This window comes from Helicobacteraceae bacterium, assembly GCA_031258155.1.
Classification (GTDB): Bacteria; Campylobacterota; Campylobacteria; order Campylobacterales; family SZUA-545; genus JAIRNH01.
Genome location: JAIRNH010000059.1, coordinates 1 through 50,116, shown reverse-complemented (window position 1 = coordinate 50,116; position 50,116 = coordinate 1). Strand labels below are relative to the sequence as shown.

Below are 50,116 nucleotides of genomic sequence, written 5' to 3'. Positions count from 1 at the left end.
GACGGAGGAACTAGCTGGTATTTCGACAATCCGCGCGATAAAAACGAAAGTTACGAGACCTATATAACCAAAGAGCTAACGGCGCAGATCGACGCGAAATACCCTACGATAGCAAGCGGGTATTCGCCTCTTTCAAACAATCATAACGCAAACGCGTTACATAAATTTTAACTTTTTATGTATTCCCGCTTTCGCGGGTATGACAAGAATACGGATTATCGCCTTTGCGTACGTCTTCCTTCGCGCCTTGTTCTCCTACCCACGCGATTTACGGGAATAACAAATAGCGCGAGAAATGGCGACGCGCTCAATCGCTATCATCGCTTAAACCAAGTTGCGTAGCGTAGTTATGATCGACGATTTGCAGTAATCGCGGCGATCGTAACGTGAAAGCGATCGCCGATTTGTTAAAGACAAAACGCTTTAGTAAAAAGCCGCCTTGATAGTTATAGCGCGTATCTATAGCGCAGTTGCGTCTTGTCGTTAAGACGGGCGTTTGGTTTTCCTAGCGTCTCTTTATACGTAACGCTACTTATTACGCTCGCCGCTCGCGCGAGGAAACGCTTAGTTTTCCTAGCGCCCGTCTATAACATCTATTTCAAACTCCCCCTCCCCTCTCTCTCAAAGAAGGGGGAGTCGCTAGATAACCAAGTAGCTAGGATCGCCTAGTCGGTTTTCTAACGCTACTAGCGCTTAAAGCCTGTCGCAAAGGCTTTTATATCTTGCGAATTAAAGCCCGTGATACTTAAACGAAGCGTCGTCCGCAATATAGAAGCCTAAAGACGCATCGCTATTATTATCGTAATATCTGCCTTGAATGCGCGTCCAATGACCGTTTACTTTAGCTACGGACACAGCCGAATACTGGATATAATGGTCTCCATCGTCTTGCTGCTTATTTCTTTCAATTATCCTGAAATTACCGCTTGCCTCAAGTTTGTTAAACAAAGCGTCCAAATACGCCTTGTTACCATTTGCGCTACCCTTAGTAAAATTAACGTGGTAAGCGCGACTAACGCCGTTCGTCTTAGTAGCGGGCAAGACGGCTCCAAACTGAAGGCGAAGCGCGTCAAGCACAAACGCGTTATGCGACGAGCCTTCTACTAAGGTCGCCCCCAATATAACTTCTCTGTAATCTTCGCCTATATCAACGGTAAGATCATGTTTTTCGTCGCCGACAGAAACGCCAGGTTTTATCCAGTAGTTGTTGTCGTCGCCATCCTTCGCAAAACCGTTAGTCGCAAGTTTCTGTCTATAATCGTCGTCGACTGTTACGCCGTGATACGTATCAATCCTTGCTCGATGATTGCTTATCGTCGCCCCTTCTAAATCAATATGCGGAAAATACGCCTGAATACCGCTAGCGTCGTGCGGGTTGGGATCGTTTGCTTTAACGAAGTATGCGACGTCGTCCTCCCAAACTCCAATACTGGGTTCTGCATTGGCTTCGGCTACGCTTGTTCTAGCGTCGGAGCCAAACGATATTTCTAGTTTGCCCTCGGCTAACAGCCTAATCCCGTGTTTTCTATAGCCCGAGCCTTCCGTGTAATCTACAGTAACATTAACCTCGTCGCTAGAGGCGCTAAGTAGATAGGAAGAGGTAAGATCAGTCCAGTCGCTAGTCGCCGTGCGCACATGTAGGGCTGCGCCGTATTCGCTAATAACTAGCTTATCGCATTGGGCAAAGTCTTGGCACCTATACCAAGTCCCCCTAAGCTTCTCCGGTATCGTTGCGGTAGCGGGAGGTTCCTCTACGGTAATAGTTTCCTCGCCCGTCAGCTTTTCATTGTCGTTCGGAACGTTAATCGTAGGCGAAGGAGCGATTGTTACGTCTCCGTCGCTTGTGATCGTCTTAATTTTTGGACTTGCAAATACTGGCTCGGTAGCGTTTATATCGTAACCCGCCGATATAAATATAAAGCGATCTTCCGAAGCCGCGACGATTGAAAGATGTTTATCCACCTTATCGTAGGTTCCTACAATAGGGAAAACGCTGCCTTTAATTTTAAGCCTGCCCTCTATAACGCCGTCAACCGCCGCCGGTTCAATAAAACCTTTTGCGATAAACTCAGCGTCGCCGGTATAGATCGATGATGGTTGCGGTTCGTCTTGCAGATCGTCTTCGTTTATGTTTAAGCCGCTTGCGTTAAAGGAGCCGCTAATGGAAACTTCGGTTTTTTTGTTTTCGTTTCCGTTGTTGTTGTTATTGTTGCCGCCTCCGCCGCCGCTACTACCGCCGCAACCGGTTAATGTTAGCGCTAAAAAGAGGCTAAAGAGCAGAGAGAGAGAGAGAGAGAGAGAGAGAGAGGATTTCCAAACTTAACCAAAGCTGAAGTTTTAGCATTAGTTAAGAGAGATCGATCTCTATTGATCGCGTTATTTACGCGATTGTTTAACGATGATTGCCCAGTAACAACATCGTCTCCTAATGTCGATTGAGTCAAATTGACTCCTCCTTGCGATAGCGTTTTCATAGCTAACCCCCTCGTAATAAAATGTAGCGCGTCAATAGTAGATAAATTGACCTTAAAAGAGAATGAATTGGTTTTCTTTTTTTGACGATTGTTGTTGTTTTTTAAGCGTTTTGGGTTTGGGGGTTTTGTTTTCTGCTATGCCCGAGAGGAGCGATAGAAGCGCAAAGCGCTTCGTAATCGCATAGGAAGGCGGGAATCCAGACGCTCAGAAGGCGTGAGAAAGATGGATTTCCGCTTTCGCAGGAATGACGGGAATATGGATTTCCGCTTTCCTTAGCGCCTTGCGCTCCTTTCGGAGCGGGCGCTTCGCGGGAATGACGGGAAAGTCGCGGGGGCGACGATGGTATTTTGCGAGCATAATTAGCGAGAAAGGCTAAGCGTTTTGTCGCAAAGCGAGGATAAACAATCGCGAGGATAACGCGGATCGCAAGAGTAATAGCGGCAATAATCGCAAAATATCGCGCGTTTGCGAAGCGTCAACGAAGGGTCTAGCGCGTCGGGTTAAACGGCGGATCTGTTTTTGTTTTTCGTCCGCTCTAATTTGAGAAATTATCGCGCTAGGCAAAACGGCAAATTTGTTTTGATTTTTGCGCGAAACGTCCGACGCGTCGGGTTAAGCGATAAATTTGTTTTTGATTTTTAGCGCGCTCCAAATAGCCAGTATCATGCCAAGCGCGAAAACCCAACCGCTTAACGCGCCCGCGTGAATGCCGCTAAGCAGCGTTCCGATCGTGCAACCAAGCGCGATCATCGCGCCAAATCCAAGCAAAACGCCGCCGACAAAACTTAACGCGCTCTCTTTAAGCGTCGGTTTTTGAAGCTCGAAATCGTTCGCCGCAAACGAAGAGGCAAACGAACCTACAACTAACCCAAGCAGTAAAAGCGCGTCGGTATTAAGCCAGAAATTCGCGGGCAAAGACCCGCATCCCGCAAAGCCGTCTAATCCGTGTAGCCGCGCGGGTATCAGATCGTAAGCGCCGCTAAAAAAGCGCGTCCAAGAGGCGATCGTGGCGGTAACGCCAAGCGGCTTAGTCCAAATGATAATCAAAAATCCAAGCGCGCCGATGATCGCGCCGCCTACATAGTAACTCCAGCTTTGAGCGAAAAAACGATCGTATATCTCTTTGAAAGTCGCGAGAGGTTTTGGGCTTTCTCTCGGCGGTTTGAGCGAAAACTTCCAGACAAACGCCGCGATCGCGCCTAAGATCGCCAGTTGTAAGACGAGCGCGATCGAGTAGCCAAAATACGCGGGCAGCCATATAATCCGCGAATCGGCGATCCGAAAACTATAAAGCGCGTTCCAAGAGTTAAAGCCGATAAAAAATCCCAGCGCTACGCCGCACAGCGCGATAAGCGAGCCGATCGAGCCTTCGCTTAAATGATACCAGTGCGCCGCCACGCACGACTTTGATAAAACCATGCCAAATCCGAAAACCGCGCCCGCAAGCGCCAAAACCTCGCTTACCGGTCCCGCGTGAATATCGGGCGGCAGATTGTTTGGCGCGGGAGTAGGAAGCCAGCTTGAAACGACAATCGTATAACCAATCAGCCCGATCGCAAGCGCCAATAGAAGCGCTAAAACGCCGTTTGGATTTTTATCCTCTATATAGTCTCGTATATGGCAGTAAAAACAGAAGCGGCTTTTTTGCATAACAAAGCCGAAAACAAATCCGACGACAAAAGCAAAAGAGGGCGTTCTGCCCGCTTCGACAAAGCTAAGATAATAGGCGAAAGCGCAAGAGGCGGCGATCAGAACGGGCGCGGTAATTTTCTGCCAAGACATACGACCAACTTGAGATGGAATTGACGCGGGAGCCGACCGCTCCCGCGAGAAAAGTCGCTTATCCTAAACCCTCTAAGGATAAGACTATTTAGCCGCCCAGATCGTGCCGGCGGGATTGTCGATAGGCGCTCCTACCGAGTTGCCGTATTCCGTCCAAGAACCGTCGTAGTTTTTGGCTTTATATCCCAAAATCTTCGCCAGAGCGAACCAAGTGTGGCTAGAGCGCTCCCCTATGCGGCAATAGGTAATTACCGGCAGCTTGCCGTCCACGCCCACGCTCGCGTAAAGCTCTTGGAGTTCCGCCTTGGATTTAAACGTGCCGTCTTCGTTCACCGCTTTGCCCCAAGGCACGTTCACGGCGCCAGGAATATGTCCAGCGCGAATGCTAAGCTCCTGAATGCCCGCGGGGGCGAAAACCTTGCCCGCGTATTCGTCGGGCGATCGAATATCGAGCAGTTTGGCTTTCTTGCCGTCTTTTGCGACGCTTAGCACGTCCGTAAGGCGCGCGCGAAGCGCGTCGTTAATGTCCGCGACCTTGAAATTCGTCGCCTTGTATTCGGGAACGCGGTTGTCGAGAGGCTTGTTTTCCTTCTCCCACTTTACGCGCCCGCCGTCTAGCAGCTTGACGTTCTTAACGCCGTAAATATCGAATACCCACGCGCCCCACGCGGCGAACCAATTATTTGTGTCGCCGTAGAGAATAACCGTCGTATCGCTCGCCACGCCCGTTTTAGAAAGCAACTTCTCAAAATCGGCGCGGCTTACAATGTCGCGCTTTACCTTGTCGTTAAGATCGGTATGCCACGAGAAATTAACCGCGCCCGGAATATGACCGCGCTCGTAAACGCCCGGATTTACGCTCACCTCGATAACGCGAATCTTCGCGTCTTTAAGATTGTCGGCGAGCCAATCGGTAGTAACCAGCGGACCGCTAGGAGCCGCCGCGAACGCGCTAAGCGTCAGGACTCCCGCGGCGATCGCCGCTCTGAAAAGCGTATTTGCGCCAACTAACAAACCTTTCATGTTTCCTCCTTTGAATTTTGGAACAGGCGATCATACGCCTATTTTCCTTAAATAATGTTTAGTATATCTATCGAATTTTAGTTATTTACGATTTTTTTACGCGGCGAAGCAAACTATGCATATAATCACGGGCTATGAAAAAGTGGTTGACGTTTATTATGGTTTCCGTCGCGCTACTCGCAGAGCCGAGCCAGCCCAGACTATTTTCTCCGATCGGCGCCGCCACAAACGAGGCGATCGACGTTTCGCCTCAGCCTTGCGACGCGCGTTGTTTGGCGCGGCTATTAAAAGAAGAGAAAGAGTTCTCCTTTTTAGCGCGTTACAATAACGCCAACGACGACGGCAGCCTTAGCGCCGAATATCAACGGCTGGCGGCGTTTTTGAATCTCTCGATGCCGCAGGTGAACGGAGAGAGAATCGCGGTGTTGATTCCGAGCGAGTCGATCGGGCGGTATTCGGTGATCGTTTCAAACAGCGTAAGCGCCTATCTGCTTAGCAAGGGCAAACCTTTTGAAATGCGCGTGTTTGATTCCGCGGACGAAAAGCCAGAGAGCCTAGAGAACGCCGTTAAAGAGATCGAAGCCGCCGGTTTCAACCGCGCTCTAGCGGCGCTAACGGTGGACGGCGCGAGAACTATCGCCTCCATGAACCCGACAATCGAGCTTTATATCCCTACCGTTAACAGAAACGAGATTATTTACGCGCCGAACAACCTGTATTTCGGCGGCATCGACTATCCTAGGCAATTAGAGGCGTTAAGTCAATACGCCAATCGCTTTCGCACCTTCGTGCTTAGCGAGCCAAGCGCGTTAAGCCAAAAAATTACGGCGGCGGCGGACGCTATTTTGCCTACGCCCGCCTCTCGCGTTACGCTCGATAATCCGCGCGTTAATTTTTCGCAGCTATTCAAAACGCACAAGATCGGAGCCGGCGCGTCGATACTGCTGAATACGCAGCCGGTAAGAACGAGCATGGCGCTTTCGCAGATTACTTTCAACGATATTCGCATCGCCTCCGCGCTAAGCACGCAGATGAACTACAACCCGCTATTGCTCACCTTGCCCCAGAGCGACGACGTAAAAAATCTTTATATCGCCAACGCCATAGGACCGGGCAATATGACTTTACGCGATATAAATCAACTGTTGCGCAACGATCTACGCTTTGACTGGACGGCTTACGCCTCTAGCGCGATGGCGGCTATGATCAGCCAAAGAAACGGCGGCGATTACTCTCCAAGGGTGGAACTTTTCGGACTTGAGCTGGAGGACAATCAGATTCAATACCCGATCAAAATCTATCAGATCAAAAACGCGCGTTTTGTTTTGGCGCCGCCGCCGCCCGAAGGTCCGGTTAATCAGCTTCTGCCGCCGATCGAATAAGGAAAAACGCTGGTCAGCAGCCGCTTGGTCGCCTCGTCGATCTTGACGGGTTTCGTCTCTTTTACGGAAACGATTTCGACTTCGGCGCTAAAAATTAGGGTCTGATCCAGCCATAGCTCCTGCTCAAGCCAAAACGAGGCGGCGCGAAGCTCTTTTAGGCGCGATCTGACCTCTAGCGTATCCCCTAGCTTCGCCGATCTGATAAAACGAACGTTCATCGATCGAACGACGAAATACGCGCCAACGTTTTCGGGTTTCTGTCCGATCGCGAAAAACGCCTCGCTTCGCGCCCGCTCTATAAACTTTAGGTAGTTCGCGTGATAGACCATTCCAAGCGAGTCGGTATCCTCGTAATAGACGCGAATATTCATAAATTTTCAGCCTCGTTTTTTTTCTTGGTTTCCACAAACAGCCGCAAATACAACAAACCCAAAAATCCAAATACGGAGCCGACATAAGAGGCGGCGACGTTAAGATAAAACTCGCCCGCGCTCGCGTCGGCGACAATAAACGAATATATCGGATATATGAGCAACAAAAGCGCCGTCGTCCCGCACAAAAATAAGAAAACGCCTCCGTAAGCGATCTTGACCCCCGCAGGCGCTAGGCTTTCAACGTCAAAAAGCGCGGCGGCGATCGCCCTCGCGAATACGAAACAGCCTTTCCAGCAGACAAACCCGATTATAAAACCGCTAAAAACCGACAAAAACGTCATCTACTTTCGCCTCTCTTGAAACGTTCGATTAAGCAGGTAAATATAGCCAACCCGATAAACGCGCCGCCGAACGCCGCGCCAAAGCATTCGCCCTTATCGTAGCCGCCCGCCGCGATCAGCGCGATAGGCGCTAACGACAATACGGCAAAAAACATAACGACGACAAACGCCAACGCGATCGCTCGCGTAAAACGTTGCGCTAACGCGATCGCTCGCGGCGTTTTGGCTTGCGTTCCAAGCAGTTTGCTCGCGCAGAACGCGGGCGCGAAATAGCACGCGTAATAAAAGACCGCGCCCGCCGCGCCAGACCACAGCGCGACAAACTTAAGCGCGAAACGAGTCGTCGCCAATAGATAGAGGTAAACGCCGCCGAAAACCAGCGTAAGGAGCGCCAAATATAGGTCTTCGCCTATCGCCGCTTTCGTTTGACGCGCTAGTTTTTTGGCGTTTGCGGCAATCGCCGTTTTAGCCAGATCGCAAGCGTTTGCGAACGCCTTTGTTTTTGTTCGTATCGCTAGCTTTTGGACGCTCGTTAAAACCGCCGTTTTTATTTCGCCAATCCGCCTGCGGGCGTTTGCGAAAGCCGTCGCTTTCATCTATTTTTGCAGATGCGCGGTTTTAACGCGAAGATCGCACGTTATCGCTTTAGCGTCGTTTTCTCGTAGCCTAACAATATTTTCAACATATATGTCGTCGCGCTTGTCAAGTTTTACGATTTTTACGCCGCTCAACGCCTCGCCGACTTTGATCGGCTTCATATTCGGATCGATCAGCTCCAGATATAAAATCGCGGGGCTATCTATAAAGGTAAAGCGAAAGCGCTCTTTTGAATCGACGCTCAACACGGCGACGTCCTCCTCAAAATACCGCGTAATCTCGCCGCTTTTCTCGTTTTTGCGGTAGTAAGAGACGCGAAAGATCATATTTTCCGGAACGTTTTCCCCCGCGATCTGTCGATCCGAGCCGTATGGAGACAGCTCGGCGAAAAAGCCGATCGAGCCGCCTTCGCTTTTGCACAAAAGCGCGCCCGCGCTTATATCGTTTCCGGATAGGCGCAAAGCCTTTCTGTAGTTATCGAGGTATTCAAGCTCTTCTTGCGCGAACGCGCGTAAGCATAGCGATAAAACGACCGCCGCCAACGCCCCTCTCATTTTCTCTCCTTTTCGTCCGTTTCAAATCCGCGCGGCGGTTTTGCCCGCCTAACTCGCGGCGCGAAAACGGTATTGTATCGCCGCTTTGTTTTACGCTCGACAAAATTTAGCTCGACCGCCGTCTTGCCGCGCGCGGTTTTATCGCAAAAGCGCCGATCGCTAAAGCGTTTGAGCGTAGCGATAGTATGCCGCGCACGCGCCTTCGCTAGAAACCATGCAGCTGCCAAGCGGCGAGGCGGGCGAACAGGCTTTGGCGAAAACCTTGCAGTCGGTTGGTTTGGCGCGCCCTTTTAGGATTTCGGCGCAGATACAGAGCTTGTGATCGTCGATTGGATCGTTTGGCAGTTTTTCGGCGTAGATTTTTTCAGCGTCGAGGCTGGCGTATGAATCGCGCAGCTTCAACCCGCTTTTTGGTATGTCGCCTAGCCCCCGCCAGCGGAAGGTTTCGCGCGGCTCGAAGTAGCGATCGATCAGCGCTTTGGCTCTCTCGTTGCCCTTTGGCGTAACGGCGCGGGAGTATTGGTTTTCCGCCTCGCGCCGCCCTTCGTTAAACTGCCGAACGATCATCAGGACGCTTTCGAGCGCGTCGATCGGCTCGAAGCCGCTAATAACGATCGGCGTTTGGTAGCGATCGACGATCGGCGCGAATATGTCGCTTCCCGTAATCACGCTTACGTGCGAAGGACCTAAAAACGCGTCGATCTCGCCGCCGCTATCCATAATCGCGCAAACGGGAGGCGGCACAAGAATATGGTTGATGTGAAAGAGCAGGTTTTTTACGCCGCTCGCGATCGTCCGTTCGATCAGCGCGGCGCTCATCGGCGTAGTCGTTTCAAAACCGATCGCGAAAAAGACGACGGTCTTATCGGGGTTTTCCGCCGCGATTTTTAGCGCTTCAAGCGGCGAATAGAGCGCGCGAACGTCCGCGCCTTTGGCTCTCGCCTCTTGCAGGGAGCCTCTGCTTCCCGGCACGCGGATCATATCGCCTAGCGTCGTCAGAATCGTATCTTTCATATTGGCGATCGCGATCGCGTGATCGAGGCGCTCTTTGGGCATTACGCAGACGGGACAGCCCGGTCCGTGGATAAACTTGATCTCTGGGGGTAGAAGTTGTGGCAGACCATACTTCATAATCGTATGGGTATGACCGCCGCATATCTCCATAATGTTGATCGCTCGCGTCGCCTCCGATTTAATTTGCGCGCTTAAAGCCGCTATAAGTTTCGGGTCGCGGTAGTCGCTAAGATAGTCGATCGACAAGCCCTAAATCCCCGTCGCGCTCGTCGATCTCGCCGCTTTGCATTTTCTCGGCGATCTCTTTGAAAATCGCAAGGCTCTCAAGCGCGTCTTTTTCGTCGATCTTGCCCATAGCGAAGCCCACGTGGATTAGGACGTAATCGCCAAGCGCCACGGGTTCGCCCGCTAGGTCTAAGGAGACTTTGCGCTTTACCCCCATCGTATCGACAAGCGCGTTGTTCGCCTCGTCGATCTCGATGACTTTGGAGGGGATAGAGAGGCACATTCGCCGCCTTTCCTATAAGTTTTCTTAATAAAAATGTATTATATATAAGTTAAGTTTAAGCGCAAGATCGTTAATATAAACGTATATTATTATAAAGGCGGTTCATTATGGAATATCAAGCTCTACGCGACAGGCTGGCGGCGCGGCTTAACGCGCTTGCTAACGCCCCGAAACTAGACGAGCAAAAACCGATCGGCGCGGTTCTCGAAGAAAACGGAATCTCGCGACGCGACTTTATGAAATGGGCGGCGGGCGTTACGGCGCTCTTTTCGTTGCCGCAGTCCTTCGCGCCGCTTGTGGCGCAAGCGGCTGAGCTAACCGATCGCATTCCCGTCGTTTGGCTACACATGGCGGAATGCACCGGTTGCAGCGAAAGTCTGCTTCGCACGGACGCGCCCACGATCGATAGCCTTATCTTCGATTATATCTCGCTTGAGTATCACGAAACGGTGATGGCGGCAAGCGGCTGGCAAGCCGAACACAATCTGGAAGAGGCGATCAAAAACTACAAGGGCAGATATATATTGATGGTCGAAGGCGGCATTCCCGCGGGTTTAAGCGAGTTTTATCTCACGGTCGGACCGCTAGGCAAAAAGGGCGCGGAACACGCTAGAGAAGCGGCGGAAAACGCGATGGCGATCTTCGCTATTGGAACCTGTTCTAGCTTTGGCGGCGTTCAAGCGGCGTATCCAAATCCCACAAACGCGCAACCGCTTAGCGAAATTACCAATAAACCCGTAATCAACGTGCCGGGCTGTCCTCCAAGCGAGAAAAACATCGTGGGCAACGTGCTTCACTATATTTTGTTTGGGACGCTTCCGGCGCTCGATATTTACAACCGCCCCAAATGGGCGTATGGTCTGCGCATTCACGATCTGTGCGAGCGGCGCGGGCATTTCGACGCGGGCGAGTTCGTTCAGCAGTTTGGCGACGAGGGCGCGAAAAACGGCTACTGCCTTTATAAGGTCGGTTGCAAGGGTCCATATACCTTTAATAACTGCTCTAGGGAGCGCTTCAACCAGCACACCTCGTGGCCCGTGCAGGCGGGGCATGGCTGTATCGGATGTTCGGAGCCTGATTTTTGGGACAAGATGGGACCGTTTGAAGAGCCGCTCGCCTCTAAGGCGTTCAACTCTATCGACGCGGACGCCACGGCGGATAAGATCGGGGTCGCGCTTTTGACCGCTACGGCGATCGGCGTAGCTGCGCACGCCGCAATCAGCGCTTTCAAAAAAGCCTAGTAATTAAGGGGAGATAATGAGCAAAAGAATAGTAGTCGATCCAATAACCAGAATTGAAGGGCATTTGCGGGTGGAGGTCGTCGTGAATGACGACAACGTAGTAACCGAAGCCTACTCTACCGCGACGCTGTGGCGCGGCATAGAGAAGATATTAAAAGGGCGCGATCCGCGCGACGCGGGCTTTTTTACGCAACGAATCTGCGGCGTTTGCACCTTTTCGCACTACAAGGCGGGTATTATGGCGGTCGAAAACGCGCTCGGTATCGTTCCGCCGCTAAACGCCGTTTTGACGCGAACGCTGATGAACGCGGCGCTGTTTTTACACGATCACCCCGTGCATTTTTATCAACTTCACGCGCTTGATTTCGTGGATATTGTCTCCGCGCTTTCAGCCGATCCGAAAAAAGCCTCCGACGAAGCGTTCAAATACGCGCGCGTTCCTTACGCTTGCGGCGCAGATCAGCTAACGGCGGTTAAAGAGCGGGTGGCGGCGTTTGCCAAAAAAGGCGCTTTGGGTCCCTTCGCCAACGGCTATTGGGGGCATAAAACCTATCGTTTAACGCCCGAACAGAACCTGATCGCGCTCTCGCACTATCTCGAATGCCTGCGCATTCAAAGAACCGTCGCGCAGATGATGGCGATCTTCGGCTCGAAACAGCCGCACCCGCAGAGCCTCACCGTCGGCGGCGTAACCTGCGTGATGGACCTGTTAGACCCCGCGCGGCTTGGCGAGTATCTTGTGAAATTTCAAGAGACGGCGGACTTTATCAACCGCGCCTACTATCCCGATCTGGTGATGGCGGGCAAGGCTTACGCTTCGGAGCCAAGCGTGGTAGGCGACGTGGGAACGTCCAACCTTTTCACCTTCCAAGAGTTCCAACTAGGCGCGAAAGACTGGCTCTTTGATAGCGGCATTATCCTAGGCGGCGACATTAGCAAGGTTTATGAAGTGGACGAGGATAAGATCACCGAAGAGGCGACTAGATCGTGGTATAAGAAAGACGCGCCGCTTCACCCATACGACGGCGAAACCGATCCGAGCTATACGGGCTTCAAGGAAGCGGACACGATCGACGGAAACGGCAGAAGCGTCAAAGCGCCGCTGATAGACGAAAGAGGCAAATACTCGTGGATCAAAGCGCCGCGCTACGACGGCAAGCCTATGCAGGTGGGACCGTTGGCGAATATCGTCGTGAACTACGTAAAAGGCAACGAACGAGTCGGCAAGGTCGTCGAGGGATTCCTCAAGGACACGGGCTTGCCCGTAGGCGCGGTATTCTCCACGCTTGGGCGCACCGCCTGCCGTATGATCGAAGCGAAGGTGATCGCCGATAACGCGCTTGCCGCCTTCAACAACCTCGCGGCGAACCTCAAAGTCGATCAATCCACCTGCGCGCCCTATATTATCGATAAAAACAAAGAGTATAAAGGGCGTTATATCGGGCATGTGCCGCGCGGGACGCTTAGCCACTGGGTGAGGATCAAAAACGGCTTGATCGAAAACTATCAAGCCGTCGTGCCTTCGACGTGGAACGCTTCGCCAAAAGATTCGCAAAATCAGCGCGGCTCTTACGAGGAGTGCCTAATCGGATTAAAGATAGCCGATCTGTCCAAACCGCTGGAGATTATCCGCAAAATCCACTCCTACGATCCGTGTATCGCGTGCGCGGTGCATGTGATGGACGCGAACGGCGCTAACATGAGCTCTCATAAGGTTACGCTCGATAACGGCGCGACCTGCTAGAGGCGGAGGATACCAATATGGCACAAGAGGCTGTTGAAACCAGAGAGGTCGAGGTCGAGTTTAGCGCCGTAACGCGCGTAATTCATTGGGTTAGAGCCTTGTCGATCGTCGCGCTGACGATTACGGGTTTTTATATCGGAGCCGTTTTCGTCTCTCCCGCGATTTCGGGCGAGCCGAATCTGTTTCTAAACGCGAGAATGCGTATGTGGCACGAGATATTTGGTTTTGCGCTGATCGCCGTTACGCTGTTTAAGATATATTACTTTTTCGCCTCGAAAAACGGGGCGGAAAAACTAGAGCGCGGCTCTTTTAGCGACGCGCTAAGCCCTAAAACGTGGATCGATCAGATCAAATACTATCTGCTGATCGGCAAACACCCGCATCTGAAGGGCGCGTATAACCCGCTTCAGTTCGTAGCCTATAGCGGGCTTTACGTCGCGTTTTTCCTGCTATGCTTGACGGGGCTTATCCTATACGCGCACGTCTATCACGACGGGTTTGGCGGCTTGATCTACGGCGTTATGCGTCCGTTCGAGGCGCTTTTTGGCGGGCTTGCCAACGTGCGGATCATTCACCGCGTTTTGATGTGGATCGTGCTGGTATTCCTGCCCGTGCACGTCTATATGGTGATCTTCAACTCGTTAAGAGGCAAAGAGGGCGCGCTGGATTCTATTTTGAGCGGAATAAAGTTCAAAAAGAAACATTGATCGCTTGAAGATACTCCTGCTTGGGATCGGCAATATAATGTTCTCCGACGAAGGCGTCGGAGCGCATTTGAGCCGATTGCTTCAACGCAAATACCGCTTCTCGTCCGCCGAACATACGCTTAAGATCGTTGACGGCGGCACGTTAGCCCAGTTGCTTACTCCCATAATCGCCGAAAGCGATTACGCGATTATTTTCGATTGTATCAGCGCGGACGACGCGGCGATCGGCGAGGTCTATTTTTTCGATTACGAGGATATGCCGCGCGGCGTAAGTTGGCAGGGCAGCGCGCACGAGGTGGAAATGCTTCAAACGCTCTCTATGATGGACCTTACGGGCGATCGCCCGCGCGCGAAAATCATCGGCGTGATACCCGAACGCATAGAATCTACGACGCTAGAGCTTAGCGAGCGCGTCCAAAAAGGCGCGATTATTATGGAGCAAACGGCGATCAAACATTTAGCCGAACTAGGATTTACCATCGAAACAATCGAGCCTAATCTGACGATCTCGCAGGTAGCCCGCGAATTTGGGCGAGACTAGTGATCTTAGCTTACGAGTTTATATACCTCTCTAAAAACGCGGCGTTAGAGAATTTTTTACGCGCGATCGCTTACGAGGCGAAACGCGATTTTTACATCAAAAAAGAGGGCTGGAAAATAACGCTTTTCGTTCGCGGCGGCGAGGAGGAGCTGAAAGCCTTTAGCGATCTGTTGGCGGTTGAACTGCCGCTGTCGATCTATCTGCGTTCGGCTACGGTAAAAGCGCTAAGCGAGTGGAAGCCGTATGAGGCGAGCGCGATCGAAAGGTGCGAGGAGCCGATCGGCTTTACGCCAAAAAGCCAAGCGCTCGCCGCGCAAAGCGGTAAATGGACGATCGCGCCCGAAATAGGCGCGCCGATCGCGCTCGATAATATGCCGCCGATCGATAATGCGATCGAGCGTTTATCTAAGGGCGAAAGCGTCGCGATCGAAGGAAAATATACGATCTCGCCGCTAACCGATCGCTATTACGACGAAAACGACGTTGTTATGCCGACCGATATTGGTTTCACGGCGAGCGTCGCGATCGCCAAAGAGGAGGATATTAACGCTCTAGGTTCGCTGGAGCGACCGATTGTAAGGCTTCCCGCGAACCTAATTTTTCAGTCGCGCTATCCAAAAGCGCCGCGCGCGGTTAACGTCGCGTTGGCTGGCGATCTCTATCTCTATCTGCTGTCTATAAGGCTCGCCGAAAGCGGCGTTCAAGCGATCGCGTTGGCAAACTACGATCGCCCGCGCGTTACCGCGCTAAAAAACCAAAATATAATCGTCTCAGGCGTAACGCCGCAAAGCTCGTCGCGGTTTTTGGCGATCAAAGAGCCGCATTTTCGCGTTTTTGCCGCCGCGATCGACGAAAAAGGTTTGCAAAACGAAGCCAATCTCGGCTTTTTCTTTAGCGCAAATTACGACGATCGCGTTATTTTTAACAGCCCGAAAACAGGCGCAATCGAACTTGTGAAAATCAACTTTCCCCCGTCGATAGCAGAGATTTTGTCCGCGATAGAAAAACGCGATCAAAGCGGAGCGAAACTGATCGCGAAATACCGCGAAACATACGGCGAAACGCTCGCGCCGATCGAAGCCGTTTCGTTGGAGAACGCGCCTAGAAATATCGTTTCGCTCTGGGCGGCGGCGGGGCTAATTTTGGGTTTTGGCGACGATCTAAAATCCGCCGGCAATAGGATATTCGAGCATATCGCTTTTGGCGGCGCGATAAAAGCGCCTAGCGCGGATTACAAACTGATCGCGGGAGAGATCGACTCTCTTGGGCTGATACGCTCCGCTATAAGTTACAAGTTAGCCTCCGCGCCCGACGATCTGATCGCCTTTAGCCTTTGCGAGGGTTTGGCGCGCTTTTTGGGAGATTTGGGCGATCTAATCGGCGCGGGATTAAACGCGGAGGCGGGATTAAGAGAGGCTAGAAACGCCGATAGTTTTCTCGCCTCGCTATGTGTCGAGGCGCCGCAAAATATCTTTTTACTAGGCTCGCTTTTTTCAAATAAGACGTTTTCGCGGCTGGCTTTAAGCCATATCTCGCCCGGTAAAACACCGCTCTTTCCCAACGAAATACCGCTCGAAATATAAGCAAAACTTAACCAGAGCGCCAAAAAACGCGGCGGCGTTTAGCGAAATGCCGCTAAAAACATAAGCGAAACCTAACCGCGATCGCTCTCGCGTTCTCGCAAAGCTACTCCTGCGCGTTTCTAGCCAAGCGAAATATCAGCCCCGTTTTATGCAATCGCGAGATTGGAAATCCGCCATACGCGCTTCGCGCGGATATGACAAAGTAGATAAGCGGGTATGTTTACGACGGTCGTCGGCTAACGCTTTCTAAAAGAGAGCGCCTCTAGCAGCCGCCGTTTATCAATCGTTTCCGTTTCGTCTAGATCGGCTATGGTGCGCGCGACGCGGCGTATTTTACCAATGGCGCGGCGCGAGAGGGCAAATCTTTGGACGGCTTGCGTTAGCGTATCTTCGGCTTGGCGATCAAAAATGCAATAGCGTTCCGTTTCGGCGTCGCTTAATTTGCCGTTTAGTTGCGTCTGCCCGCGCTTTTTTTGCATAACAAACGCCTTTAGCGTTAGCGATCTTAGCTCCGCGCTCGTTACGCCTTTCTCGTCGTCGATTTCGCCGTCGGACATCTGCGTAAATAGATCGATGCGATCCAAAAACGGATCGCTTAAGCGCGCTTGATAGCGCTCGATCTCGATTTGAGAGCAACGGCATTCGCGCCTCTTGCTATATAGATTTCCGCAGGGGCATGGGTTCATAGCCGCGGCGAATAAGAAGCGGGTTTCATACACGATTTTGCTATTGACGCGCGAGATAAGCAGTCGGTGATCTTCTAGCGGTTCGCGCATCGCCTCTAGGATCGACTTTGAAAAGTGGGGCAGCTCGTCGAAAAACAGAATGCCGCCGTTGGCTAACGCCGTTTCGCCCATTTTGGACTCTTTGCTCCCTCCGCCGAATATGCTGCTTCTTGTGGCGGTGTGATGCGGATTTCTTAGCGGTCGGGCGGCTTTGAAGCTGGGCGTTTTACCCTCTAGGCTCTCTAACGACGCGATATTCAGCAGCTCGCTTAAACTCACGGGCGGCAATATTCCGGCTATTCGTTTGATAATCATGCTTTTGCCCGTGCCGGGCGCTCCGCTAAATAGGATATTATGAAAGCCCGCGGCGGCGATCAGCGCGGCGCGCTTCGCCTGTTTTTGCCCGCGAACCTCGAGAAAATCAAGCGACGTCTCTTCCTCGTAATAGTAGGTTTGATCGATTGTTATAGTTTTGGCGTTGAGAGCGGCGCTTGTCGCGGGCGCGATCTTGTTCGCGCCGCTAAAAAAACCTATCGCCTCGTTTAGCGTTCTGACCGCGTAAGCCTCTACGCGCGGTATTCGCGCAAGCTCTTGCGCGCTAACGGGATCGGTAACGACGCGCTTTAACAGCCCTTGCGAGGCGAGCGATAGGGCTAACGCGAAGGTCGTGGGCGACGATCTGGTTTGCCCGTCCAAGCCAAGCTCCGCAAAGCAGAAAAAATCCCCAAAGTCGATCGGCTTGTTTTGCAACGCGATAATAAGCGCGATCGGTAGGTCCATCTGCGATCCGCTTTTTCTTAGATCGCCGGGGCTTAGATTGACGGTAACTTTTAGCGGCGGGAATTGATAGCCGCTTAGCAGCAGCGCGGATTTTACGCGATCTTTAGCCTCTCTGATCGCTTCGTCGGCTAACCCGACGACGCTAAACGACGGCAATCCGCGCGTGAAGCTCGCCTCCAGCGTTACCTCGCGCGCGAAGGCGCTATCGAGCGTCGCGCTTTTTAGCCGCTTAAAGCGTTTTAGCCCGCTAAAATCCAAATCTTCGTCGTTCATTCGAGTAATTTTAGCGATCAAACAATTGCCCCGCCTAATTTGCCTACGCAATCTACTCAAACTCGCGATCGCTTAGCAAATCTTTTCGCAATCTACGCGGGCGATGATATTCCGAATCGTCGCCAGATAAAGTTAAGCTACAATTCGACGACGTTCTGAAAATACCGCGTATCGGCAAAACTAATGTTAACGCGCCAAAGGAGATTGCGTGAATCTAATACTCTCGACCTGCGGAACCAGCATTTTGACTAGTAATCTAAACGGAAACGACGATTTTCGCAAACTGCTTGTTCGGCGAGCCAACGCCAAAAACGACGGCGATATTCCAATCTCTGAGCGCGGTCTTATTCGCGAACATATCGAAAATCGTAAGCGAAACTTTGTGGAGTATGATAATGAAGACGCCAAACGTGGCTCCGCAGAGCTTAACGGTATTCTGGCGTTTTACGACGGGCGAACGCTCAAAGAAAACCAAAAAGATACCCACTATCTCTTGACGACCGATACTTGGCTTGGCGAGGAAACCGCCAAAATTGTTAAATTATGGCTGGAAAAACGCGGTTTTACGGATATTCGCGTCCAATGACACTGCGATCTGCAAACCGCAGACCTACAGCGCTTCAGAAGTTCGCTCGCCGATCTGGTAAAGTGGTGCGCCAAAACTATCGAGCCGCAACGAGCGGCGCGTTATCGCGTTATTTTCAATCTCTCCGGCGGTTTTAAATCGGAAACGGGATTTCTTCAACTTCTGGGTATGTTTTACGCCGATGAAACGATCTATATATTTGAAGGCTCTAACGAGCTTATGCGTATCCCGCGCCTTCCGGTCAGAATGGAAGACGAAGAGTCCATTAGAAAGGATTTGCGCGATTTTCGCCGCGCCGCGCTAGAGCTTGACGTGCGTTCTGAAAAATCCAGTATTTACTGGTTTAGCGACGGGATACATAGTATTCTAACAGAGTGGGGCGAGCTTGTTTTTGAACGGCACAAAGCGGAAATCTATCGGGGGGAAATTCACCCGTCGCCGTCTGAAAAAATTATTTTGACGACGGAGTTTTTGGATTCGTGCGAAAAAGAGACGCCGCCTCGCAAACAAGAGATCAACGAAAAGATCGATCTGTTTGCGCAATTTCTGGAAAAGGCGAATCATCCAAATCCAAAAAGCCTTCATTATCACCCCGTAAACCATTCGCGTAACAGCAAGGTAACGCACGAAATTTACGCGTGGAGCGACGGCGACGCCAAACGTATTTACTGTCGCTCTCTTGATAACGGTAAGACGGAACTTCTGTTTTTGGGAGCGCACTTGTAGCTTCTTAGCCTTTTTTTGTTAGGCGCGGCGCGTATATGTTTTATCGCGATCCAATACGAAACGCGGCGGCGCAAAAATAGAGGCTTGGCAAAAAAAGAATATTGGACGCCGCTTAAAATACGGCTATTGGCTTGATCGTCGCCGGCGTAATTGGATTGGCAATCAATCAAGAAATTACTTTATTATTGTTATTGATTGTGGGGCGTATATGTTTTTTTCGGTAAGTATTTAGGTCGAAGGCGTGATATGTGCGCGGCTTTGACTTCGATTGCAATCGCTATTGGCTTTACAATCGCGCTTTACTACGTTATTAAATCTCCAAAGTCTGCGCAAAGCTAGATAGGGCTTTGCGCCGCTCGCCAACTCCTAAGTTTCGTTTAAGATTATGCTTTCTTTTAGTCGTTGCAGAATTTGCGCCCGACGCGCGCCGTCAATGACGATCGCGTTATTGTATTTTCGTTTAAGTTTTTGCTTCCTTTGCCGAGCAATATCCGCATAGTTATGATTTCAAGTATCTACAACAGCGTTTGAAACTCGTTATCAAAAAGATTGATAAGTTTGACGCTGTTGTCCGTGATATATGCGTGATTTATTCGTGAGTTTTGATTTTCTTTTGATTTTTGTCGATTGTCCGCGAAGCTAGTATTTACGAGGGTTTATTTTGGTAGCGGAGGCAGGATTTGAACCTGCGACCTTCGGGTTATGAGCCCGACGAGCTACCGGACTGCTCTACTCCGCACCATGTCGTTTCAATCTGGGGTACAAGGACTCGAACCTCGATTAACTGGACCAAAACCAGCTGTCCTGCCGTTAGACGATACCCCATCGAAAAACGGAAGCGAAATTGTAGCCGAACTTGGCTGTTAAATCAATATAACAAGGCGCTATACAAACGCTAACGGCGCGAAAATTCGCCGACAAAATAAGCGAAGCCGTCGCGATTTATATTTATCAATAAAACGCGGGCGTTTCCTTCGACTTTTTTGCCGTCGCCCTCGACAAATCTCTTCGTAAACCGCGAGCGGCGCTTTACCTCGACAAGGTTGCGCGTTCCTATAGAAAATTTTTCAAGCGGGCAAGACTTCGCCTAAACTACTCGAATACGGCGCGGGACTTTTGGCGGTTGTAAGTTTTCTCTCTCTCGTTTTTTTTGATGCGGTTTAACTCGCCGCGCAACCAATAGGCGAGATCGTTTAGCGCGGTCGGTTCGCCGTTTGATCGAGCGATCAGATCGTTTGCCAAACTGATCAGCGCGGCGTATCGAGGATTGTAAATCTTTATATCGCCGTATTTAGGCGCGTTTGCCGCAATAAGGCAAAACCCAGCCCACTCTGCGTCCGTCCTGTCGAGATAGTTTGAAACGCGGGATAAAAACCTTTCAAGCTCTTTGATAAACCTAAGCCGTTTTTTCGCCGCTAAATCTTTCATCTATCGTCGCGCCGCGATCGCGTTTTAGAGCCGCGAAAACCGCCGCCGTAACCGCCTCTTTTAGGTCTAGCGTAACCGCCGCCTTTGCCGCCGCCGCGTTTTGGCGAGCGATCGCGCCTATGATCGTTTAAGAGTTTTTCTAACCTTTGCGGATTAACGCCTATGCTGTCGGGTCCCGTTATATTCTGTTTTTCTATAAGTAGCGAAATGGTTTTAAGCGCGATCTGCTGCAGATCGATCTGCTCTTCGAGAACGGTTAAAATCCGTTGCGATTCGTCGTTGAGGCGAGCGTTCAAAACGGAGCCGACCAACTTGTTTGAATGCGCCTTTTTAACGTCGCCCAACGTCGGCACGCTCTCCCTGCGAATATCCGCGCCCGCGATCTTTTTAATTCGCTGAAGCTCTTTGTATTCCAGCGGCGTTACGAGCGTAACAGCCACCCCCTTTTTGCCCGCTCTGCCCGTGCGCCCAATCCTATGCACGTAGCTTTCCGGATCAAACGGGATATGATAGTTGAAAACGTGGCTGACGTCTTTAACGTCCAAGCCGCGAGCCGCCACATCCGTAGCGACCAAAATATCCAGTTGAGCGGTTTTGAAACTTTTTATAACCTCTTCGCGGCTTTTTTGTTCCATGTCGCCGTGCAGACCTTTCGCGCCGTAGCCTTTGGCGATCAGCATCGTGCTTAGGCGCTCCGCCTCTTTTTTGGTGCGGACAAAGACGATCGATTTGCTCGGCTCCACCGCGTCGAATAGCCGCAAAATAGCGTCGTCGCGCTCGTGTTCTTCAATAACGTAGTATTGCTGAAAAATATCTTTGTTTGCCGTTTCGTCCGCCGGCGTAACCTTGACGCTGACCGGATCGCGCAAGATGCGACCCGCCAAATCTCTGATCGGCGCGGGCATGGTCGCGCTAAACATTAGAGTTTGGCGTTCTTTGGGCAGAAACTTAAATATCTCTTTAATGTCGTCCAGAAAGCCCATATCAAGCATTTCGTCGGCTTCGTCTAGAACGACGATCGACGGCGCGAAGTTTTTAAGCCGATCGGAGCTTAACAGATCCAAAAGCCGCCCCGGCGTAGCCACGACCACCTGAGCGCCGCGAGCGATCAGATCGACCTGCCGATACGACGATTGCCCGCCGTAAACCGTAACCGTTCTAACGCCCGCAAACCTACCGAGCTTAAAAAGTTCGTCGCTAACTTGAGTGGCAAGCTCTCTCGTGGGCGTGATCACAAGCAGCTCGACCTGATCGGTTCGCTCTATGCGATTCATCGTAGGCAAGCCAAACGCGGCGGTTTTACCCGTGCCGGTCTGCGCTTGAGCGATCAGATCGCGCCCTTCCAAAATATAAGGCATAGCCTCCGCTTGAATGGGGCTAGGAGTGGCAAAACCGGCTTCGACTACGCCGCGCAAAATCTGCGGCTTAAAGCCGAAAGATTCAAAGGAATCGTATTGATTAGACATTGAGGGTACTTCGCTTTCAAATAAATCAACGCGAATTGTAGCAGAGCGGGCTAAAATCGCCGTTTAGATATGATCCTGCATAGTATTCTCGGAGGCAAAAATGAGGAGCGTTTTGTTTGTCGCGGCAATCGCGGCGTTGTTGTGCGGGTGCGGTCGATCCGCGTTTTTCGACTTTACGGGAAGCGCGACTTACGCCGAGGCGTTGCCGCATACAAAAAGGGGCGAAATTCTCGATCGTTTTGAAAGTAAAGCGCAGATCAGCGCCAGCTACCTAAACGCGATCTATCCCGATAAAAAAGAGTATAACTCAAGCGAAACTTTTTTGATCGGACTATATATAGCGAACGATTTTAAGAGCAAAAGCAAAGAGGGACTAAACAATCCAAACTACGCTTTAGACCTGAACGGCTTAAACCGCCTAAGCGCCCAAACCGTCGATAAAAACGATAATCTGCTCAAATTGATGCCGCTAGTCAACCGCTGGAACATCTACTATATCGTCCGATTCCCGATCGCCGATAAAACGACGCTTGATTTAACGCTAAAAGAGGCGGATACCAACCAATCGACGACTATTTCGTTTCAAAAATCGAATCTATAGCGATCGGCGCGCCAAACAAACGGCGGTAGATCGCGTAGTTGGTCAGCACGTTCTTGCCATATTCGCGCGGCTCTTCAAGCGGCATTCGCTCCATGCTTAAAAACGGTTCGAACTCCCCCTTCTGAAAGAGTTTATGGCTTGCTATCGTCCGCGTGGCGAAACCAAGCCCGCCGTTGTAGGCGTAGGCGACAAACAGCGGATTGTTCAGTTTGCCTCTAAGCCATTTAATATGCCTGATAGCATACGGCGCTTGGCGATACGGGCTAAAAAAGTTCCAAACGTCGTTTTTATCCTTGCGCTCTTTGGTCATCGCCTCTATTAAAAACGGCATCATCTGCATCGACCCCACCGCGTAGCTTGACGATAGCGCCGCCGGAATGTAGCGGCTTTCTTGACGCATAATAGCCAACGTCATCGCAAGCTCGTCAACCGACAAATTGCTAAACGCTTCCGAATACGGGTTGAGATAGTAGATCGGCGCTCTATCCGGCGGCGCCAAAGCGTAATTGATCGCCGCGCGGTAAGGTTCGGCGTTTTTATGCCCTAGTTTGTTTAGTTCCGCTTGCAGCGCCTTTACGTCGCGATCGGCGATTTTTTTGCTCAGTTCGCCCCAGAAAAACGGATCGAAAAGCAACTTGTCGTCGTAGGTAGCTTCCATCGTTTTCGTAGCGGGAGCGATTGTGGCGATCGTCGGCAACGGACGATCGTTCGCCAGCCGCGTATAAAGCGTGTAAAAGTTAATCTCGGCGCTTGAATAGAGGCGATAAAGATAAATGTCGTTTTTAGTCGTCAAACGAAGCCAAAACAAGGCTCGGTCTTTTTCGTATCGCGTCGCCGCTTTGGCTTCGGCGCTTTCAAAGGCTTTAACGGCGTTTGGCGTATCGCCGCGCATAACGCGAATAACGCCTAAGTAAAACGCGCCTTTAAAATCAAGTTTGGATTCGTCGGCGACGCCGAAGGACTCCAAAAGTTGGGAGCTTCCGTCTAGTTGCGCCAAACGTTCTAACAGCGCCGAAAACCGCGCGTCCGTTTGGAGTTTTCCGATCGCTTCGGGCGCGAAATAAAAATCGGACTGTTTTTTAAGAAACGCGCCCGACGCGCCAAGCGCGATCGAATAAAAAACGTCCGGATCGCCAACGGCGGCGCCAAGCGGATTGCGCGCCGCCGTCGCTTTAAAAACGGCGGCTTTGAACGGATCGATCGCCTCTACTTTTTGGGCTATTTTTAGGCGATCGGCGCTCGAAAGAGACTCGGCGCGCGCGGCGCTAAGCGCGATAGAGAGGCAGGCGGCGTCGGCGTTTATCAGTCGCGCGTTTTCGATATTCCTGCAACGGGCGAGCTTGCTTACCGCTTTGTTGCCCGCCGAAAACGCGGAGAAATGCGGCGGCTTTGGCGATCTTAGCGAGTAAAACGCGACTCTTTTGCGCTCGATCGAGGCGTCTGAGCGCAAAAAGAGTAGCGACGCGAAATCGCGCGCTCGCGAAGGCGGCTTTTTTTCGAGTTCGGCGAGATCAAACGGCGGCGGCGCGGCGAATAGGATCGCGCAAGCGAAAGAGATTAAAGCGAATAGTCGCATTAGCCGCCGTTTTGCTTTTCGTTATCAGGCGGCGGCTTCGCGTTCATAACAAATAGATCGCCAAAGCCGTTTTCGATCATATTTTTGAGCGTTCTAATTTTTTCGTCGGCTCCGCCCTCGCGAAACTTCTTGTCGCTGGTAACGCTCGCCAACGCGCGCGCCATTTCGGAGGTGCGCGTGGCGATCGAATGGGTTTTTTGCGCCACCCGCTCGGATTCCCGCGTCATCTTTTCTATCGTTTCCACAATCTCGTTGATATGCTCAATCGCGACCATTTCGTCCTTGCTCGCCTGCGCCACCTGCGAGACCAGCGCGCTTGTCTCCTCGACTTTAGAGCTTAGTTTTTCGTAGCCGCGCATCATCTGTTCGGATATCAATTTCCCCTCTTCGGCTCTGCGCTGGCTCTCTTCGCTAAGCTCTTTGATCGTCCTCGCCGCTTCGGCGCTTCTCGCGGCGAGATTTCTAACCTCGCCCGCCACCACCGCAAAGCCTTTGCCCGCCTCACCCGCCGTCGCAGCCTCGACCGCCGCGTTAAGCGATAGAATGTTGGTTTGAAACGCTATGGCGTCGATCACGTCGATCGCCTCGTTTATCGCGTTGGCGCTACTTACGATCTGTTCCATAGCGCCAAGCGTATTGCCGGCTAACGACGCGCCTGTTTTCGCGCTCCTTTGCGTTTCGTCCGCGATATTCGCCATAAGGCTGGCTTTTTTTGCCGTATCCCTAATCGCAGTCGTGATCGCCGCGACCGCCTCGCCCGTCTCCTGCAGGGCTTTCGCCTGCTTCGACGCGGCGGCTAACAGCGAACGCACGTATCCGCCGAGTTCCTGCGCGTTGTTTTCAAGCGATCTGCCATTTTCCAAACTAGAATACAGCATCGCGCCGATCGACTCTCCCAAACGGTTTACGCCGTCGTGAAGCGCGCGGAATTCGCCACGCAACGAATCGGCGTTTGTCTGCGCCGTATAATCGTCGCTCTCGTAAGCTCGCATAACGCGAAGAATCTCTTTTATGTTGTGTTCGAGGGCGTTCATCATAGCGTTCATCGTGTCTTTCAACGCGGATAGCGCCGGACTATTGACGGCAATTTGCAAACGAGCGCCGACGTAGCCGTTATTTACTTTTGAAACGATTCTGGTAGCCTCGTCGATAAACTTGCGATCTTGCTCCAAATGATTTTCGATCCGCGCTATATTGTCGTTTATCACCCTCGCCATCTGCCCTAGCTCGTCGTCGCTACCGATTTTCAAAAGATTAGCGCGCGGCTTGGATTGGTTGAGAAATCCAAAAAAATCCAACAGTCCAGACTGCAAGGCGCGAAACTTGGCGTTTAGCGTTCGCGTAAATAAAACCGCGAACAGGATCGTCGCCAACATAGCGGCGCAAACAAATATGCCCAGCTTCGCCTGCGCCGAGCGGATCACCATATCGCTCCAGCGCGTTGAAACCTCCAAATCCATCACGCCCAGCACGTCGTTTATGCGGTTGAGAATGTGGCAGCGCACGCAAATTGGCTCGGCGAATTGCGGCTTTAACAGTCTCACGCGCCGTCCGTCCTCTCTTTCGATCTCCTGTAAAATCGCCTCTTTGGCGGCGAAAACGCGCAAAACGTCGGGATCTTCGGTAAATTTCTGCGGCATATCGAAAGTCGAGATCACCTCTTTATCGGGCCAAATCGATAGCGAGTGAACCCCTTCGATCTCTCTAGCCCGCTCCAGCGCTTCGGCGATGACGATCCGATCGCCCGTAAACATCGATAGGCGCAACGTCTGAAAGATAGATTCGCTCATCATCGCCAACGTCTTGCGCGCGCTACGATCGGAAAGCTCCTTGTAGCCCGTGCTTGTTACAAAATAAATAAATATCGAGCCTAGCGAAGCAAAGGCAAGAATCGCGACTAACGCTTTCGAGCCGAAGGTTTTAAGCATCGGGTTTTCTTTTGACTTTCATATTCCAAAGCAAAAGCGATTCCTCGTTTTCCAAGCTACCCGCTAAGAGAGCGAGCGAAATCTATAAGCAGTCTAACGAGAAATAGATTGATAAACTGCAAAGCTAGAATAACGATAAGCGGCGCGAAATCGACGCCCTGAAAATTTGTTCTTACAAAACGGCGAACAAGGTTATAAACTGGCTCCGTCAGGCGATATAGTATCTGTATGATCGGGTTATACGGATCGGGGCGAACCCAACTTACCAACGCGGCTACGATAATGATAATACTATAAATCGAGATAACTTGCCCTAAAATAACGGCGATCGCTTCAATTAGTCTTGATAAAACGCTCATATCTCTCCTTTCGCGCTATTGTAACAAAGGCGGACTATTCTCTCCGTTTGAGGCGCCCGTTCGCAAATTGCGGCGTTTATAAGAGCGCCGCCCAATACCCGTAAACGATCGCCGCCAACAAAAACAAACCTATAAAGGTAAATATAGTCCCGTAAAACGCCATATTTTTTACGTTTAACGCGCCGCTTGAAAGCGCGATCGCGTTTGGCGGCGTGGAGATCGGCAACATAAACGAAAAACTCGCGCAAACCGTCGCGGCTAACAAAAATCGCTCCACGCTAAAACCGCCTTGCAGGCAGAGCGAATAGACGATCGGAAGCGCGATAGAGGCTTTGGCGGTGTTGCTGATCGCAAAGCCTAGGAAGCTCATAACGACCAAGATCGCGATAAGCGTCGCTAAACTGCCTTTAGATACGAAAAACTCCATCGCCCCCGCCGCGCTTTTATCCAGTCCCGTAGTCAAAAACGCCTGCGAGAGCGCGAATCCGGCGCCAAACAGAAAGACGATCTCGTAGGGAATCTTTTTGCTGTCGTTCCAATCGATAAACGATAAACCGGGCATAAACAGCAAAAGTCCGTAAAACAGTATCAGGGACTGCTCGTTCAACCCCAGCCCGCTATAGTAAGGCTCGATCGGCGAATTAAGCAGGAGCAAAACCGCTAATGAAACGATAATCGCCCCCAACTTTTTCTGTTCTTTGGTGATTGGCGACCATTGGCTTAAATTATAGGTTAACTTCATATTTTTCGCGCCGACGGAAAGCAGCAGGGAGAGCGCGATCAGCATCGCCAGCGCCAGCGGAGACATAAGCGCGATCCAGCCCATAAACGAGATCGAGCCTATATTTTGCGCGTTTAAAAAACCAAATAGAATTAGATTGGGCGGCGTGCCGATCGGGGTGATTATGCCGCCGACGCTCGCGCCGAAAGCGATCGCGAGCGCTAAGCGCGTTTTTAATCTCGCGTCGCTTGTCAGAAAGTGGGCTAACGGCATTAGCAACATCGCCGTCGTAGTGTTTGAAAGAACGGCGCTCAACGCGCCGCTGGTAAAACTAAGCGCGAAGATCGCGCCGCGCGCGCTCGCGGGAAAAATCTTCAGCAACTTGCGGGCGATTAGCTTGTGGAGCTCCGTTTTTTCGACGGCTAAGGACAGCATAAACCCGCCCAAAAAGAGAAAGATAATGCCGTTGGCGTAGTTGCCGGCGGTTTTATCCGCGCTCATAACGCCAAGCGCCGGAAAGAGCGCGATCGGCAGCAGCGAAACCACGCCGAGCGGCAACGCCTCGTTCGTCCACAGCGCGACAAGCAAAACGACCGCTCCCAAAAGACGCGAATGCTGATCGTTTAAGCCGCCGCCAAGCGCGATCGCGTATGTTAGCGCCGCCGCTATAACCGCTACGGCGATCCCTTTGATCTGTTTATTTGCCAATTGTCCGCGTCCGTTTCATAAAGTTTCAAATCGGATTTTATACGCAAACGTTGAAACGCGTCTCGACGAAGGCAAAAACGTTTAGGCGTTTTGAACGAGATCGGCAAAAATTGACGCGCTTCGCGCCTAATCTCGCGATCCAACAACGGCGTTTAACGCAGACCCGCGTTTGCCGCAAGTCTAGCCGATCGCCCCTCCCCCTCTCCGTCATTCCCGCCTTCGCGGGTATGACGGAGAGGAGATAGGTTATCGCCTTCCTACGCGCCGATGTTCGCAAGCAAACGGGCGCATTCGCAAGAATGACGGGAGAGGCGGGAAGGGCGGAGGACAGCTGGTTTAGCAAAGCGCGAGAATGACGAGGCGTGGTCGTGGTCGTAAAGATCGCTTTCGCTAATTTGCGACTCAATATCCAACAACGGCGCGTTAACGAAAGCATAGCTATAACTCGTCGTTTATGGCGTATGCGATCGAGGCAATTAAGCGGAACCGAGCGTATAAGTCGGTTATAACCGCAATGCCGTCCAACTCGGATATTCTTGTTTCAATCCACGCGCTCGCAAGGAGCGCGACCGTATGAGGGGGCGGGAGTAGCGCTCGCGTCGCCCGGTTTCAATCCACGCGCTCGCAAGGAGCGCGACATCTTTACACGCAACGGAATTAAGGCTAAACGCAGTTTCAATCCGCAAGGCGCGTCGTCGCCTGACAAGCGCGGCGTATACCGCGCGCTAACTTCGCCACAGATTTGAACAAGGCGCGAAGATTAGACGGGCAAAATTATAGGATAAATCCGTATTACAAGCGCGTCCGCGTTTGCCCATACGCCTCGTCGTAAGCCCAAAGAAACGTTTGATCGGCGCGTTTGTAAGCGCGCCTGATTTAGCGCCGCTTGTTCGATCGTTGCCGTTTATGTTAGGGCGACGGCGATCGCGTATTTTTTTTCGTGCGAGATTGATACTTGCAGTTTGACGATTCCAAAACGTTTAGCGGCGCGAGAGCTTAAAATGGCGGTCGGCGCCCCCTCTTTATTTTTGACGATCACAATATCCAGAAAACCCAGCTTCGCGCCGATTCCGACGCCAAGCGCTTTGGAGACCGCCTCTTTCGCCGCCCAAAGCCCCGCGACGCTTTCGGGACGATCGCCGCAGGAAGCAATCTCCGCTTCGCTCAAAAACCGCTTCAGCGCCCGATCGCCAAAGCGCTTTTTTAACTCCGCGATTCGCCCGATCTCGATCAAATCAACGCCTATCATTTGCCGTTCGACCAATGCGCCAAAATCAAAACGCTTGAAATAGGACGCGCTTTATTGAATGACAAAGGTCGTAAAATAAACGTTCTTGACCTGCCCGTCGATTAGATGTCTATTGACGTTATTTTTTATCTCCTCGCACAAGCGCGCCTTGCCGCTTTCGGTGGAAATCTCGTCAAATCGTTTGCTTGAAAGCTGTCGAATAATCGCGTCGCGTATGCGCGGCATTTTGTTTTCCACTTCGGGACCCGCGTTTTTATGCGTAAGCTCCAAACTGATATTTGTTTTAAGGTAACGTCTGCCGTCGCCGCCGAGCAGATTAACGATAAATTGTTCCAGATCCACCATAGGTCCTAGCATAGGTTCGACGCCTACGGTCCCGCCGCTAACCCTGTTTTGCGAAAGATTTTCGCCGTCTCTTTGCGGTTGGACGCTTTCGCCGCTTGAACCTATCAGCAAAACGACGCCAAGAATAACTATAATCAAAAACAGCGCGACGCCGCCTATGGCAATCAAAAGTAGCGGGCTTTTCTTTTTTGGCTCTTCTTTTTCGTCCGATTTCGCGTTTGCCACTCAAAGCTCCTTGTTGTGTTACAATACGAGTAAATCGGCAATTTTAGCCTAGCAAAGCATAAGATTATCAGATGTTTGAAGCATTTTTGTTTCGTTTAGGTCAGCCATTTCGCGCGTTAGGCGAATTTAACGCGAAAATAGGCGCGTTTTTCATCTTTCAGGCGCGTTTCTTTCCTCTGCTTTTCTCTCGTCCGTTTCGCGGCTCGCTTTTGTTAAAACAGCTTGAAGTTATCGGCGCGAATAGTCTTGTGGTCGTCGTTATGACCGCCGTTTTCACGGGAATGGTGATGTCAATCCAACTTTACGGCGCGTTTCACCAATTCAGGGCGGAATCGATGATGGGTTACGCGATATTCCTAGCGATCGGACGCGAACTCGGACCTGTTTTTACCGCGTTAATGTTAATTAGCCGCGCCGCTAGCGCAATGGCGGCGGAGCTTGGAACAATGCGCGTTACCGAGCAGATCGACGCGATCGAGGCGCTATCGATCAACTCCAAAGCCTATCTATTAACGCCCCGTATTCTCGCCTCTGTTATCGCGACGCCGATCTTGATCGTCGTGTTCGATCTTGTCGCCAACGTAGGCGCGTATGTTTTGGCGACGGAACTTGGCGTAAATGAAAACGCCTATATGCAAACGATCGAGCTTTACGCCAGTTTGAGCGATTTCTTGCAAGGATGTATAAAAGGTATTGTCTTTGGCTATCTGATCGGCGCGATAGCCACCTACGCTGGCTACAACGCGAGCGGCGGCGCAAAAGGCGTGGGGTTAGCCACTACCCAAGCGGTCGTCAGCGCCAGCGTCGCGTTGTTTCTCGCCAACTACTTTCTGTCTTCGCTCTTTCTACTGCTAGATTGGTAGAGTTTAACTAGCTGCGCGATCTTGCTCTCCGCTCTTGAAGCCCGCCCTAACGCGATTAAAAGTAGCAAAAACATCAATACGATAAAAGCTAGTAGCCCTAAAATAAAATACTCTACGTGCGCTTTTGTAATATCCAAATACCGATCAAACGGCAATCCCGCGCCGCTATCTACGCGCGATAGCGCCTCTTTCACGCTTGTTTCGAGCGCGAAAACCCGATCGGCGAGCGTATTGACGCGAAGCGCGGTCGCTTCGTCGGCTCCGTTCGTTTCTACAACGTTTAATCGCGCGGCGATCGCGGCTTCCAGCTTATCCAAGCGCTCGTCCACGTCCGCGCTTGGGCGCTCGACAATCGTTTGGACGACTCCGGCGTTTTTCGGAATCGAACCGGCTATCTTTTTCTGCGCGGCTAGGAGCGCCGCGTTTTCCTTCGCCAGCCTAGCTACGTCGGCTTCTAGCTTTTTGAGCCTGTCGGCGTCTTCGCCGCGCTTGGCGGGCGCGTCTCGATCGCTTTTAAGCCTAATCAAATCGCCTTTTAGTTCGGCAATCTCTCTTTCAAGCCTTTCAAACCGCTCGCTTACAAGCGCTTCGCTTGAATAGTCAAAAATATAGTTGTCTTTTGCGAAAATTAAAACCGCAAACGCCGCAAACATCAGTAACGTTCTCAACCGTCGCTCCTTTAGCGCAATCTACCTCGGATAAAGCAAGCGGCATTCCGTTGATATAATAGCGCGATGGAAAAAGCCGCGTTGGCAGTGATGCGTTTGCAACCGCTTCACAACGGACACAAGTTGCTTATAGACGCGATGTTGTCCGAAGCGGCTATCGCGTTGGTGGGAGTAGGCTCGATTAACAAGAACGATAGGCGCAATCCGTTTAGCTTTGCCGATCGCAAGGCGATGATCGAGGCTTTATACAAAGACGAGCCGCGATTAAAAGTGTTTGGTCTGCGCGACATAGAGGCGAATAGCAAGCGCGAATGGGCGGATTTCGTTCTGGGCGAGATAAAACGACAAGGGTTGCCAAATCCTACGCGCTACTACGCGGGCGATCGTAAAAACGGCGAGTGGTTCTCGGAAGTTTTGCCGATTAGAATCGTCGATCGGCTAAAAGAGGGCGGCGGAATAAGCTCCACGGAGCTTCGGCAAGCATTTTCTGGCGAGAGCGCCAACCTGCCGATACCTGACGAGATTAAAGATTTTTTGAGGAACAGAGATGAGTTTCAGCGATTTTTTTCGCAATCTATTTAGATTGGACGAGCAGGTTGATTTCTACGCCATGATCTTCGCGGCGCTGATCGTTTCGGTTGAGCGAGAACTCGAGGATACGCATACTCGGATCAAGTCCGCGGCTGAAACTCTTTTTAGCGGTTTGAAAGATCGGGAGTTATTCGCGGAACGAACGTTTAGCTACATAGCCAAATGCGCGAAAAATGAAATGACGTTAAATCGGCTTGTGCGCAAGATCGCGCGGTTTAGCAAACTCTATCCGTCGTGGATTGCGGGTATGAAAGAAGAGGCTATAACGTTTGCGAAAGCCGACAACGACGGAATACAAGATCGCGCTTTAGATTTTATAGAGAGTTTGAAAACCGAAGCGATAAAAACCTAAGACGACTCCGAAGCAAATTAGCCCGACGCAAAACGGCGGATAAAACTCAACTTTCGCAATAATGCGCCGATACGCGCATCTTTAGGGCGGCTAGTGGATCCCATCGTTTTTCTTTGTTCCTTGCTTATATAAAAGCGCGAATAAGGCTTAATAGGAAAAGCATGTTATTTGCGGCGCGGGTTTGTCGGCTTTTAAGCCCCGTTTATCGCTCGCCGCGTTTTGATTTTCTCTAAAAGTAACCGTTGCGCTCGCCAAATTTCGCTCTGCTTTTGTCTCCTTACACGCGAGCTGGAATAACGCGCAACTAGCGGCGACTCCTTATCGCAGGTTGCGCCCCCCTAACGATCGCGCGCGCCGTCATTCCCGCGAAGGCGGAAATCCATCTCTTTCACGCCTTCGGCGCATCGGATACGCGTTGTTGCGAGTATGATAAAGAAGGTTGTTATTACAGCGCAAGCGGGAATCCGCGCTATATAAAGGCATTGCGAAATATCGGAGCGGCTTCTTGCCAAAGCGCCTCTCGTTATAGAAAGGCGTTATTAAAAACTAGGCGACTTTGCGCCGAAAGCGCCTCGCCTTTAACAAAACGGCGATCGCTTTCGCGCCGCGATCGCGACAAATCGTCGATCATAACGGTAGCGATAAAGCGCCCGATCGCATAAGGCAATCAAAGCGTTTTTAGCGCGTCTTGCGCCGTCAAAGATGCGCGTTGCGTTAAAAGAGTTTTGCGATGATGGTTAATACGCCTAGTAAAACAGTCCCGATTAGCCATTACGTCGCGCCTAACTCCGCTCCGATAGACTTTATTTCTCCTCTTAGTCGGAGATTTCCAGCGACGGCTTATAGCTCTCTTAAATCCCGTTTTGTCGCTAGATACGCTACGCCAAGCGCATCCTTTAATACGACCCTTTGGCTTGGCTCTTCTGAAGCCCAACCTCTCGCAACCTCTCAACTGCGGCGATCGCGATTATCGGAATGCCGCCGCTAAATTTCGTTTATATCGAGCATAACGTCTATATTGATAACGCTGACCATCTCGCCGTTTAATTGCGCCAAACCTTCCAAACAGCGCGGATCAAGTCCGCTTCCCATATCCGACGCGGCTTGCAGATCGGCGGGGTCGATTTCCGCGATTGTTTCGATACTATCGGCTACGATCGCCATCACGCGCCCGTTGCGCAGTTTCATAGCCACTATAATAGTTTCTTCGTCGTAAACCGTATCGATCGCGGAAAATTTGCGCCGAAAATCGATCACGGGCGTAACCTCGCCGCGCATATTGATTACCCCTAGCACCCAAGCGGGATTGTTGGGCAGCGCCGTGATCTTGCCCGCGTAGGTTATGATTTCGCGCACTCTGCTTAGCCTCGCGCCGTATAGAATGCCGAACATTCTGAAAATCAGAAATTCCTCTTTCATCGCGTTCTCGTTTGCCGCAGTTCGCGCTCTTTTTCGACCAGCCCAAGCGGATCGAGGATCAAAACAACCTCGCCGTCGCCCTGCACCGTCGCGCCGCCAATCCCGCCTACGCGCCTAAAATTTTTCTCCAGCGATTTAACGACGACCTGTTGCTGCGCGCCGAAACTATCCACAAACAGCGCGATTCGCTCGCCGCCCGCGCGCACCACGATCAGCATGCCCAGCGACGGGTCGACGAACTTTGGCTTGATGTTAAACAGCGAATAAAGCTCCAAAATGGGAATAAAGCTTTCTCTGAGCAAAAGCGTAGTTTTACTTCCGTCGCCGTTTGATTGGATCATGGACTGGCGCGGTTGCAACGACTCGACTACCGACGAAAGCGGCAGGATATATCGATGATCGCCCACGCTTACGTTTAAGCCGTCCAAGATCGCGAGCGTAAGCGGAAGCGTGATGGTTACGCTTGTCCCGACGCCTTTTTGCGATTTGACCCTGACGATGCCGCCGAGCTTCGCTATATTGTTGCGCGCCACGTCCATACCGACGCCGCGCCCCGAAATATCGGTTACCGCGTCGGCGGTGGTAAGCCCCGCCATAAAGACCAGATCGTTTTTGTCGTCGTCGCTCATTCTTAAGGCTTGATTGGCGGATATTAGCTTATGCTCGATCGCTTTGGACACCACTTTGAGCGTGTCGATTCCGCGCCCGTCGTCTTTGATTATAATTACGATCTGCCCGTTTTCCTGCGCGGCGGAAACGCTTACCGAGCCGACCGGATTCTTGCCGGCGGCTTCGCGCGCGGCGGGATCCTCGAGTCCGTGATCTAACGCGTTGCGGATAATGTGCATAAGCGGATCGTTTAGTCCCTCGATTATCATCTTGTCTATTTCGACGTTCTCGCCGCTATAGACTAGCCGCGCTCGCTTGCCTAGCTTTTTTGCTATATCGCGCGCGATTTTCGGCAGTTTTGCGTATATATGCTCTATTGGAATCATACGAACGCCCATCACCGCGTCCTGCAGCGCCCTGATATGCCGCGTTAGCTGTCCTAACCTTTCGCCCATCTCGTCGCGATCGGCTTTGGATTCCAGCCGCTCGGAGAAGCGGCTAAGCATAGAGTTGGTGATCACCAGCTCGCCCACGCGGTTAAGTAGCAGATCGATTTTGTCCAGATCGACGCGAATACTCGCGCTTTTGGTTTTGTCGCCGCTTTCTGGCGGCGGCGCGGAAGGATTATCGGCGGCGGGATTTTGCTCGGCATGAGTCTGCGCCGCTTCAATTTGGGCGGGATCGAAAAGCGCGAATCCCTCGCTGGTTACGTCTTGCGCGTATATTTCGTCGTTCTTGTCGGCGGCGGGATTTTGAGCGGCGTCGATCTGGGCGGGATCGAAAAGCGCGAATCCCTCGTCCGCGTCTAACGCCTTGTCGTCTCGCGCCGCGTCCGATTTTTCGCCTATATACTCCCGCGCCCTGCGATCGAGCCGTTCTAGCTTGATATTGTATTCGGCGTTATCGATCCTGTTTTGCGATTCCGCCTTCAAAATCTCCTGCATCTGATCAAAGCTATCGACAAGAAATTCCGCCATGCCGCTTTGATAGGCGATTTTACCGTCGCGCAGCAAGGAGAGCATATTCTCCAAACCGTGCGCGTATCGGCTAAGACGATCAAAATCAACGCTTCCGCCGCCGCCTTTAATCGTGTGCAGAATGCGAAACAGTTCGCCTATGGCTTGCGAATCTAAATAGTCGTTCTCTTCGGCGTTTAACAGGCAATCGTAGGCGTTTGCGAAAAGCTCGCTCGCCTCCTCCAAAAACAGCGATTGATATTCGGTCATCGCCTAACCTTACCGCGTCATATCGGGGATACGCGCTTATCCCGCGCGACGCGCACAAGCCGATCGGCAAGCGCCGAAACCTGCCGCGTAATCTTGCCCGTGTCTATAGCCGCTTCGCTATTTTTTCGGTTGATCGCGCCAAGCTCTTCAATCGAATCGCTTATGCTTCCGGCTTTTTTCATCTCGTCTTGCGCGGCGCTCGTAACGGCGTCCACCAGATCGTAGGTGTCCGAGATTTTGCGGTTTAGAATATCGAAGCTCTCGATCATCTTTTTGGAGATCGCCATGCCGTCGTTTGCCTTTAACTGCGTTTGCGCCACGAGTTCTTTTATCTTTTTTGCCGCCTCCGCGCTTTTGCCCGCGAGCGTTCTAACTTCGCCCGCCACTACGGCGAAGCCTTTGCCAGCCTCGCCAGCCGTCGCCGCCTCTACGGCGGCGTTGAGCGATAGAATATTGGTTTGAAAGGCGATAGAGTCGATCACGGCGATCGCCTCCTTGATCTGCGAAGTGGAGACGCTGATCTCCTCCATAGCCGTCACCGTTCCCTGCGTCAAAGAAAGTCCGCTCTGCGCCGCCGTTTTCGTTTCGATCGCAAACGCCGCCATCTGTTCGGCTTTGCGCGTCGTGTCTTGAATCTGCAGAATAATATCGCTGGCGGCGGCGGTGATATGATCTACGCTCGCGGCTTGACTAACCGATATTTTAGAAAGACTCTCTACGGCGTTGGCAAGCTCTTTTGAAGCGGCGTTTAGCGTCATGCCGTATTTGTAGTTCATCGTCGTATTGTCGCTTAACGCCGCGCCGAGCGTATTGATCCCCTCGATCAAACGAAGCGCTTCGCCGCCTAGCCCTCCCGTTTCAATTTTAACGGCGTAATCGCCGCTTTTATACGATTCAAGAGCGTTAAGCGCGCGGCGTATGACGGCGTCTATGCTTTGGGTCATTCGGTTGAACGCTTTGATAAGCCCGTAATTTAGATAGTTATCGCTTCTGCCGATCATACGGTGCGCCGTATGCCCCTTGCCGACCTGCTCGGAGAACAGCAAGATATTGCCCAGCGCCTTTATGTTATCGTCGCGGCGTTTTTCAAGACGATCCGCCGCGTCGTTAATGTCTTTGATAATCTCGCCCATAGAGTCTTCTACCATAGTCAGCCGCTCGAACTCGTTTGACTGCTCGGAGATGTAGTTTGAAAAGCGCCCTATATACGCGGCTACGCGCGCGAGCGTTTCGTCGTTGGCTTTAGTTTCAAAATACCATTTTAATATCAGGATCAAAAAAACGACGCCGAAACTTATAACCTCTACGAACTCCACGACGGACGTCGCGTCGTAATAGCTATCTCGTTTCGCTTCCAGCGCGGCTTTCGCCTTTACGCTAAGCGCGGTTATGCCCGTAGCGAAACTTTGCGCTCCGTCGTCGATCGCGCCCGTCTGAACGCGCTCTAGATACGCGCCATAATAGTCGTTAGCCGCCTTGCCTATCGCAGGATCGTCCCCGTTAAGCCACGATACAAGCGCCTCTATCGTCTTTTTCTCCGTTTCGCTCGCGTCGCCTATATACGCCGCGACGCTCAAAAGGGTTTCCAGCCGAGCGTTAGCGCGCGCAAGCGAAACTACCTCTTGCGCGATCTTATGCGCGTCGTTGATCTGCAATCTAAGATACGCAAAAGAGCCGATCAGCGTCGCGGCGATCAAAAACCAATAAAAAATAGATGCGGCGCGGCTCATCGCGTCTCCTCAAGCCGCATTTGCTCGTATTTTTTCTCGTAACGCTCTATCTCCTCCTCGTTCGCTCTCGTGCGAACGGCGAGATAACCTTCGCCGTTGATGGAGTCGATCGGAAAGACGGTCATAAATACCCAATAGTAATCGCCGCCCTTTGTCCTGTGTTTGACAAAGCCTTTCCATACCCCGCCCTCGTTTATCGCCCGCCCCATATCTATCGGTATAGATTTCGGCACGCTGCTATGGAGCATAAAATCGTATGGTTTTCCCACGAGTTCCGCTTCGCTGAAACCGGATATTTCAATCAGATCGTCGTTAATATATCTAACTATCCCGCTTGGATCCGTTTCCGAAACGAGCATGCTCTTTTCGTCCACCGCGATCATTCTGCCGTTTTCGCTCATTTGTTTTGCCTCTCTTTCATATATCGCTCCACCAGCTTAAACATCGCGTGCGTGTCCGATTTGTCGATATGATCGACCGCGCCCAGCCGTTTGACTTTCTCCGCAACGCCGCTACTGGTCATGCTTGAGTTGACCACTACCGGCAACGCGCTAAGCCGCTCGTTTCGCTTGATATGCGCAATTACCTGATAGCCGTCGCGCACGGGCATCTCCAGATCGGTTACGATCAGCCCCACTTCGTTTACGTCTATCGAATCTAAACGCGATATAAGCTCCGCCCCGTCCGAGTAGATCTCGTAGGATATGTTCAGCGAATCAAAAAAATCGGCTAATTTTTTCGCGGCGGAAACGCTGTCCTCGGCGATCAGAGCTTTTTTGCGGACAAATTTAAGCTCCTCTTTGGACGGGAGAACAAACGGCGGCATCTCTTTGGGAAACCCGCAATCGGACATGAGCCGCTCTATATCGAAAACCGCGCACGGTTTATTCTCGCCGTTGATTTTTATGTTGGTAACGTAGAGGATTTTAAGCGCGCGCGAATCGGGGATTTTAAGCTCGAAGCTATATTTATCCTCGATGCCGATAATCTCGCGGGCAAAAAAACCGATCCTGCGGCGGCTAACGCTACAAACCACGCCGACCGTAAAATCCGCGAGATCGGGTTTTGGCATTCCAAGCCAGCGATCGAGATCGACGAAAGTTACCAGCTCGTCGCGCACTTGCGCCACGCCGACTACGACGCTGTTAGGATCGCGGTTTGGCACGATGTTAATCTCGCTTAGAATCACGAAATTTTGTATTTTCGCCACGTTTACGGCGTATATCTCGTAGTTTGCCGAGTAAAAAACCGCGAGCTGCATAATGTTGTTTAGATGGCTATCCGTCATCTTTTCAACGCTTTTTTGAATATCAAGCTCCGCGCTCATACGGCGATTCGCTCCATCAGTTTACTTGTGATTTTGGTTATAGCGTCCCTGCGAAAAGGCTTGACCAGATAACCGGCTACGCCCATTCTAAGCATCTGCATAACTTTCTCATGCCCGCCTTCGGTGGTAGCCATAACGATCAGAAGGTTCGGATAGACTTTCGCCTCCTTGATCTTCGCCACCGTCGCTTCGCCGCTCATAGTAGGCATATTCCAGTCTAGGAACATAATTTTTACGTCGGGATTTTGCTCAAGCAGCTCAAGCGCCTCTTTGCCGTTGCTTGCCTCAAGAATCTCCAAAGACGGAAAATCCGATTTAAGCGCCGCTTGAATCACCCTCCGCATCGTTACGCTATCATCGGTCACGATAACTTTGATCGCGTCTGATCGAACGCGATCCTCGCCGTTTTTAGGCGTCAAAAAAATCTCTATCGATTTATCGTCTAGCAGATCGAAAAACAGCATATTCCACGAGGACGTTACCGCGACGGAGAGCTCCGTTTTGTCGTCGAAGGTCGCCGAAACAAGCCCTTCGCCCAACATGTCCAACTCCAGCGCCTGCCGATCTCGGTTTATATCCGTCAAAGCCAACGCGCCGCCTTCGGTCGCCACAATAGCGGCGCGATCGTCAAAAGCGCGATCGATCGCTTTGATCGCGCCTTTGCCAATCGGATAGACGCGCGCTAATTTACCGTTTTCGACGTTCCATGCGGCTACGCGCCCTTCTAGATCGCCGCTTATTAGATAGTTGCCGACGAATTTGAGCGCGCTTACGCCGCGCTTATGCAATTCGAGCGACGATTGATTGTTGAGATCGGCGGTTTTGACAATGGTAATATCGCCGTTTTCAAACGCTATAGCCGCCGTCTCGGCGTTTGCGCTAAGCTCGATAAGCGAGATCGGCTCGAATCCTTTAACCGTCGCGATCGGTCGCGCGTTATCCGTTGACCAGAACGTAAAAACGCCTCGCTTATCCCCGACGGCGAAGCGCGTCCCGTCCTCGCTCGCCGCGATAGCGGACGGCTCGCCGTCGCGCGAGGGCTTTATATCGAAAGATCGCGCCTTTTTCTTAGAGTCGAGGTCATACAGATCGACGACGTCAAGATTGCGATCGAGGGCAAAAACAAAATGACCGGAAATAAAAAAATCGAGCGGGCTTTTTGGCGATACTGGTATGCTAAAGCCGCCCAGGTCCGTCTGCGTTTTTGAGTCGAGTATTTTAACGGCGCACGAAGTTTGCAAATCGACAAGCGCAACCAACCGATCGCCGCCCGTCAGCTTGCATTGCAATATGGGGCGTCCGACTCGGACGTTTCGTTTAACGATCGCCACAGATCACTCCTTGTCCTCTTTAGCCGTTAATTATAACAAGCCGTTATTATTCCAAAAGACCAAGAAAGGTTGCGCAAGTTATAATCAATCCGCACTAAATATCAAAGTTAAGGAGAGCAAGTGACCGAATCGGAGCTATATGATCTTTTGAGCGAGCGCCAAGTGCCAGTCGCTCCTTACAAATCGTTTGGGTTCAAGGAAAAGCCCGTCGTAGATTTTTTCCCCGTAGCGTTAAAAATTGAATCGCCTAAAGTCGTTCATAAAAGCGAGTTTGGCGCGGTTAAGCTCAATATAACCAGCAACGAACAGCTTGAGGCGGCTAAAGCCGAGATTATCAAAAACGTGGAAAGTCGCGGCGTAAAACTAGACGAGTCGGATCGTTTTATCGCCACAAAAATGCTGCGCGGCGAAGAGCTGTATTTTGGCATGGTAAACGACCCCGTGTTTGGCAAGACAATTCTCTTTGGCAAAGGCGGCGTGCTGCTGGAACTATACAAAGACGTAAGCTATATCTCTTTGGAAGCCGATCGCGCCGAGATCGAGCGCGCGCTAAGAGGCGCAAAAATCTCTAAGCTGCTAGATAACTTCCGCGGTCTTGGCTTTACGATAGACGGCGCGATCGCGTTTGTGGAAAAACTGCAAAACTTTATCAAAAACAACCCTTCCGTTAGCGAAATGGACCTAAACCCCGTTTTGCTTACCGACGAAGGTTTAGTCGCGGTGGACGCGCGGGTTTTGTTTGAGGACAAAAACATTAGAACGACGCGGCGCAAACGTCATGATTTTTTCGACAACAAAAAAGTCGCGGTAATTGGCGCTAGCTCCGATCCCGATAAGGTTGGCTACGCGATCGCCAAAAACGCGCTTAATTTCAAGGGCGAAACGTATTTTGTGAACGCCAAAGGCGGCGAGCTATTTGGCAAAACGCTCTACAAAAGCGTCCCCGAACTGCCAAGCGACGTCGATACCGCCGTTATTAGCATTCCGGGCAAGTTTATTTTGCAGACAATCGAGGAGCTGGCGCAAAAGAACGTCAAAAACGTCCTCGTTATCAGCGCGGGATTCAAAGAGGTTGGCGATCTAGAGGGCGAACAGAAACTTATCGATCTGGTCAATAAATACAACCTCAATATGATAGGACCAAACTGTCTTGGCTACTATAAAGGCGAAAGCGATCTTAATCTCACCTTTGGATCGAACAACGTGTTAAGCGGCGATATAGCCGTCGTCAGCCAATCGGGCGCGGTGCTGGCGGCGTTGATGGACAAGGCGTATCAAAACAAGATCGGCTTTAGCCATATCGTATCGGTGGGCAATATGGCGGATTTGGATTTTGGCGATCTGGTTGAAATGCTCAACAACGAGCCAACCTGCAAGTCGATCAGCCTCTACGTTGAAGGTATGAGCGACGGCAGGGCGTTTATGGAGGCGGCGAGAAAGAGCAAGAAGCCGATCTTTATATTCAAAACGGGCAAGAGCGACGAATCCAAAGCGGCGGCTTTCAGCCATACGGGTAATCTAAGCGGCAACTACAAAATGTTCAAAAAACTGCTTGAGTCCGCCGGTTGCACGCTGCTTAACAATATCGAGGCGCTTATTTTTAGACCGCCTCTTAGCTCCGTCAAAAACGCGCTAATCGTTACCAACGCGGGCGGTCCGGCGTCTATTCTGACCGACTATATAGTCAAACGCGGCAAAAAGATATACAAATTAACCGACGAAAACGTCAAGGCGCTCGACGCGGTGCTGCCGTTTAACTGGCCAAAAGCCAATCCGGTGGATATTATCGGCGACGCTATGAGCGATCGCTACGAGAAAACGCTTGAGATAACGCAAAATTTTGACGGCGTAGATTTGATCTACGTTGTGGTTACGCCGCAATTTATGACCGACGGCGATAAGATCGCGGAGCTGCTGCTAAGAAAGTGGAACAAGCCGATTATCCCCATTATGGTCGGCGGACACGATCTGCAAAAAGGTATCGATTTGCTCAAGGCAAACGGCATTTTAAGTTTCGATACGCTTAAAGCGGCGACCGATCTCCTATAACCCTTCTAACCCTTCGCCGCTTTTCCGCTCGCGCTCTCCCGCGCGGGCGGCGATTGCCAGTTTAATCCGCGATCGGAGGCGACGGGCTTTGGCGCGCTCGCGGCGATTGTCCTAGCGCTAAAATCGCAACAACGCCTCCTTTTTTACTTGCGCCTTGCGTTGGGATCGCGTTGATCTATCGCGTAGTCAAACCCCGCGTCGTTTCTCGCGCGGCTTGCCCGAAGCGCTAAAATCTCGACGCTTCCTCCTTTACTCGCCTTGCGGTTTTCGTCCGCCCGCTCCGCTAGGAGCGCAAGGCGCGCAGGAGAATGCGCGGGATTGCGGGAATCCATCTCCCAAATCCGTCGTGGTATGAATCGCATACGATCTTTCTTTGTCTGGATTGCCGCGTTCCTGCGCGCCTACGTTCGCGCGCGAACGAGCGCTTCGCTGGAACAACAACCCCCTTTGTCATTCCCGCGAAGGCGGGTATCCAGATACGCCGAAGGCGTGAAAGAGAGAGACGGATCTACGCATTCCGCCGAGCCTTATGAGACGGATTTCCGCTTTTCTGAGCGCTTTGCGCTCCTATCAGAGCGGGGCGCTTCGCGGGAATGGCGGGAAGGGGGAATAGCGGAAGTTTATTTTGTTGTCGCCTTAGCATAGGTTGCGTTTAATCTAGCGCGTCGGTTTGTCTAAACCGCGCTTGATTGTTTGTTTTTGTAAAGCGCGGTTTTGCCGCTTGTATCCGTTCGGCGCAAACGCCGCCTAACGCGCGATTTGCTTTTTGTTTCTTTATTTCGAACCTTAAATTATTTTTTAAGGTTAACCGATGTAGTATTATCAATGTTAAAAATGTAATACTAAAAGGAGGGGAGCAAATGTCAAAGGTAACGCGGATTGCCACGTTCAATCCGTCGCAAGAGGCTTGGGGGAGCGACGCCGAGTTCGAGGGAACCTGTCGAAAGGGGGAGCTAAGAGGCATAATCGCGATCAATCAGGACAATTGCGTAGGGTGCGACACCTGTAGCGCGTTCTGCCCTACGGAGGCGATTAAGGGATCGCTTGGCGTGGCGCATAAGATCAACGTCAATCGGTGCGTAAATTGCGGTCAGTGTCTTGTGAATTGTCCGTTTGGCGCGATCGAGCAGATGAGCTTTGTCGATACGGTAATGCAAAAGCTGAGCGATCCGGGCGCGTTTGTCGTGGCTCACCCATCGCCGTCCGTTAGGGTTTCGATCGCCGAAGAGTTTGGGGGGAACCCCGGCGATCTGACGATAAACAGGCTCTACAACGCCTTCGAACTGGCGGGATTTCACAACTACGACGTCAATTTCGCCGCCGATCAGACCATTTTGGAAGAGGGGACGGAGTTTATCAAAAAGGTTCAATACTGGCTGCTTGGAGAGCGAGGCGGGGATTTGGAACATATGGCGGCGCACCCTTTTCCGCATTTCACAAGTTGCTGTCCCGCGTGGGTGAAAAACGCCGAAACCTTTCACCCGCAACTTTTGGCGCACATATCTGGAGCGAAATCGCCTATACAGATGGGCGGCGCGTTAGCTAAAACGTGGGCGGCAAAATATGTGTGGAAGGTCGATCCAAGAAGCGTTTATATGGTCGCGGTTACGCCATGCACCGCAAAGATATTCGAGGCGAGCAGACCGGAGTTTAACTCGGCGCGTCAATATCTAATAAAAAACGGCGAAATACCTACCAATACGCCTAATTTTCAGGATATAGACGCGGTTTTGACGGCAAGAGATATAGCGGAGATTTTCAGGCGAAAAAATATAAATCCGCTAACGCTCTCAGACGAGCGAGCCGACGAGACGATGAACGTCTATACCGGCGCGGCGACTATATTTGGAAATAGCGGAGGAGTGATGGAAGCGGCGTTAAGAACCGCGTATTTTATTCTCTCCGGAAACGAGTTGTCAAATCCCGATCTGATCGCCGTAAGAGGGTATGAAACCGACATCGTGGAAGCGAACATTCCCATACCTTTGAAAGATTACGGCGGCAAAATTGCAGAGGTGAAAGTCGCCGTCGTAAACGGAGCGTCGAGGAATATAAAAACGATTGTGGATAGATTGATCGACGATCGCAACAAATATCACTTTGTAGAAGTGATGAATTGCCCCGGCGGGTGCGTAAATGGGGGCGGACAGCCCGTTAGGACGATGGGGACTTCGTGGCTTCATCCGCTTTTGCCGCTTCCGCTAAGAGCGTAAAGGAGAAAACAGTGAGCGAAAAAGAATACTACGCGGAAAAACCGTCGCGATCGCTAATTAGCCGCCGCGACTTTCTTAAAGTAGCCGGAGTTTCGGTATCGGTTATAGCCGTAAGCGGCTACGCGATCACCGATATTATCGAGCGGCGCAAATCGTATATAAGATTAAGGCAACTTGGGCTTTACAAAGACGATAAGCGGTTGCAAAAACAGAACCTAACCGGTTCGCACCAAAACCCTAGCGCGTTAAAGGTTTATAAAGACCTAAACACCAAACCTATGGGCGAAATAGCCGAAGAGTTGTTGCATACAAAAACCTACGTGGATCGTAACAATCTAGGATTAGTAGGAGGCGATCATGTCTAGCGCAAAAGTCTTAAAGTTTCACGTCTGCGAAAAGGTTTTTCACAACATAAACCTGTTAAGCTGGGCGATCTTAATAGTTACGGGCTGTTTGGTATATTTCAAGCCGATAAGCGACGAGAGCGCCGCGATCGCTATGGACATACATATAATCGCCGCCGTTTTATCCACCGCTAACTTTTTTGGTTTTGCGATTATCAACTACGATAGGTTTATGCTGCTGTTAAAAAACCTGACGAGTTGGGATAGAGATACGCTTAGCTGGTTCAAAAATCTCGGCGGTTATCCAAGAAAGATATTTGGGATCGGTTTTGGACCCAAAGAGGTAGCGCCGCAAGGCAGATTCAACGGGGGGCAGAAGCTGCTGTATCCCGCGTTTATAGCGATGATTTTCGCGCTTATCGTTTCGGGTTGGCTTCTTTACGCCTTTACGCCCGCGCTTGGAAAACAGGCGGTAACCGCGCTCTTTTACTTTCACGTCTGGGGTTCGATTATCGTTACCGCGCTGGCTGTTTTTGGACACGCGCCGATGGCGTTGATGAATTTCGGCGATTTCAAGGCGATGTTCGGGCGCGGCGAGGGCTATGTGTCGCTTGAGGAGGCGAAACATAGCGCGCCAAAATGGGTGGAAAACGACCTTGTAAAAGTTGAAGGCAAGGACGATTAAAGGGGGCGGATATGGCATGGGCGAAAGAGAGGCTACAAAGAGTTATCGATTGGGAAAACGCTAACGAATACGAGGATTTTATCGACGATAGCCGAATACATTCCATACTAAAAGCGGCGAGCGCCCCATCGACAAACGAGGTTTTAGCAACGATAAAAAAGGCGAAAGCAAACGCGAGCAAAGGCGTTATGCTATCCCCCGAAGAGACGGCGATTCTTATGAACGCGCGAGGAGACGATCTCTGGGAGGAGATATATAGCGCCGCCGCGTTTGTAAAAGAGGAGGTGTATGGAAACCGCATAGTCCTGTTTTCGCCTTTATATATTTCAAATCCGTGCGTTAATAATTGCGCCTATTGCGGTTTTCGTTCGTCAAACAAAAATATGCAAAAGATCACGCTAGACGCCGACGGGTTAAAAAACGAAATAGAGGCGCTGATAGACGCGGGGCAGAAGCGGCTGATCGCGGTGTTTGGCGAGCATCCAAAAAGCGACGCGGAATATATCGCAAACAGCGTTAGAACGATCTACTCCGTTAAGAAAAACAAAGGCGAGATAAGACGGGTAAATATCAACGCCGCGCCAATGTTTGAGGAGGAATATAAGCTGATAAAAAGCGAGGGGATAGGCACATATCAGGTTTTTCAAGAGACCTATCACAAAGCGACATACGAAAAGGTTCATCCAAAAGGCACGATCAAGGGCGAATATAATTGGCGGTTGTTCGCCTTGCATAGGGCGTTGAAGGCGGGACTTGACGACGTGGCGATCGGAACGCTTTTTGGGCTATACGATTGGCGATACGAGACGTTGGCTATGCTCTATCACGCTATGGATTTGGAACGCGTATTTGGCGTGGGAGCGCACACTATGTCGTTTCCTAGAATCAAATTAACGCAAAACGGCGAAAGTTTTAGATCGCCCTACGCCGTAAGCGATTTAGATATAGTAAAGATCGCCGCCGTTATTCGCCTTATGTGTCCTTTTACCGGCACTATTTTAACGGCTAGAGAAGATCCGATCGTTCGAGACGAAATGTTGCGAAAATGCGGCGTCTCTCAAACCGACGCGGGAACAAACATAGGTTTAGGCGGCTATTCGGAAAACAACAAGGGTAATAACCTTGCCAAACAGCAGTTTTCGATAGGCGATCACAGAAGCATAGACGCTTTTATTCTAAGCCTCGTGAAAGACGGCAGGCTGCCCTCGTTTTGCACCTCGTGCTACCGCGAGGGGCGCACCGGCTGTAGCTTTATGCCGTTAGCCAAAGGCGCGAAGATCAAATATCTGTGTATTCCAAACGGGATTTTGACCTTTAAGGAGTATATAAGAGATTACGCCTCCAGCGAAGTAAAAAGCATAGGAGAACAAACGATTATTCCTAAATATTTGGATATGTTGCGCGAAAATCTTCCGCAGGCGGTTGGAACGATCGAGAAGATGATCGACGGCTTAGAACGGGGCGAAAGCGATTGTCATATATAGATCGCCGCGCAATCGGCATCGTTCAAAAGGCGTTTTATACGAGCGCGCTTACGCATAGAGAGATCGTCGCTATTTTATCCTCGAACGAATACGACGACGCTCTCTTTTTTCACGCCGATTTAGCGAGAAAAACGCGCAACGGAAACGACGTTCATCTAAAAGGGTTGCTGGAGTTTTCCAATATATGCGTAAGAAACTGCTATTACTGCGGGCTAAGGCGGCAGAATAAAAGCCTGAAACGATACGCTTTGAAGCCGGAGGCGATAGCGGAACTCGCGCGTAAAGCGATCGCTTACGGATATAAGACAATCGTGTTGCAATCGGGCGAAAGCGGCGCGTATAAGTTGGACGAGTTTTGCGAGGTAATACGATCGATAAGAGAAGCTGGCGCGCACGTTACGTTAAGTCTTGGCGAAAAGAGCGAGGAGGAATACGCCGCGTATAAAGAGGCGGGAGCAAATCGCTATCTACTACGCATAGAGACTACCAACGCGCGGCTTTATAAAAAACTTCACCCTTCAATGAGTCATCAAAACAGATTCGACTGCTTGAAAACGTTAAGAAAACTAGGTTATGAAACGGGTAGCGGATCGCTTGTGGGTCTGCCCGATCAAACTATTTCGTCCATTGCGGACGACATTTTATTTTTTAAGGAGAGCGACTTTGATATGATAGGCATAGGTCCGTTTATACCAAACGAGCAAACTCCGCTTAGCAAAGCGCCGCAAGGCGATTTTATTTTAGCGTTAAAAGTTATGGCGCTGGTTAGGTTGCTGCTGCCGATGATAAATATCCCCGCTTCCACCGCGATGGAGACGCTAGATCGAAACGGACGGATCAGAGCTTTGCAAAGCGGCGCCAACGTGGTGATGCCCGTAGTAACGGAAGGCGAGTATCGGCGGCTTTATCGTCTATATCCGGGCAAGATATGTTTAGACGATACGCCGCTTCATTGCAGAGGTTGCATAAGCGGCAAAATCCGCGCGATCGGCAGAGGCGTATCGACGACAAACGGCGATAGCGTCCGTTTTGGCGATCGCTTAGCCGCGCAAGCAAAAAGGCGGAGCCGATGAGCTTAAACGAAACGCCGCTCGCAAACCGCGTTCATATTGGAATTTTTGGCAAGCGCAACGCGGGAAAATCAAGTCTGATGAACGCCTTAATCGGACAGGAGATCGCCATTGTTTCAGAAGTTAAAGGGACGACGACCGATCCCGTTTATAAGGCGATGGAGCTTCTGCCGCTGGGACCAATAGCGCTGATCGACACGCCGGGTATCGACGACGAGGGAGAGCTAGGCGCGCTTCGCGCGCGTAAGGCAAGGCAGACGCTAAACAAAACGGACGCGGCGATCGTCGCGGTTGATTCGGCGATTGGTTTAGAGGAAGCCGATTTGGAGCTAATACGCCTTTTGCGAGCGAAGGAGATTCCATATATCGTCGCTTACAACAAGAGCGATCTGATCGCGAGCGGGGCGCAAATCGAGAAAAACGCGATCGCGGTAAGCGCCAAAACGGGAGAGAATATCGACGCGCTGAAAGAGATGATCGCCGCTTTGCCAAGCGGCGGCGAAACCAAACTGCGCCTCGTCGGCGATCTGATAAACGCGGGCGATTTTGTCGCGCTAGTAACCCCGATCGACAAATCCGCGCCCAAAGGAAGGCTGATTCTCCCGCAACAGCAGACCATCCGCGATATTCTGGAAGCCGACGCGATCGCCGTCGCGGTTAAGGAGCAGGAGTTAAGGCAAACGCTCTCGCTGCTAGGCAAAAAGCCCTCTCTAGTCGTTACCGACAGTCAGGTTTTCGCCAAAGCCGCCGCCGACGTTCCGCTCGATATTCCGCTCGTTTCGTTCTCTATTCTCTTCGCCCGCTACAAAGGTTTTCTAGCGCAGGCGCTTAAAGGCGTGGCGGTTGTCGATCGTTTGGAGGACGGCGATCGGATACTGATTTCAGAGGGGTGTTCGCACCATCGCCAGTGCGACGATATTGGACGGGTCAAACTCCCCCGCTGGATAAAAAACCACGCGAATAAGCGGCTGGAGTTTGATTTCACTTCCGGCGCGGATTTTCCGGACGATCTATCGCCCTATCGCCTGATCGTCCATTGCGGCGGATGTATGCTAAACGATCGGGAGATGAAATATCGGCGAAGTTTAGCCGCCGATCAAGAGAAGGCGATTACCAACTACGGCGTTTTGATCGCGCATATGCAGGGGATTTTGAAGCGTAGCGTAGCGATGTTTCCGCATTTAGCGGCGCTGGTCGAGTAGCGTGCGGACGCGGCTTGAGCGCGACGCTTTGGGGGAGCGCCTCCTGAGCGAAGAGGCGCTTTATGGCATTCATAGTTTGAGGGCGAGCGAAAACTTTGCGCTGGATTATAAAAAGAGCGACAAACATCTGATCTACGCGATGGTTCAGGTGAAAAAAGCCGCCGCGATCTGCCGCGTAAAAGAGGGCGCGAAAGCCTTTAGCGCTCGCGAAGGGGTTTTTGAGGCGATTATCGCCGCGTGCGATCGCGCGCTAGACGCTCAAGCCGACGACGCTTTTATCATAGACGCTTTGCAAGGCGGCGCGGGAACCTCGCTGAATATGAACGTAAACGAGACGATCGCCAATCTCGCGCTGTCGGAGCTGGGATTAAAACGCGGCGATTACGAGGCGATTAGCCCGTTAGACGACGTTAATCGCGGGCAATCGACCAACGACGTATATCCCACAGCGTTAAGAATCGCCGCGATCGGCTTATTGCGCGAGCTAAGCGATCAGTGCGCGAAGTTGCAAGAGGCGTTGCAGAAAAAGGAGATCGAGTTCGAGGACGTGGTCAAGCTCGGACGCACCGAGCTGATGGACGCCGTCCCCGTAACGCTTGGGAGCGAGTTTGGCGCGTATGCCGGAGCTATAGCGCGCGATCGCTGGAGGCTGTATAAAGCCGAAGAGCGTCTAAGGCAGGTAAATATCGGCGGCGCGGCGGTGGGCGCGTGCGATCCGCTCGATCGCAAGTATCGCTACGCGATTATCGAGGAGTTGCGCGAGCTTACGGGTATCGGGCTTGCCGCCGCGGAGTATCCTATGGACGCGACGCAAAATTACGACGTATTTGCGGAGGTTTCGGGGCTGTTAAAAGCGCTGGCGGTTAATCTATCCAAAATCGCGGGCGATCTGCGGCTGATGAACTCGGGTCCAAACGGCGCGATCGCGGAGATCGCGCTGGAGCCCGTGCAGACGGGCAGCTCTATTATGCCCGCCAAGTTTAATCCCGTAATCTGCGAGACGGTTATTCAGGTCGCTATAAAGGTCATGGCAAACGATTTCGCGATCGGCGTCGCCGCTTCGAGGGGAGAGTTTGAGCTAAACGCCTTTTCGCCGCTGATCGCCGACGCTATGCTAGAGAGCCTATCGCTGCTGTGTAAAACATGCGCGATCTTTCGTCAAAAGTGCGTCGAAACCGTTAAGGCAAACCGCGAGCGTTGCGCCGAGCTTCTGGAAAACTCCCTCGCCTTTGCGGCTTCGTATGTTCCCAAACTTGGTTACGATCGCGTCCGCGCCGTTATCGGCGAGTGCGGCGCGGACGTCAAAAAGGTTCGCCTCGCGCTTGAAAACGCCGTTTCGTCTATCGCGTAAATCGGCGTTTGAGTTTTTTTGGCGAGGATAGTTTCGCGAA

General features: G+C 51.5%; 44 protein-coding genes, 2 tRNA genes and 1 pseudogene. 20 read left to right on the top strand and 27 right to left on the bottom strand.

Annotation, left to right across the window (positions count from 1 at the left end; translation table 11 throughout):
- Window positions 1–729 precede the first annotated feature (729 nt).
- A complete protein-coding gene (locus tag LBF86_08200) occupies window positions 730–1,962 on the bottom strand; it encodes a hypothetical protein (GenBank protein ID MDR0665480.1) in 1,233 nt (410 codons plus the stop codon).
- A gap of 199 nt (window positions 1,963–2,161) precedes the next feature.
- On the opposite strand from LBF86_08200, the gene LBF86_08195 reads away from it, so the two are divergent.
- Entirely contained in the window at window positions 2,162–2,323 is a 162-nt protein-coding gene (locus LBF86_08195; protein MDR0665479.1) for a hypothetical protein, read from the top strand.
- Window positions 2,324–3,087: 764 nt separating this feature from the next.
- On the opposite strand, the gene LBF86_08190 is transcribed toward LBF86_08195, so the two are convergent.
- Together LBF86_08190 and LBF86_08185 are read right to left on the bottom strand one after the other, a co-directional pair.
- Window positions 3,088–4,257, bottom strand: a complete 1,170-nt coding sequence (locus LBF86_08190; GenBank protein ID MDR0665478.1) for a YeeE/YedE family protein — start codon at window positions 4,255–4,257, stop codon at window positions 3,088–3,090.
- 84 nt (window positions 4,258–4,341) lie between these two features.
- Window positions 4,342–5,280, bottom strand: coding sequence for a sulfurtransferase (locus LBF86_08185; GenBank protein MDR0665477.1), 939 nt, complete (start codon window positions 5,278–5,280; stop codon window positions 4,342–4,344).
- Window positions 5,281–5,414: 134 nt separating this feature from the next.
- Between LBF86_08185 and LBF86_08180 the strand changes: the two genes are divergently transcribed.
- Complete coding sequence (locus tag LBF86_08180; GenBank protein ID MDR0665476.1) at window positions 5,415–6,662, top strand: hypothetical protein; 1,248 nt, start codon at window positions 5,415–5,417, stop codon at window positions 6,660–6,662.
- Here LBF86_08180 and LBF86_08175 read toward each other — a convergent pair.
- From LBF86_08175 to LBF86_08150, 6 genes are all read right to left on the bottom strand, one after another.
- Window positions 6,638–7,033 carry a YbgC/FadM family acyl-CoA thioesterase gene (locus tag LBF86_08175; GenBank protein MDR0665475.1) on the bottom strand — a complete coding sequence of 132 codons (396 nt, stop codon included), beginning with the start codon at window positions 7,031–7,033 and terminating at the stop codon, window positions 6,638–6,640. The two genes, LBF86_08180 and LBF86_08175, sit on opposite strands and share 25 nt — an antisense overlap.
- Window positions 7,030–7,377 (bottom strand): hypothetical protein, encoded by a 348-nt coding sequence (locus tag LBF86_08170; GenBank protein ID MDR0665474.1) that lies wholly within the window; start codon window positions 7,375–7,377, stop codon window positions 7,030–7,032. The genes LBF86_08175 and LBF86_08170 overlap by 4 nt, the downstream gene beginning before the upstream one ends.
- Window positions 7,374–7,973 (bottom strand): hypothetical protein, encoded by a 600-nt coding sequence (locus LBF86_08165; protein ID MDR0665473.1) that lies wholly within the window; start codon window positions 7,971–7,973, stop codon window positions 7,374–7,376. The genes LBF86_08170 and LBF86_08165 overlap by 4 nt, the downstream gene beginning before the upstream one ends.
- Window positions 7,974–8,528 carry a hypothetical protein gene (locus LBF86_08160; GenBank protein MDR0665472.1) on the bottom strand — a complete coding sequence of 185 codons (555 nt, stop codon included), beginning with the start codon at window positions 8,526–8,528 and terminating at the stop codon, window positions 7,974–7,976. It abuts the gene before it with no gap.
- A gap of 159 nt (window positions 8,529–8,687) precedes the next feature.
- Window positions 8,688–9,788, bottom strand: coding sequence for a hydrogenase formation protein HypD (gene hypD, locus LBF86_08155; protein MDR0665471.1), 1,101 nt, complete (start codon window positions 9,786–9,788; stop codon window positions 8,688–8,690).
- Window positions 9,769–10,050 carry a HypC/HybG/HupF family hydrogenase formation chaperone gene (locus tag LBF86_08150; GenBank protein MDR0665470.1) on the bottom strand — a complete coding sequence of 94 codons (282 nt, stop codon included), beginning with the start codon at window positions 10,048–10,050 and terminating at the stop codon, window positions 9,769–9,771. Before LBF86_08150 ends, hypD begins: the two co-directional genes overlap by 20 nt.
- Before the next feature lie 104 nt (window positions 10,051–10,154).
- Here LBF86_08150 and LBF86_08145 point away from each other — a divergent pair, with 104 nt between their 5' ends.
- From LBF86_08145 to LBF86_08125, 5 genes are read left to right on the top strand one after another with little or no spacing between them, the layout of a single operon-like run.
- Window positions 10,155–11,291: a hydrogenase small subunit gene (locus LBF86_08145; GenBank protein ID MDR0665469.1), complete on the top strand. Its 1,137-nt coding sequence runs from the start codon at window positions 10,155–10,157 to the stop codon at window positions 11,289–11,291.
- 16 nt (window positions 11,292–11,307) lie between these two features.
- Complete coding sequence (locus LBF86_08140) at window positions 11,308–13,035, top strand: nickel-dependent hydrogenase large subunit (protein MDR0665468.1); 1,728 nt, start codon at window positions 11,308–11,310, stop codon at window positions 13,033–13,035.
- Between the two features lie 17 nt (window positions 13,036–13,052).
- Window positions 13,053–13,742 carry a Ni/Fe-hydrogenase, b-type cytochrome subunit gene (cybH, locus tag LBF86_08135; GenBank protein ID MDR0665467.1) on the top strand — a complete coding sequence of 230 codons (690 nt, stop codon included), beginning with the start codon at window positions 13,053–13,055 and terminating at the stop codon, window positions 13,740–13,742.
- A 4-nt stretch (window positions 13,743–13,746) separates the two neighbouring features.
- Entirely contained in the window at window positions 13,747–14,283 is a 537-nt protein-coding gene (locus tag LBF86_08130; GenBank protein MDR0665466.1) for a HyaD/HybD family hydrogenase maturation endopeptidase, read from the top strand.
- Window positions 14,283–15,866 (top strand): hypothetical protein, encoded by a 1,584-nt coding sequence (locus tag LBF86_08125; GenBank protein MDR0665465.1) that lies wholly within the window; start codon window positions 14,283–14,285, stop codon window positions 15,864–15,866. Before LBF86_08130 ends, LBF86_08125 begins: the two co-directional genes overlap by 1 nt.
- Window positions 15,867–16,102: 236 nt before the next feature.
- Here the strand turns inward: LBF86_08125 and LBF86_08120 are convergent, their stop codons facing one another.
- On the bottom strand, window positions 16,103–17,644 hold the full coding sequence (locus tag LBF86_08120) for a YifB family Mg chelatase-like AAA ATPase (GenBank protein MDR0665464.1): 1,542 nt from the start codon (window positions 17,642–17,644) through the stop codon (window positions 16,103–16,105).
- Window positions 17,645–18,026: 382 nt separating this feature from the next.
- Here LBF86_08120 and LBF86_08115 point away from each other — a divergent pair.
- Window positions 18,027–18,956 (top strand): annotated as a pseudogene (locus LBF86_08115) (putative CRISPR-associated protein).
- A gap of 662 nt (window positions 18,957–19,618) precedes the next feature.
- On the opposite strand, the gene LBF86_08110 reads toward LBF86_08115, so the two are convergent.
- From LBF86_08110 to LBF86_08095, 4 genes are all read right to left on the bottom strand, one after another.
- Window positions 19,619–19,695: transfer RNA gene (locus LBF86_08110), tRNA-Met, on the bottom strand.
- A gap of 15 nt (window positions 19,696–19,710) precedes the next feature.
- A tRNA-Gln gene (locus LBF86_08105) sits at window positions 19,711–19,781 on the bottom strand.
- A 267-nt stretch (window positions 19,782–20,048) separates the two neighbouring features.
- Window positions 20,049–20,384: a hypothetical protein gene (locus LBF86_08100; GenBank protein MDR0665463.1), complete on the bottom strand. Its 336-nt coding sequence runs from the start codon at window positions 20,382–20,384 to the stop codon at window positions 20,049–20,051.
- Window positions 20,381–21,850 (bottom strand): DEAD/DEAH box helicase, encoded by a 1,470-nt coding sequence (locus LBF86_08095; protein ID MDR0665462.1) that lies wholly within the window; start codon window positions 21,848–21,850, stop codon window positions 20,381–20,383. Before LBF86_08095 ends, LBF86_08100 begins: the two co-directional genes overlap by 4 nt.
- 100 nt (window positions 21,851–21,950) lie before the next feature.
- Here LBF86_08095 and LBF86_08090 point away from each other — a divergent pair, with 100 nt between their 5' ends.
- Window positions 21,951–22,451: a hypothetical protein gene (locus LBF86_08090; protein ID MDR0665461.1), complete on the top strand. Its 501-nt coding sequence runs from the start codon at window positions 21,951–21,953 to the stop codon at window positions 22,449–22,451.
- Here the strand turns inward: LBF86_08090 and LBF86_08085 are convergent.
- The 6 genes from LBF86_08085 to LBF86_08060 all read right to left on the bottom strand — a co-directional run bounded on the left by LBF86_08085 (window position 22,423) and on the right by LBF86_08060 (window position 29,562).
- Complete coding sequence (locus tag LBF86_08085) at window positions 22,423–24,027, bottom strand: transglycosylase SLT domain-containing protein (protein MDR0665460.1); 1,605 nt, start codon at window positions 24,025–24,027, stop codon at window positions 22,423–22,425. The genes LBF86_08090 and LBF86_08085 overlap by 29 nt on opposite strands.
- Window positions 24,027–25,955 (bottom strand): methyl-accepting chemotaxis protein, encoded by a 1,929-nt coding sequence (locus LBF86_08080; GenBank protein MDR0665459.1) that lies wholly within the window; start codon window positions 25,953–25,955, stop codon window positions 24,027–24,029. Before LBF86_08080 ends, LBF86_08085 begins: the two co-directional genes overlap by 1 nt.
- Before the next feature lie 56 nt (window positions 25,956–26,011).
- Window positions 26,012–26,314, bottom strand: coding sequence for a YggT family protein (locus LBF86_08075; protein ID MDR0665458.1), 303 nt, complete (start codon window positions 26,312–26,314; stop codon window positions 26,012–26,014).
- Window positions 26,315–26,390: 76 nt separating this feature from the next.
- Window positions 26,391–27,743, bottom strand: coding sequence for an anion permease (locus tag LBF86_08070; protein MDR0665457.1), 1,353 nt, complete (start codon window positions 27,741–27,743; stop codon window positions 26,391–26,393).
- A gap of 904 nt (window positions 27,744–28,647) precedes the next feature.
- The gene (gene acpS, locus LBF86_08065; GenBank protein MDR0665456.1) at window positions 28,648–28,992 is read right to left on the bottom strand and encodes a holo-ACP synthase; all 345 of its coding nucleotides are present in this window, start codon (window positions 28,990–28,992) and stop codon (window positions 28,648–28,650) included.
- Between the two features lie 51 nt (window positions 28,993–29,043).
- A complete protein-coding gene (locus LBF86_08060; GenBank protein ID MDR0665455.1) occupies window positions 29,044–29,562 on the bottom strand; it encodes a flagellar basal body-associated FliL family protein in 519 nt (172 codons plus the stop codon).
- A 71-nt stretch (window positions 29,563–29,633) separates the two neighbouring features.
- Between LBF86_08060 and LBF86_08055 the strand changes: the two genes are divergently transcribed.
- Window positions 29,634–30,425 (top strand): ABC transporter permease, encoded by a 792-nt coding sequence (locus LBF86_08055; protein MDR0665454.1) that lies wholly within the window; start codon window positions 29,634–29,636, stop codon window positions 30,423–30,425.
- On the opposite strand, the gene LBF86_08050 is transcribed toward LBF86_08055, so the two are convergent.
- Window positions 30,386–31,093 carry a hypothetical protein gene (locus tag LBF86_08050; GenBank protein MDR0665453.1) on the bottom strand — a complete coding sequence of 236 codons (708 nt, stop codon included), beginning with the start codon at window positions 31,091–31,093 and terminating at the stop codon, window positions 30,386–30,388. The two genes, LBF86_08055 and LBF86_08050, sit on opposite strands and share 40 nt — an antisense overlap.
- 66 nt (window positions 31,094–31,159) lie before the next feature.
- Between LBF86_08050 and LBF86_08045 the strand changes: the two genes are divergently transcribed.
- The gene (locus LBF86_08045; GenBank protein MDR0665452.1) at window positions 31,160–31,675 is read left to right on the top strand and encodes a hypothetical protein; all 516 of its coding nucleotides are present in this window, start codon (window positions 31,160–31,162) and stop codon (window positions 31,673–31,675) included.
- Window positions 31,641–32,036, top strand: coding sequence for a hypothetical protein (locus LBF86_08040; GenBank protein ID MDR0665451.1), 396 nt, complete (start codon window positions 31,641–31,643; stop codon window positions 32,034–32,036). Before LBF86_08045 ends, LBF86_08040 begins: the two co-directional genes overlap by 35 nt.
- A gap of 984 nt (window positions 32,037–33,020) precedes the next feature.
- On the opposite strand, the gene LBF86_08035 is transcribed toward LBF86_08040, so the two are convergent.
- From LBF86_08035 to LBF86_08010, 6 genes are read right to left on the bottom strand one after another with little or no spacing between them, the layout of a single operon-like run.
- Window positions 33,021–33,455, bottom strand: a complete 435-nt coding sequence (locus LBF86_08035) for a chemotaxis protein CheW (GenBank protein ID MDR0665450.1) — start codon at window positions 33,453–33,455, stop codon at window positions 33,021–33,023.
- Window positions 33,452–35,290 (bottom strand): chemotaxis protein CheA, encoded by a 1,839-nt coding sequence (locus LBF86_08030; GenBank protein ID MDR0665449.1) that lies wholly within the window; start codon window positions 35,288–35,290, stop codon window positions 33,452–33,454. The genes LBF86_08035 and LBF86_08030 overlap by 4 nt, the downstream gene beginning before the upstream one ends.
- Window positions 35,291–35,307: 17 nt before the next feature.
- Window positions 35,308–37,020 carry a methyl-accepting chemotaxis protein gene (locus LBF86_08025; GenBank protein ID MDR0665448.1) on the bottom strand — a complete coding sequence of 571 codons (1,713 nt, stop codon included), beginning with the start codon at window positions 37,018–37,020 and terminating at the stop codon, window positions 35,308–35,310.
- On the bottom strand, window positions 37,017–37,421 hold the full coding sequence (locus tag LBF86_08020; GenBank protein MDR0665447.1) for a PAS domain-containing protein: 405 nt from the start codon (window positions 37,419–37,421) through the stop codon (window positions 37,017–37,019). Before LBF86_08020 ends, LBF86_08025 begins: the two co-directional genes overlap by 4 nt.
- Entirely contained in the window at window positions 37,418–38,347 is a 930-nt protein-coding gene (locus LBF86_08015; protein ID MDR0665446.1) for a chemotaxis protein CheV, read from the bottom strand. Before LBF86_08015 ends, LBF86_08020 begins: the two co-directional genes overlap by 4 nt.
- Window positions 38,344–39,678, bottom strand: a complete 1,335-nt coding sequence (locus LBF86_08010) for a response regulator (protein MDR0665445.1) — start codon at window positions 39,676–39,678, stop codon at window positions 38,344–38,346. The genes LBF86_08015 and LBF86_08010 overlap by 4 nt, the downstream gene beginning before the upstream one ends.
- A 120-nt stretch (window positions 39,679–39,798) precedes the next feature.
- Here LBF86_08010 and LBF86_08005 point away from each other — a divergent pair, with 120 nt between their 5' ends.
- The 8 genes from LBF86_08005 (at window position 39,799) to LBF86_07970 (ending at window position 50,076) form a co-directional block, all read left to right on the top strand.
- A complete protein-coding gene (locus tag LBF86_08005) occupies window positions 39,799–41,727 on the top strand; it encodes an acetate--CoA ligase family protein (protein ID MDR0665444.1) in 1,929 nt (642 codons plus the stop codon).
- An 860-nt stretch (window positions 41,728–42,587) separates the two neighbouring features.
- Window positions 42,588–43,940, top strand: coding sequence for a 4Fe-4S binding protein (locus LBF86_08000; protein ID MDR0665443.1), 1,353 nt, complete (start codon window positions 42,588–42,590; stop codon window positions 43,938–43,940).
- 11 nt (window positions 43,941–43,951) lie between these two features.
- Window positions 43,952–44,305, top strand: coding sequence for an iron hydrogenase small subunit (locus LBF86_07995; protein MDR0665442.1), 354 nt, complete (start codon window positions 43,952–43,954; stop codon window positions 44,303–44,305).
- A complete protein-coding gene (locus LBF86_07990; protein MDR0665441.1) occupies window positions 44,298–44,969 on the top strand; it encodes a cytochrome b/b6 domain-containing protein in 672 nt (223 codons plus the stop codon). Before LBF86_07995 ends, LBF86_07990 begins: the two co-directional genes overlap by 8 nt.
- Window positions 44,970–44,980: 11 nt before the next feature.
- Window positions 44,981–46,453, top strand: coding sequence for a [FeFe] hydrogenase H-cluster radical SAM maturase HydG (hydG, locus tag LBF86_07985; protein MDR0665440.1), 1,473 nt, complete (start codon window positions 44,981–44,983; stop codon window positions 46,451–46,453).
- Entirely contained in the window at window positions 46,441–47,526 is a 1,086-nt protein-coding gene (hydE, locus tag LBF86_07980; GenBank protein MDR0665439.1) for a [FeFe] hydrogenase H-cluster radical SAM maturase HydE, read from the top strand. Before hydG ends, hydE begins: the two co-directional genes overlap by 13 nt.
- Window positions 47,523–48,725, top strand: coding sequence for a [FeFe] hydrogenase H-cluster maturation GTPase HydF (hydF, locus tag LBF86_07975; protein ID MDR0665438.1), 1,203 nt, complete (start codon window positions 47,523–47,525; stop codon window positions 48,723–48,725). Before hydE ends, hydF begins: the two co-directional genes overlap by 4 nt.
- 1 nt (window position 48,726) lies before the next feature.
- On the top strand, window positions 48,727–50,076 hold the full coding sequence (locus LBF86_07970) for an aspartate ammonia-lyase (protein ID MDR0665437.1): 1,350 nt from the start codon (window positions 48,727–48,729) through the stop codon (window positions 50,074–50,076).
- The last annotated feature ends 40 nt before the right edge of the window (window positions 50,077–50,116 follow it).

What these genes read in the sequence shown, in the direction of transcription:
- LBF86_08195 (MDR0665479.1), top strand. Translation starts at nt 2,162, where the DNA reads ATGGAAACTTCGGTTTTTTTGTTTTCGTTTCCGTTGTTGTTGTTATTG.
- LBF86_08190 (MDR0665478.1), bottom strand. Translation starts at nt 4,257, where the DNA reads ATGTCTTGGCAGAAAATTACCGCGCCCGTTCTGATCGCCGCCTCTTGC.
- LBF86_08185 (MDR0665477.1), bottom strand. Translation starts at nt 5,280, where the DNA reads ATGAAAGGTTTGTTAGTTGGCGCAAATACGCTTTTCAGAGCGGCGATC.
- LBF86_08180 (MDR0665476.1), top strand. Translation starts at nt 5,415, where the DNA reads ATGAAAAAGTGGTTGACGTTTATTATGGTTTCCGTCGCGCTACTCGCA.
- LBF86_08175 (MDR0665475.1), bottom strand. Translation starts at nt 7,033, where the DNA reads ATGAATATTCGCGTCTATTACGAGGATACCGACTCGCTTGGAATGGTC.
- LBF86_08170 (MDR0665474.1), bottom strand. Translation starts at nt 7,377, where the DNA reads ATGACGTTTTTGTCGGTTTTTAGCGGTTTTATAATCGGGTTTGTCTGC.
- LBF86_08165 (MDR0665473.1), bottom strand. Translation starts at nt 7,973, where the DNA reads ATGAAAGCGACGGCTTTCGCAAACGCCCGCAGGCGGATTGGCGAAATA.
- LBF86_08160 (MDR0665472.1), bottom strand. Translation starts at nt 8,528, where the DNA reads ATGAGAGGGGCGTTGGCGGCGGTCGTTTTATCGCTATGCTTACGCGCG.
- LBF86_08150 (MDR0665470.1), bottom strand. Translation starts at nt 10,050, where the DNA reads ATGTGCCTCTCTATCCCCTCCAAAGTCATCGAGATCGACGAGGCGAAC.
- LBF86_08140 (MDR0665468.1), top strand. Translation starts at nt 11,308, where the DNA reads ATGAGCAAAAGAATAGTAGTCGATCCAATAACCAGAATTGAAGGGCAT.
- cybH (MDR0665467.1), top strand. Translation starts at nt 13,053, where the DNA reads ATGGCACAAGAGGCTGTTGAAACCAGAGAGGTCGAGGTCGAGTTTAGC.
- LBF86_08120 (MDR0665464.1), bottom strand. Translation starts at nt 17,644, where the DNA reads ATGAACGACGAAGATTTGGATTTTAGCGGGCTAAAACGCTTTAAGCGG.
- LBF86_08100 (MDR0665463.1), bottom strand. Translation starts at nt 20,384, where the DNA reads ATGAAAGATTTAGCGGCGAAAAAACGGCTTAGGTTTATCAAAGAGCTT.
- LBF86_08095 (MDR0665462.1), bottom strand. Translation starts at nt 21,850, where the DNA reads ATGTCTAATCAATACGATTCCTTTGAATCTTTCGGCTTTAAGCCGCAG.
- LBF86_08090 (MDR0665461.1), top strand. Translation starts at nt 21,951, where the DNA reads ATGAGGAGCGTTTTGTTTGTCGCGGCAATCGCGGCGTTGTTGTGCGGG.
- LBF86_08085 (MDR0665460.1), bottom strand. Translation starts at nt 24,027, where the DNA reads ATGCGACTATTCGCTTTAATCTCTTTCGCTTGCGCGATCCTATTCGCC.
- LBF86_08080 (MDR0665459.1), bottom strand. Translation starts at nt 25,955, where the DNA reads ATGCTTAAAACCTTCGGCTCGAAAGCGTTAGTCGCGATTCTTGCCTTT.
- LBF86_08075 (MDR0665458.1), bottom strand. Translation starts at nt 26,314, where the DNA reads ATGAGCGTTTTATCAAGACTAATTGAAGCGATCGCCGTTATTTTAGGG.
- acpS (MDR0665456.1), bottom strand. Translation starts at nt 28,992, where the DNA reads ATGATAGGCGTTGATTTGATCGAGATCGGGCGAATCGCGGAGTTAAAA.
- LBF86_08055 (MDR0665454.1), top strand. Translation starts at nt 29,634, where the DNA reads ATGTTTGAAGCATTTTTGTTTCGTTTAGGTCAGCCATTTCGCGCGTTA.
- LBF86_08045 (MDR0665452.1), top strand. Translation starts at nt 31,160, where the DNA reads ATGGAAAAAGCCGCGTTGGCAGTGATGCGTTTGCAACCGCTTCACAAC.
- LBF86_08040 (MDR0665451.1), top strand. Translation starts at nt 31,641, where the DNA reads ATGAGTTTCAGCGATTTTTTTCGCAATCTATTTAGATTGGACGAGCAG.
- LBF86_08035 (MDR0665450.1), bottom strand. Translation starts at nt 33,455, where the DNA reads ATGAAAGAGGAATTTCTGATTTTCAGAATGTTCGGCATTCTATACGGC.
- LBF86_08030 (MDR0665449.1), bottom strand. Translation starts at nt 35,290, where the DNA reads ATGACCGAATATCAATCGCTGTTTTTGGAGGAGGCGAGCGAGCTTTTC.
- LBF86_08025 (MDR0665448.1), bottom strand. Translation starts at nt 37,020, where the DNA reads ATGAGCCGCGCCGCATCTATTTTTTATTGGTTTTTGATCGCCGCGACG.
- LBF86_08020 (MDR0665447.1), bottom strand. Translation starts at nt 37,421, where the DNA reads ATGAGCGAAAACGGCAGAATGATCGCGGTGGACGAAAAGAGCATGCTC.
- LBF86_08015 (MDR0665446.1), bottom strand. Translation starts at nt 38,347, where the DNA reads ATGAGCGCGGAGCTTGATATTCAAAAAAGCGTTGAAAAGATGACGGAT.
- LBF86_08000 (MDR0665443.1), top strand. Translation starts at nt 42,588, where the DNA reads ATGTCAAAGGTAACGCGGATTGCCACGTTCAATCCGTCGCAAGAGGCT.
- LBF86_07990 (MDR0665441.1), top strand. Translation starts at nt 44,298, where the DNA reads ATGTCTAGCGCAAAAGTCTTAAAGTTTCACGTCTGCGAAAAGGTTTTT.
- hydG (MDR0665440.1), top strand. Translation starts at nt 44,981, where the DNA reads ATGGCATGGGCGAAAGAGAGGCTACAAAGAGTTATCGATTGGGAAAAC.
- hydF (MDR0665438.1), top strand. Translation starts at nt 47,523, where the DNA reads ATGAGCTTAAACGAAACGCCGCTCGCAAACCGCGTTCATATTGGAATT.